The 56,553-nt window shown below is 73.2% G+C and carries 49 protein-coding genes and 2 pseudogenes (1 of these 51 cut by a window edge); 29 read left to right on the forward strand and 22 right to left on the reverse strand.

Annotated features, from left to right (window positions below; translation table 11 throughout):
- Positions 1-121 precede the first annotated feature (121 nt).
- Positions 122-1,150 (reverse strand): SDR family NAD(P)-dependent oxidoreductase, encoded by a 1,029-nt coding sequence (locus tag ACFVX9_RS01365; protein ID WP_380369367.1) that lies wholly within the window; start codon positions 1,148-1,150, stop codon positions 122-124.
- A 75-nt stretch (positions 1,151-1,225) separates the two neighbouring features.
- Positions 1,226-2,443: a glycosyltransferase gene (locus tag ACFVX9_RS01370; RefSeq protein ID WP_387979822.1), complete on the reverse strand. Its 1,218-nt coding sequence runs from the start codon at positions 2,441-2,443 to the stop codon at positions 1,226-1,228.
- A 181-nt stretch (positions 2,444-2,624) separates the two neighbouring features.
- Here ACFVX9_RS01370 and ACFVX9_RS01375 point away from each other — a divergent pair, with 181 nt between their 5' ends.
- From ACFVX9_RS01375 to ACFVX9_RS01385, 3 genes are all read left to right on the forward strand, one after another.
- Positions 2,625-3,311 carry a response regulator transcription factor gene (locus ACFVX9_RS01375; RefSeq protein ID WP_387979824.1) on the forward strand — a complete coding sequence of 229 codons (687 nt, stop codon included), beginning with the start codon at positions 2,625-2,627 and terminating at the stop codon, positions 3,309-3,311.
- On the forward strand, positions 3,308-4,708 hold the full coding sequence (locus ACFVX9_RS01380) for a sensor histidine kinase (protein ID WP_387979826.1): 1,401 nt from the start codon (positions 3,308-3,310) through the stop codon (positions 4,706-4,708). The genes ACFVX9_RS01375 and ACFVX9_RS01380 overlap by 4 nt, the downstream gene beginning before the upstream one ends.
- Positions 4,709-5,132: 424 nt before the next feature.
- A complete protein-coding gene (locus tag ACFVX9_RS01385; protein ID WP_387979828.1) occupies positions 5,133-6,584 on the forward strand; it encodes a zinc-ribbon domain-containing protein in 1,452 nt (483 codons plus the stop codon).
- Positions 6,585-6,738: 154 nt separating this feature from the next.
- Here ACFVX9_RS01385 and ACFVX9_RS01390 read toward each other — a convergent pair whose 3' ends face one another.
- Positions 6,739-7,404 (reverse strand): maleylpyruvate isomerase family mycothiol-dependent enzyme, encoded by a 666-nt coding sequence (locus ACFVX9_RS01390; RefSeq protein ID WP_380369382.1) that lies wholly within the window; start codon positions 7,402-7,404, stop codon positions 6,739-6,741.
- 395 nt (positions 7,405-7,799) lie between these two features.
- Between ACFVX9_RS01390 and ACFVX9_RS01395 the strand changes: the two genes are divergently transcribed.
- The 3 genes from ACFVX9_RS01395 to ACFVX9_RS01405 are packed head-to-tail and all read left to right on the forward strand — an operon-like array spanning position 7,800 to position 11,571.
- Positions 7,800-10,115 carry a xanthine dehydrogenase family protein molybdopterin-binding subunit gene (locus ACFVX9_RS01395; RefSeq protein WP_387979830.1) on the forward strand — a complete coding sequence of 772 codons (2,316 nt, stop codon included), beginning with the start codon at positions 7,800-7,802 and terminating at the stop codon, positions 10,113-10,115.
- Positions 10,112-11,044, forward strand: a complete 933-nt coding sequence (locus ACFVX9_RS01400; RefSeq protein ID WP_387979832.1) for an FAD binding domain-containing protein — start codon at positions 10,112-10,114, stop codon at positions 11,042-11,044. Before ACFVX9_RS01395 ends, ACFVX9_RS01400 begins: the two co-directional genes overlap by 4 nt.
- Positions 11,041-11,571, forward strand: a complete 531-nt coding sequence (locus ACFVX9_RS01405; RefSeq protein WP_380483053.1) for a (2Fe-2S)-binding protein — start codon at positions 11,041-11,043, stop codon at positions 11,569-11,571. Before ACFVX9_RS01400 ends, ACFVX9_RS01405 begins: the two co-directional genes overlap by 4 nt.
- Before the next feature lie 8 nt (positions 11,572-11,579).
- Here the strand turns inward: ACFVX9_RS01405 and ACFVX9_RS01410 are convergent.
- Both ACFVX9_RS01410 and ACFVX9_RS01415 read right to left on the reverse strand, forming a co-directional pair.
- Positions 11,580-11,730: pseudogene (locus tag ACFVX9_RS01410) on the reverse strand (IS5/IS1182 family transposase); the annotation flags it as partial.
- 31 nt (positions 11,731-11,761) lie between these two features.
- The gene (locus ACFVX9_RS01415; protein WP_387979834.1) at positions 11,762-12,520 is read right to left on the reverse strand and encodes an SDR family NAD(P)-dependent oxidoreductase; all 759 of its coding nucleotides are present in this window, start codon (positions 12,518-12,520) and stop codon (positions 11,762-11,764) included.
- A gap of 147 nt (positions 12,521-12,667) precedes the next feature.
- Between ACFVX9_RS01415 and ACFVX9_RS01420 the strand changes: the two genes are divergently transcribed.
- From ACFVX9_RS01420 to ACFVX9_RS01430, 3 genes are all read left to right on the forward strand, one after another.
- Positions 12,668-13,303: a TetR/AcrR family transcriptional regulator gene (locus ACFVX9_RS01420; protein WP_387979836.1), complete on the forward strand. Its 636-nt coding sequence runs from the start codon at positions 12,668-12,670 to the stop codon at positions 13,301-13,303.
- A 300-nt stretch (positions 13,304-13,603) separates the two neighbouring features.
- The gene (locus ACFVX9_RS01425; RefSeq protein WP_387979838.1) at positions 13,604-14,599 is read left to right on the forward strand and encodes a hypothetical protein; all 996 of its coding nucleotides are present in this window, start codon (positions 13,604-13,606) and stop codon (positions 14,597-14,599) included.
- Positions 14,599-16,074, forward strand: a complete 1,476-nt coding sequence (locus ACFVX9_RS01430) for a cytochrome P450 (protein WP_387979840.1) — start codon at positions 14,599-14,601, stop codon at positions 16,072-16,074. Before ACFVX9_RS01425 ends, ACFVX9_RS01430 begins: the two co-directional genes overlap by 1 nt.
- Here ACFVX9_RS01430 and ACFVX9_RS01435 read toward each other — a convergent pair.
- Positions 16,035-16,421, reverse strand: coding sequence for a hypothetical protein (locus ACFVX9_RS01435; protein WP_387979842.1), 387 nt, complete (start codon positions 16,419-16,421; stop codon positions 16,035-16,037). The two genes, ACFVX9_RS01430 and ACFVX9_RS01435, sit on opposite strands and share 40 nt — an antisense overlap.
- Positions 16,422-16,456: 35 nt before the next feature.
- Between ACFVX9_RS01435 and ACFVX9_RS01440 the strand changes: the two genes are divergently transcribed.
- Positions 16,457-17,419 (forward strand): DUF2332 family protein, encoded by a 963-nt coding sequence (locus ACFVX9_RS01440; RefSeq protein ID WP_387979844.1) that lies wholly within the window; start codon positions 16,457-16,459, stop codon positions 17,417-17,419.
- A 63-nt stretch (positions 17,420-17,482) separates the two neighbouring features.
- Positions 17,483-18,673, forward strand: a complete 1,191-nt coding sequence (locus tag ACFVX9_RS01445) for a cytochrome P450 (protein ID WP_387979846.1) — start codon at positions 17,483-17,485, stop codon at positions 18,671-18,673.
- A gap of 172 nt (positions 18,674-18,845) precedes the next feature.
- On the opposite strand, the gene ACFVX9_RS01450 is transcribed toward ACFVX9_RS01445, so the two are convergent.
- Positions 18,846-19,271 carry a hypothetical protein gene (locus ACFVX9_RS01450; protein WP_387979848.1) on the reverse strand — a complete coding sequence of 142 codons (426 nt, stop codon included), beginning with the start codon at positions 19,269-19,271 and terminating at the stop codon, positions 18,846-18,848.
- 471 nt (positions 19,272-19,742) lie between these two features.
- Here ACFVX9_RS01450 and ACFVX9_RS01455 point away from each other — a divergent pair, with 471 nt between their 5' ends.
- Both ACFVX9_RS01455 and ACFVX9_RS01460 read left to right on the forward strand, forming a co-directional pair.
- Positions 19,743-20,552, forward strand: coding sequence for a hypothetical protein (locus ACFVX9_RS01455; RefSeq protein WP_387979850.1), 810 nt, complete (start codon positions 19,743-19,745; stop codon positions 20,550-20,552).
- A 270-nt stretch (positions 20,553-20,822) separates the two neighbouring features.
- Positions 20,823-21,494 carry a hypothetical protein gene (locus ACFVX9_RS01460; protein ID WP_380369421.1) on the forward strand — a complete coding sequence of 224 codons (672 nt, stop codon included), beginning with the start codon at positions 20,823-20,825 and terminating at the stop codon, positions 21,492-21,494.
- An 80-nt stretch (positions 21,495-21,574) separates the two neighbouring features.
- Here ACFVX9_RS01460 and ACFVX9_RS01465 read toward each other — a convergent pair whose 3' ends face one another.
- Positions 21,575-21,901: a nuclear transport factor 2 family protein gene (locus tag ACFVX9_RS01465; protein ID WP_380369424.1), complete on the reverse strand. Its 327-nt coding sequence runs from the start codon at positions 21,899-21,901 to the stop codon at positions 21,575-21,577.
- Positions 21,902-21,988: 87 nt separating this feature from the next.
- Positions 21,989-23,173 (reverse strand): M20 family metallopeptidase, encoded by a 1,185-nt coding sequence (locus tag ACFVX9_RS01470; RefSeq protein ID WP_380369427.1) that lies wholly within the window; start codon positions 23,171-23,173, stop codon positions 21,989-21,991.
- 150 nt (positions 23,174-23,323) lie between these two features.
- On the opposite strand from ACFVX9_RS01470, the gene ACFVX9_RS01475 reads away from it, so the two are divergent.
- The 8 genes from ACFVX9_RS01475 (at position 23,324) to ACFVX9_RS01510 (ending at position 31,928) form a co-directional block, all read left to right on the forward strand.
- The gene (locus ACFVX9_RS01475; protein WP_380369429.1) at positions 23,324-24,430 is read left to right on the forward strand and encodes an Lrp/AsnC family transcriptional regulator; all 1,107 of its coding nucleotides are present in this window, start codon (positions 23,324-23,326) and stop codon (positions 24,428-24,430) included.
- A 204-nt stretch (positions 24,431-24,634) separates the two neighbouring features.
- Positions 24,635-25,465 (forward strand): hypothetical protein, encoded by an 831-nt coding sequence (locus ACFVX9_RS01480; protein ID WP_387979853.1) that lies wholly within the window; start codon positions 24,635-24,637, stop codon positions 25,463-25,465.
- 167 nt (positions 25,466-25,632) lie between these two features.
- Positions 25,633-26,496: a PIG-L family deacetylase gene (locus tag ACFVX9_RS01485; RefSeq protein WP_387979855.1), complete on the forward strand. Its 864-nt coding sequence runs from the start codon at positions 25,633-25,635 to the stop codon at positions 26,494-26,496.
- Positions 26,497-26,696: 200 nt separating this feature from the next.
- The gene (locus ACFVX9_RS01490; RefSeq protein WP_380484109.1) at positions 26,697-26,999 is read left to right on the forward strand and encodes a hypothetical protein; all 303 of its coding nucleotides are present in this window, start codon (positions 26,697-26,699) and stop codon (positions 26,997-26,999) included.
- Positions 27,000-27,295: 296 nt separating this feature from the next.
- The gene (locus ACFVX9_RS01495) at positions 27,296-28,174 is read left to right on the forward strand and encodes an oxidoreductase (RefSeq protein ID WP_387979857.1); all 879 of its coding nucleotides are present in this window, start codon (positions 27,296-27,298) and stop codon (positions 28,172-28,174) included.
- 264 nt (positions 28,175-28,438) lie between these two features.
- Entirely contained in the window at positions 28,439-29,266 is an 828-nt protein-coding gene (locus ACFVX9_RS01500) for a lipase family protein (RefSeq protein ID WP_387979859.1), read from the forward strand.
- Positions 29,267-29,583: 317 nt separating this feature from the next.
- Positions 29,584-30,618, forward strand: a complete 1,035-nt coding sequence (locus ACFVX9_RS01505; protein WP_387979861.1) for an SMI1/KNR4 family protein — start codon at positions 29,584-29,586, stop codon at positions 30,616-30,618.
- Between the two features lie 74 nt (positions 30,619-30,692).
- Positions 30,693-31,928, forward strand: a complete 1,236-nt coding sequence (locus ACFVX9_RS01510) for an epoxide hydrolase family protein (protein ID WP_387979863.1) — start codon at positions 30,693-30,695, stop codon at positions 31,926-31,928.
- A 116-nt stretch (positions 31,929-32,044) separates the two neighbouring features.
- Here the strand turns inward: ACFVX9_RS01510 and ACFVX9_RS01515 are convergent, their stop codons facing one another.
- From ACFVX9_RS01515 to lxmK, 5 genes are all read right to left on the reverse strand, one after another.
- On the reverse strand, positions 32,045-33,247 hold the full coding sequence (locus tag ACFVX9_RS01515; RefSeq protein ID WP_387979865.1) for an alpha/beta hydrolase family protein: 1,203 nt from the start codon (positions 33,245-33,247) through the stop codon (positions 32,045-32,047).
- A 212-nt stretch (positions 33,248-33,459) separates the two neighbouring features.
- Positions 33,460-34,854 carry an alpha/beta fold hydrolase gene (locus tag ACFVX9_RS01520; protein ID WP_387979867.1) on the reverse strand — a complete coding sequence of 465 codons (1,395 nt, stop codon included), beginning with the start codon at positions 34,852-34,854 and terminating at the stop codon, positions 33,460-33,462.
- A 179-nt stretch (positions 34,855-35,033) separates the two neighbouring features.
- Positions 35,034-36,032, reverse strand: a complete 999-nt coding sequence (locus ACFVX9_RS01525; RefSeq protein ID WP_387979869.1) for an LLM class flavin-dependent oxidoreductase — start codon at positions 36,030-36,032, stop codon at positions 35,034-35,036.
- 5 nt (positions 36,033-36,037) lie between these two features.
- Positions 36,038-37,057, reverse strand: a complete 1,020-nt coding sequence (locus ACFVX9_RS01530; RefSeq protein WP_387979871.1) for a T3SS effector HopA1 family protein — start codon at positions 37,055-37,057, stop codon at positions 36,038-36,040.
- Entirely contained in the window at positions 37,054-38,229 is a 1,176-nt protein-coding gene (lxmK, locus tag ACFVX9_RS01535; protein ID WP_387979873.1) for a class V lanthionine synthetase subunit LxmK, read from the reverse strand. The genes ACFVX9_RS01530 and lxmK overlap by 4 nt, the downstream gene beginning before the upstream one ends.
- A 224-nt stretch (positions 38,230-38,453) precedes the next feature.
- Here lxmK and ACFVX9_RS01540 point away from each other — a divergent pair, with 224 nt between their 5' ends.
- Together ACFVX9_RS01540 and ACFVX9_RS01545 are read left to right on the forward strand one after the other, a co-directional pair.
- Positions 38,454-38,630 carry a hypothetical protein gene (locus ACFVX9_RS01540; RefSeq protein WP_350876063.1) on the forward strand — a complete coding sequence of 59 codons (177 nt, stop codon included), beginning with the start codon at positions 38,454-38,456 and terminating at the stop codon, positions 38,628-38,630.
- Positions 38,631-38,675: 45 nt separating this feature from the next.
- Positions 38,676-38,843, forward strand: a complete 168-nt coding sequence (locus ACFVX9_RS01545) for a hypothetical protein (protein WP_380369466.1) — start codon at positions 38,676-38,678, stop codon at positions 38,841-38,843.
- Here the strand turns inward: ACFVX9_RS01545 and ACFVX9_RS01550 are convergent.
- The 7 genes and pseudogenes from ACFVX9_RS01550 to ACFVX9_RS01580 form a co-directional block, all read right to left on the reverse strand.
- Positions 38,833-41,202 carry a LuxR C-terminal-related transcriptional regulator gene (locus tag ACFVX9_RS01550; protein WP_387979876.1) on the reverse strand — a complete coding sequence of 790 codons (2,370 nt, stop codon included), beginning with the start codon at positions 41,200-41,202 and terminating at the stop codon, positions 38,833-38,835. The genes ACFVX9_RS01545 and ACFVX9_RS01550 overlap by 11 nt on opposite strands.
- A 200-nt stretch (positions 41,203-41,402) precedes the next feature.
- On the reverse strand, positions 41,403-43,085 hold the full coding sequence (locus tag ACFVX9_RS01555; RefSeq protein WP_387979878.1) for a multicopper oxidase family protein: 1,683 nt from the start codon (positions 43,083-43,085) through the stop codon (positions 41,403-41,405).
- A gap of 344 nt (positions 43,086-43,429) precedes the next feature.
- Positions 43,430-44,494: pseudogene (locus ACFVX9_RS01560) on the reverse strand (type III polyketide synthase); the annotation flags it as partial.
- A gap of 334 nt (positions 44,495-44,828) precedes the next feature.
- On the reverse strand, positions 44,829-46,034 hold the full coding sequence (locus ACFVX9_RS01565; protein ID WP_063352097.1) for a cytochrome P450: 1,206 nt from the start codon (positions 46,032-46,034) through the stop codon (positions 44,829-44,831).
- Positions 46,035-46,233: 199 nt separating this feature from the next.
- A complete protein-coding gene (locus ACFVX9_RS01570) occupies positions 46,234-48,009 on the reverse strand; it encodes a glycoside hydrolase family 3 protein (RefSeq protein WP_387979880.1) in 1,776 nt (591 codons plus the stop codon).
- Complete coding sequence (locus ACFVX9_RS01575) at positions 48,003-48,830, reverse strand: tyrosine-protein phosphatase (protein WP_387979882.1); 828 nt, start codon at positions 48,828-48,830, stop codon at positions 48,003-48,005. The genes ACFVX9_RS01570 and ACFVX9_RS01575 overlap by 7 nt, the downstream gene beginning before the upstream one ends.
- A gap of 168 nt (positions 48,831-48,998) precedes the next feature.
- The gene (locus ACFVX9_RS01580) at positions 48,999-49,601 is read right to left on the reverse strand and encodes a TetR family transcriptional regulator (protein WP_387979884.1); all 603 of its coding nucleotides are present in this window, start codon (positions 49,599-49,601) and stop codon (positions 48,999-49,001) included.
- A 246-nt stretch (positions 49,602-49,847) separates the two neighbouring features.
- Here ACFVX9_RS01580 and ACFVX9_RS01585 point away from each other — a divergent pair, with 246 nt between their 5' ends.
- The 6 genes from ACFVX9_RS01585 to ACFVX9_RS01610 all read left to right on the forward strand — a co-directional run bounded on the left by ACFVX9_RS01585 (position 49,848) and on the right by ACFVX9_RS01610 (position 56,016).
- Positions 49,848-51,401 (forward strand): ABC transporter substrate-binding protein, encoded by a 1,554-nt coding sequence (locus ACFVX9_RS01585; RefSeq protein WP_380484084.1) that lies wholly within the window; start codon positions 49,848-49,850, stop codon positions 51,399-51,401.
- A complete protein-coding gene (locus tag ACFVX9_RS01590) occupies positions 51,398-52,366 on the forward strand; it encodes an ABC transporter permease (RefSeq protein WP_380484082.1) in 969 nt (322 codons plus the stop codon). Before ACFVX9_RS01585 ends, ACFVX9_RS01590 begins: the two co-directional genes overlap by 4 nt.
- A complete protein-coding gene (locus ACFVX9_RS01595) occupies positions 52,353-53,234 on the forward strand; it encodes an ABC transporter permease (protein ID WP_380484080.1) in 882 nt (293 codons plus the stop codon). The genes ACFVX9_RS01590 and ACFVX9_RS01595 overlap by 14 nt, the downstream gene beginning before the upstream one ends.
- The gene (locus ACFVX9_RS01600; protein WP_387979887.1) at positions 53,231-54,370 is read left to right on the forward strand and encodes an ABC transporter ATP-binding protein; all 1,140 of its coding nucleotides are present in this window, start codon (positions 53,231-53,233) and stop codon (positions 54,368-54,370) included. The genes ACFVX9_RS01595 and ACFVX9_RS01600 overlap by 4 nt, the downstream gene beginning before the upstream one ends.
- Positions 54,367-55,389, forward strand: a complete 1,023-nt coding sequence (locus tag ACFVX9_RS01605; protein WP_387979889.1) for an ABC transporter ATP-binding protein — start codon at positions 54,367-54,369, stop codon at positions 55,387-55,389. Before ACFVX9_RS01600 ends, ACFVX9_RS01605 begins: the two co-directional genes overlap by 4 nt.
- A gap of 279 nt (positions 55,390-55,668) precedes the next feature.
- Positions 55,669-56,016 carry a hypothetical protein gene (locus ACFVX9_RS01610; protein ID WP_380484074.1) on the forward strand — a complete coding sequence of 116 codons (348 nt, stop codon included), beginning with the start codon at positions 55,669-55,671 and terminating at the stop codon, positions 56,014-56,016.
- Between the two features lie 276 nt (positions 56,017-56,292).
- On the opposite strand, the gene ACFVX9_RS01615 is transcribed toward ACFVX9_RS01610, so the two are convergent.
- Positions 56,293-56,553: the 3' portion of a hypothetical protein gene (locus ACFVX9_RS01615; protein ID WP_380484071.1), read on the reverse strand. 48 nt of this gene lie beyond the right edge of the window; only the last 261 of its 309 coding nucleotides appear in the window; its start codon lies beyond the right edge, outside the window — the gene reads right to left on this strand; it ends in the stop codon at positions 56,293-56,295.

Here is a 56,553-nt window from a genome sequence, read left to right on the forward strand (position 1 = left end):
GGCCGTTTCCTTTGTTTTTGCTCGGGTGTTCTGGTTGGGAGGTTGGGTGTATCGTGGAGGCGTTGGCGGCTCCTGCCACCAAGGCCCATGCCCGATGGGACAGTTGGCCGCAGGGGCGGCGTCAGACCTGGTAGCGGTCCGGGGCGAGCAGGTGCAGGTGTTCGGCGACCCAGTCGGAGGTGTGGCGCAGGCCCTCGTCCAGGCCGACCTGGGGCTGCCAGCCGGCCAGGTCGCGCGCCTTGCGGTTGTCGGAGAGCAGCCGTTCGACCTCGCTGCCGCCGGGGCGCAGCCGGGTCGGGTCGACGACGATGTCGGCGTCCCGGCCGGAGGCGACGATCAGGGCCTTGGCCAGGTCGCCGATGGACACCTCGCTGCCGGTGCCGAGGTTGACGGTCTCGCCGAGCGTGCGGTCGGCGCGGGCGATGGCCAGGAAGCCTTCCGCGGTGTCGGTGGCGTAGGTGAAGTCCCGGGTGGGGGTGGTCGAGCCGAGCCTGATCTCCCGTGCGCCGGAGTGGAGTTGGGCCAGGATGGTGGGGATGACGGCGCGGGCGGACTGGCGCGGGCCGTAGGTGTTGAACGGGCGGACGACGGCGACCGGCAGTTCGAAGGCGTGCCAGTAGGAGAGTGCCATCATGTCCGCGCCGATCTTCGAGGCGGAGTACGGGGACTGCGGCTGGAGCGGGTGGTGCTCGTCGATGGGTGCGGTGATCGCGGTCCCGTACACCTCGCTGGTGGAGGTGTGCACCAGGCGGGCGCCGTGCCGCAGGCAGGCGGCGGCGACGTTCTGGGTGCCCACGACGTTGGTCTGCACGTAGGCCTCGGGGGCCTGGTAGCTGTAGGGGATGCCGATGAGCGCGGCGAGGTGGAAGACGGTGTCGCAGCCGGCGACGGCGTCCAGGACCCGGCCGGCGTCGCGGACGTCGCCGGCGAGCATCTCGACGGGGCTGCCGGGGTCGGCCAGGTAGTGGGCGAGGTATCCGCGCTCGGCGTACGGCTTGTAGTGGACCAGGGCCCGGACGCGGGCGCCGCGGGCGACCAGCAGGTCGACGAGGGTGCTGCCGATGAAGCCTTCGGCGCCGGTGACCAGGACGGTCCGGCCGGTCCAGTCCTGGTGTGCGGCGGGGGTGTTGGGGTGGGCGGGGCGGTTCATGGTGGTCCTCCGGTGGTTCGGGGCGGGCGGTCGGCGGTCAGTGGTCAGCGGTCGAGCGGTCGAGCGGTCGAGCGGTCAGCGGTCGTACGGGCCGGGGGCGGGGGCCGGGACGGCGGGCGGCGCGGGTGCCGGGGTCCGGCCGATGACGCGGAGCACCTTGGCGGCCAGCAGGTCGGCGGCGCGCGCGTGGTCGCCCGGGTCGGCGGCCTGCGCCATCGCGGCGAGCCGGGCCGGATCGGCGAGCAGGGGTTCCACCAGGGCGGCCAGCCGTTCGCCGGTGCACTCGCCGTCCGGCAGCAGCAGGCCGGCGCCGGCGTCGGAGAGGACGCGTGCGTTGTGGGTCTGGTGGTCGTGCGGCGCGTGCGGGTAGGGCACCAGCACGGCGGGCATCCGGAGGCTGGAGAGTTCGGCGACGGTGGCCGCGCCGGCGCGGCACACCATGAGGTCGGCGGCCGCGTAGGCGAAGTCCATCCGGTCCAGGTAGGCGACGGCGTGCGCCACCGGGTTGCCGTCCAGTGCGGCCCGGACCTGTGCCAGCGCGGCCGGGCCGGTCTTGATCAGCAGCCGCCGGTCGGTGCGGTGGCGCCAGCGTCCGGCCAGTTCGACGGCGGCCGCGGTGAGGCGGGCGGCGCCGAGGCTGCCGCCGTTGAAGACCAGCAGCCGGACGCCGTCCGGGACGGCGAAGTGCCGACGGGCCTCGGCGCGCAGCGCCGCCCGGTCGAGCTGGGCGACGGCGCCGACCAGCGGCATCCCGACGGTCTGCGCCGAACGGCCGGCGGGCAGGTGCTCGCGGGTGCGGTCGAAGGCGAGCGCGATGTGCGGGGTGAGCCGGGCGGCGAAGCGGTTGGCCCGCCCGGGCACCGCGTTCGACTCGTGCACCACGCTCGGCAGCCCGGCCATCTTGGCGCCGACGATCACCGGCGCACTCGGGTAGCCGCCCATGCCGACCGCGACCTGCGCGCCCTGGGCCCGCAGGATCTCCCGGCAGTCCCGGCCGGAGCGCAGCAGCGCCGCGGGCAGCAGGTAGCGGCGCGCGCCGAGGGAGGCGTCGAAGGGGATCATGTCGACGGTGTGCAGCCGGTAGCCGGCCTGCGGGATGAGGGTGGTCTCCAGTCCGCGTTCGGTGCCGACGAAGGAGATCACGGCCCGCGGGTCGGCTCTGCGCAGCGCCTCGGCCAGTGCGAGGCCCGGGTAGATGTGTCCGCCGGTGCCGCCGGCGCCGATCACCACCGACAGGGGGCGGGCCGGATCGTGGTTGGCATGGTTGCCGTGGTTGCCGTGTTCTGTCCGCATGCCGTCGAGCTTGCTGAGGCCGCCTAAGAGACTTCTCAGAGTCGTTCTGCGGGGCGAGGGCGACGGACACGCCCAGGCGCGACCGGCGGCACAGAGGTGGCAACGCCCGGCAGAGGGCCCTGCGGCCGCCGCGAGGACGAGCTAAGAGGCTTCTCAGATTCGTTCTGAGAGGGTTGTCCGCATGAACAACGGGCAGAGAGTGCTGGTCGTCGACGACGATCCGGAGGTACGGGCCGCCGTCGAGGACGGGCTGGCCGTCGAGGGCTACCAGGTGCGCGGCGCCGCCGACGGGCTGGCGGCGCTGAACGAGGTGTCCGGCTGGCAGCCCGACGCGATGGTCCTCGACCTGATGATGCCCGTCCTCGACGGGCTGGCCGTCTGCCGCCGGCTGCGGGCCCTGGGCGACCGGCTCCCGATCCTGGTGCTCACCGCGCGCGACTCGGTGAGCGACCGCGTCGACGGCCTCGACGCGGGGGCCGACGACTACCTGGTCAAGCCGTTCGCCCTGGACGAGCTGACCGCCCGGCTGCGCGCCCTGCTGCGGCGCAGCGCCCCGGCCGCCGAGGAGCCCGGCTACCGCTTCGCCGACCTGGAGGTCGACCCGGTCACCCGGACCGGGAGCAGGGCGGGGCGGCCGGTGGAGTTCTCGCGCACCGAGTTCGCGCTGCTGGAGGTGCTGCTGCGCCACCCCGGCCAGGTGCTCCCGCGCGAGGTGATCATGGAGCGGGTGTGGGGCGCCGACTTCGGCCCCGACTCCAACTCCCTCGCCGTCTACGTCGGTTACCTGCGCCGCAAGCTGGAGGCCGGCGGCGAACCCCGGCTGGTGCACACGGTGCACGGGGTCGGCTACCGGCTGGACCGGGCTTGAGGGCGCACGCGCGCTGGCGGCGCCGGCGCCCGCTGCGCACCCGGCTGGCCCTCGCCTGCACGGCCGCGGTCGCCGTGGTGGCGCTCGGGATCAGCGCGGCCGCGTTCAGCATCGTCCGCTACGAGCTCAACCACCAGCTCGATCAGCACCTCACCCAGCAGGCCACCCTGGTGCAGCAGCAGCACCGCGACCAGGGGCCGCAGGTCGTCTACGGCGAGTGCAACTACCTTGCCGCCCCGGCCTGCGCGCAGATCGTCTCCGCCGACCCCGGCAAACCACCGAACGAGCCGTACCTGCTGCCCGTCACACCGGCCACCCGCCAGGTCGCGAACCGGCAGCGGGCCGGCTACTTCACCGACCTCACCATCGGCGGCCACCCGGCCCGGATGCTCACCACCCCGATGATCGCGGCGCCGCCCGGCGCCCGGCAGGCCGTCCAGGTCGCGCTGCGCGCCGACAGCGTCCAGGAGGGGGTGCGGCAGGCCGGCGCGCTGATGGCGGCCGTCGCGGCGGCGGGCCTGCTGCTGGCCGCCGTACTCGGGCGCACCGTGGCCCGCACCGCCCTCGCCCCGGTCGCCCGGCTGACCCGCACCGCCGAGCGGATCGCCGACACCCGGGACGCGGGGCTGCGGATCGACCTGCCGCCCGGGCGCCGGGAGGACGAACTGACCAGGCTGGCGGGCAGTTTCAACACCATGCTGGGCGAACTGGAGCAGTCCGTGGCCGCCCAGCGCAGGCTCGTCGCCGATGCCTCGCACGAGCTGCGCACCCCGCTGACGGCGCTGCGCACCAACGCCGAACTGCTGGCCCGCGCCGACCGGTTGACCGAGGGCCAGCGGGATCGGGCGGCGGCCGCGCTGCACCGCCAGCTGCGCGAGGTGACCGGGCTGGTGAACGACCTCATCGAGCTGGCCCGCGACGAGGAACCGCAGCCGCTGCTCGAACAGGTCGCGGTCGGCCGGCTCGTCGGGCACTGCGTCGACACCGCGCGCGGCCACTGGCCGGCGATCGCCTTCACCCTGGACGACGACGCGGACGGCGCCCTGGGCCACGGCGCCGCCGAGCGCACCGTCCCCGGCGTGCCGGCCCGGCTGGCCCGGCTGGTCTCCAACCTCCTCGACAACGCGGCCAAGTTCAGCCCGCCGGGCGCCACGGTCGAGGTCCGGCTCACCACCGGACTGGAACTGACCGTCCGCGACCACGGCCCCGGCATCGCGCCCGAGGACCTGCCGTACGTCTTCGACCGCTTCTACCGGGCCTCCGCCGCCCGCGCCCTGCCCGGCTCCGGGCTCGGGCTCGCCATGGCGCGGCAGATCGCCCACGCGCACGGCGCCACCCTCACCGCCGAGGCCGCCCCCGGCGGCGGGGCGCTGTTCCGCCTGCGGCTGCCGGGCTGAACGGGACGGCCGGCTTCTGATCCGCCGTCCGAGCGCCCACCCGTCACCACGCTCCCGGTTGGCGGCATGGGAGAATCCGCAGGTGAGCCCCATATCGCCCCAGAAACAGGTCCAGCTGTGTGCGGATGCCGGCTGTTCTCAGCCATCCGCGTACCGGACACGTTCGCGCGATGCCTGGTGCGACGATCACATCACAGGCATCCTCCGCGCCGGTGGACTGGAGCCGCTGGAGCCGTTCGCCAAGCCGACGGCATGGCGCCTGACCCGGTGCCTGACGTGTGACTGCGAGGCTCACTACCGCTTCGAGTACACCCTCGCCAAGAACGCGGAGGGCGAGGCGACCTGCCGGGCGTGCTACTGGCGCCAGTGGGCGCAGGACGAACGACGGCGCCACGGCGCGTACGCGGACCTGACGCCGGTTTCCGTGGCGGAGGCGAGGGAACACGCGGAGAAGCACGGCTACGACCACCTGGCAGCGCTGACCGACCCGTCCTACTCCGACGACCCCCACCATGTCCGGTGCAGGTACTGCGGCCGCCTCGCCGCCGAACGGCTGGGGGACATCGCGTTCGGCTGCCGGTGCCAGACCAACCCGAACCGCGCACGACAGACCCCCAACCCGCCCGGGCAGAAACAGCGGGCCCTGCTCAAGGACTCCGGGCTGCCGGTCCTCGACTGGTGGGACCACGAGACGAACGACCTCGCGCAGTGGGAGACCGTCACCGTCACGGCCCGCCGAGAAGCGGCCTGGCGCTGCCCCGGCTGCGACCTGCGGTTCACCGCCCGGGTCCACGACATGATCCACCGGGTACAGTGCCCGACGTGTGAACCGAAGCACCGCGCCCAGTGGCAGGCGGAGTACGAGCGCTACGAGGTGACGCCCGTCGCCGACGTACCCGAACTCCTCTCGGCGTGGGCCGACGACGAGGACCCCCGTACCGTCACCGTTGCCGGGCTCGGGCCGCTGCGACGGTTCCGCTGTCCGCAGGGGCACCACCCGCGAATATCCCCGTACACCTACCTGCACTCAGGCTGCCCCTCCTGCCGGAGCCAGGAGACCCGCACCGCCCGGCTGGAAGCCGTCGCTGTCGAACCCGCCCCGTTCAGGATCGGTCCGGAGATCGCTTCCCAGTGGCACCCGACCCGCAACGGTCGCATCAGCCTGGCCAAGCTCTCCCCCCGGTCCCGCCGGACCGTGTGGTGGCAGGACCCCAACTGCGGCCATCAGTGGCAGGACACACCGGAACAGCGGGACAAGGGGCAGCGCCTGCGCTGCCCCGAATGCCGCACGATCCTCGACTCACTCGCGTTCCACTTCCCGGAACTCGCCGCCGAGTGGTCGCCCGTGAACCCCCTCTCGGCCTGGCACGTGCGCCCCAGCGGTCAGACGGCCTTCGTCCCGACATGGGTCTGCACCGCCGACCCCACACACGTGTGGCAGACACCCCTGGCCTCCCGCGCGGCCGGCAGCGGGTGCCCCGAGTGCAGGGAACACGGCAAGTCCCAGATCGAGCTCGACCACCACGCGGCCGCCGAACGCGCATTCGGCAAAGCATCGTCCGGTCAGGCCGTACGCCATGTCGCGTTCGTCCGGCGCAGCGTCTGGCACGTCGACATCACGGTCGAACTCGCCGGCGGCCGGAAGCTCGCCGTGGAGTACGACGGGTCCTACTGGCACGCGGACAAGGCCGATGTCGATGAGGAGAAGTCCCGTGACCTGCTGGCCGCGGGGTACCTCGTCGCGCGGCTGCGCGAGCATCCGTTGCCCGCTCTGCCGATCGACGATCCCGGGTACGCCGAGTTCACCGTCCACTCGACCGTTTCCGACCCGGATGGTGTGATCGAGCGGGTGAAACGCTGGACGTCCGAACACTGAAGGCAACTGCCAATGATTCGCACCGGAACTCGCTCCGGTCGCGGTGTCGTTCGGCACGGTTCGGCGGTGATGGTGGCGGTCTCGTCGCTGCTCGGCCTGGCCACCGCCTTTTGCGATTGTTGTCGACACGATCGGGCTTCGGCCGGGACGTCGGTCAGGCCGTCGCCTGGCGCTCGCGCAGGACGACGACCCCTTCGCCGTCGAGCTGGTCGCAGTAGGACGCGCGGCCGGCCATCGCCATGACCAGGGCCAGGGTGGTGCCGGACACCCGTGGGCCGTCACCGGCGACGAAGAGGCCGTCGGTGGCCGCCAGCCGCAGGCCGGCGGCACGCTTCTTGGAGAGGACGGGCAGGTCGGAGCCCTGGTAGTAGACGGCCAGGGCGGTCAGCACGTCAACCGGGTAGTCGCGCTCGATACCGAGCGGTCGGCGGATGTCCTCCGCGTGCACGACGGTCTCCCCGAGCATCGCCACTCTCGGCAGGGGCGGCTTGGTCGTGCTGGTGATCACCTGGCGGAACCGCGCGAGCGTCTCGGCCGGAGCGGCGCCCATCTGCTCGGCCAGCCGCAGGGCAACCTGCCGGTCGAAGTCGAAGCGACAGCGGATCACACCCGCCATCCACCGTGCCGGGCCGAGGCTCGCCCCGGCGGTCATGTGCGCGAGCACCTCGCGGACAGTGAACCGGTCGCAGAGGGACCGGGTCGCCCACTGCCCCTCGTCCAGTCCTGCCAGGTCAGCGGCCAAGGCTGCCCGTTCGGCGTGGACCTGCTCCCAGGTGCCCGTCACGGGTCGAGGACTGTCGTTCGGTGTCGACGGTGGCATGCGGGCACTGCTCCTGTGCGCTAGTCGGACGGGCGCCGAACCGGGCACCGGCGAAGCGCAGCTTCGCACGCCTGAAGCCACTGCGCATCCGCCCATCACCGCTGTACAAGGCGCAGGGCTTTGAATCCGGGGGTGGCGACTTCGCCCCGTCGGCCCTCGGAGTTGCCCGCCGTGGCGCGGCCCCGGAACCGAACGCGCCTGTGGACAGGGCCGTGGGGTTCCCGTCGACGAGAAGCGGGTAAGGGCCGGTCCGCGTGTTGCCCGCGCACCATGGTGGACGGCCCGTACGGTGGGGCTCCCCACGTGCGCCCGCGCGGGTACGGCCGTTGGCGCCCGCACACCGTGGCGCGGCGGCCAACTCCCCTGTGAGCGGTACGAGTCACGGAGGTGCAGTCGTGGAGCAGTGGACCAGGCGCGAGGACGAACGGCTGCTCACCGGCCGGGGCCGCTTCGTCGCCGACATCGAGGTGCCCGGGTGCCTGGACGCGGCGTTCGTGCGCAGCGGCGTAGCCCACGGCGTGCTGCGCGGGGTGGACTGCGCCTCCGCCCGGGAGGTGCCGGGGGTGGTGGGGGCCTGGTCCAGCGCGGATCTGTCGGAGCCGGGCCCGCCCGGGACGGCGGCCTCCGGCTTCCAGGGGCTTCCGGCGGTGCCGTACACGTTGTTGGCCGGGCTGTCCACGGAGGAGGCCGTGGCCGGCCGGGAGTGGCCGGCGCTGGCGAGGGACCGGGTGCGGTACGTGGGCGAGGCGGTGGCGGTGGTGCTGGGCGAGGACCGTTACCGGGCCGAGGACGGGGCGGCGGCGGTGTCCGTCCGGGTCGACCCGCTGCCCGCAGCAGTCACCGCGGGCGCGGCGGCGACGGACTCGGTCCAGTTGTTCGACGGTCTGAGCAACACCGTCTTCCGCGGGGAGGCCGGGCGGCCGATCGACGATTCGGTGTGGCGGCGGGCCGCGGTGGTGGTGGAGGGCCGCTACCGCCAGCAGCTCCTGCTGCCCTCCCCGATGGAGTGCCGGACGATCCTCGCCGTGCCCGAAGGGGATCGGCTGACGGTGTGGTCGGGGCACCAGATGCCGCACCGGCTGCGGCGCGAACTGGCGGCGCTGCTGGGGTGGCCGGTCGACCGGGTACGGGTGGTGGTCCCGGACACCGGCGGGGCGTTCGGGTCGAAGAGCGCGGCGTGGCCGGAGTTCGTCGTGGTCGCCCACCTGGCGGTGCGGCTGGGCCGGCCGGTGCGGTGGATCGAGGACCGGCTGGAGTCGATGACGGCAGCGCCCCGGGGCCGGGGGCAGGACCAGCGGGTGCGGCTCGCCGCAGACGCCGAAGGACGGTTGCTCGCCTACGAGTTGGAGGTCGAAGCCGACGTGGGCGCCTACCCCCACCTCGGGGCCGGGCTGCCGATGCAGACCGCCCGGATGGCCACCGGCCCGTACGTGACCCCGCAGGTGCACGCGACTGTCCGCTCGGTGCTGACCAACACCATGGTGACGTACCCGTACCGCGGTGCCGGCCGACCGGAGGCGGCGATCGCGCTGGAGCGGGCCATGGACCAGATGGCTCGTGAACTCGCCATCGAACCAGCCGAATTGAGGCGGCGAAACTTCATCCCGCCGCACCACTTCCCGTACCGGACGCCCACCGGCCGGTGCTACGACAGCGGGAACTACGCCGCCGCGCTGGACCTGGCGCTGGAGACCCTGGACTACCCCGGGTGGCGAGCCGAGCAGGCCCGGCGCCGAACGGACCCTGACGCCCTGCCGCTGGGCATCGGCCTGTCCTGCTACGTGGAACGCTCCGGCGGGGAGCCGGGCGGGCTCCACGAGTTCGGCGGCGTCGAGGCCGCAGCGGACGGCACGGTCCTCGTCCGGTGCGGCGCGGCCCCCGCCGGCCAGGGGCACGAGACGGTCTTCCCCGCGCTGGTGGCCGAAGCCCTGGGCGTGGACCCGGGCCGGGTCCGGCTGGTCGAGGGGGACACCGACGAGCAGCCCGAGGGAATGGGCTCCTTCGGCAGCCGCTCCGCCCAGGTGGCCGGCGCGATGCTGCGGCACGCCGCGCAGTTGCTGCTCGACGAGGCACGCGAGCGGGCCGCGCGGCTGTGGAGCGTTCCCACCGAGGCCGTGGACTGGTCCGACGGCGCCGCGCGCCTCGTCCGTGGCGGCTCGCCGGCGATCGAACTGGCCGAGCTGGTGCGGGCGACCGGGCCGCTGCGGGTGGACGACCGGTTCGAGGCGGGCATGGCCTTCCCCTTCGGCGCCCACGCGGCGGTGGCCGAGGTCGATCCCGAGCTGGGCACCGTACGGCTGCTGCGGGTGGTGGCCGTGGACGACTGCGGCGTGCAGCTCGACCCGGTGATCGTGCGCGGGCAGGCCTTCGGGTCGGCGGTGCAGGGCATCGGCCAGGCCCTGTACGAGGGGATCCCCCACCGGGACGACGGCGTACCGCTGTTGGCCTCCGGGCTGCTGGACTACCTGCTGCCGACCTTCACCGAAGTGCCGGCCATCGAGGTCAGGGACACCTGCACCCCGGGCCCGGGTACGCCGCTGGGCGCCAAGGGGGCGGGCGAGTCGGGCTGCATCGGCACTCCGGCCGCGGTCGTCAACGCCGTGGTCGACGCGCTGCGGATCGCCGACCCCGACCTGTTGCAGATGCCGCTCACCCCGGACGTGGTCTGGCGGGCGGCCCGTGCCCCGAAGCTTGTGGAGGCGGCTCGGTGAAGCCGGCCGCCTTCGACTACGCCGTACCGCGCACGGTGGCCGAGGCCGTCGAGGCGCTCAGCTCCGCGGACGGGACGGCCCAGGTGCTCGCCGGCGGGCAGAGCCTGATCCTCGACATGCGCCTGCACCGCGTGCGCCCCGGGCTGGTGGTCGACATCAACCGCGTCCCGGGACTCGACCGGGTCGACCCGGACGGCGGCACCCTGCGGGTCGGCGCCCTGGTACGACACCGCGCGTTCGAATCGGCACGGGCCGTCCCCGGCCCGCTCGGTACGCTGTTCGCCCGCGCGGCGGTCCACATCGCCCACCCTCCCATCCGCTCGCGCGGCACGATGGCGGGCAGCTTCGCCTGGGCGCACCCCGCCTCCGAGTGGTGCGCCGTGGGCGCCGCCCTGGACGCCGACGTCGAGCTGTCCGGCCCGCGGGGCACGCGCACGGTCGCGGCCCGGGACTACTTCCGGGGGCCGCACCTGACCGCTCGCCGACCGGACGAGCTGCTGACCTCGGTGGCCTTCCCGCTGCTCGACGGCGACACCGGGGTCGGTTTCACCGAGCACCGCCGTACGCACTTCTGCTTCGCCCAGGTCGCGGTCGCCGCCGCCCTGACGGTGCGGGAGGGGGTGGTCGCCGAGGCCCGGATCGGGCTGGCCAACTGCGCCGACCGGCCGCTGCGGGCCCGCGCGGCCGAGCAGGCGCTGATCGGCGCCGAGGCCTGGGCACCCGTCGGCGGACACCGGCTGCCCGACGGGCACCCGTTCGTCCGGGCCGGCGGGATCGCGGCGCAGCAGGACGCCGCCCCCGTGCCGGAGCCGTACGCCGACGTCGAGTACAAGCGGCAGGCCGTCGCGATCCTGGTCGCCAGGACGCTGCACCAGGCGGCGCAGGACCTGCGATCCCGCCGCGCCGAGCCGGACGGAGACCGCGCATGAGGATCACCCTGACCGTCAACGGCGAAACGCACCGGCTCGACGTGGAACCCCGCCGCATCCTCGCCGACGTGCTGCGGGAGGACTGCCGGTTGACCGGCACCCACCTGGGCTGCGAGCACGGCGTCTGCGGGGCGTGCACGGTGCTGGTGGACGGCGAGGCGGTCCGCTCCTGCCTCGTGTTCGCCGTGCAGTGCGACGGGAGTTCGGTGGGCACCGTGGAGGGCCTCGCCGGGCCCGGCGGCGATCCCCACCCCCTCCAGCGGGCGTTCTCCGCCGAACACGCCCTGCAGTGCGGCTTCTGCACCCCGGGGTTCCTCATGGTCGCCGCCGGCGCCTTGGCGGCCGACCCCGGCCTCGCCGACTCCCCCGAGAAGGTCGACGCCCTCGTCGGCTCCAACCTCTGCCGGTGCACCGGCTACGAACCCATCCGCCGCGCGATCCTGCGGGCCGCCCGCGAGCAGAACGCGCCGCGCCCGGACGACATGCGGGATCCGCCGCAACGACCGTCCGCTCACAACCGCCCGTAGAAGACATCTCATGTGGAGAGTCGGCGGGTGCAGATGGGGGCTGCGGCGGTGCCGGCGAAGGCGGCGAAGTGGTCGGCCTTGCGTTCGTAGCGGAGGTGGAGCCGGCGGAAGCCGCCGAGCCAGGCGGTTGATCACCCAGCGGTGTCGGCCGAGGCGTTGCCTGCGGCCCGGGACAGGCTCGCCCGGCCGGTCAGAGGAGGGCGCCGCCGGAGACCTCGATGCGCTCGGCGGTCACCCAGCGCAGGCCCTCGGAGGCCAGCGTGGCGATGGCGTCGCCGATCTCCTCGGGTTCGCCGACACGGCCGAGCGCGGTCTGCCCGGCCAGAACCTGGCGCATACCGACGTCATCCCGCATGGCACCGCCGTTGAAGTCGGTGGCGGTCGGCCCCGGGGCAATGGAGTTGACCCGGATGCCTCGGGGGCCGAGTTCTGCGGCCAGAGCGCGGCTCAGCGCCTCGACGGCGGCCTTCGAAGCGGAGTAGACCGACGTCGCGGGACTGGTGTGGCGAGTCAACGACGACGAGACGTTGATGACGTGGGCGCCCTGCGCCAGCAGCGGCACAAGCGACTGGATGAGGAAGAACGTGCCCCGCACGTTCGTGCCGAACACCGTGTCGAAGTCGTCGGCCGTGACAGCTTCCAGCGGGCCGAAAACGCCAACCCCCGCGTTGTTGACCACGATATCGAGCCGCGAGGCCCCCCAGCGCTCAAGCAGTGCGCTCAGCTCGGAAGTGAAGGCTCCGAAGGAGGAGACGTCGCTGATGTCGAGACGCACGACAGCGGCAGTCCCACCCGCAGCGTGCACTCGCTGCGCCGTCTCCTCGGCCCCGGCCGCATCACCGCGATGGGTGACCACGACCCGCACCCCGCGCGCCGCCAGGGCAAGAGCCGTACTCCGGCCCAGGCCACGGTTCGCACCGGTCACCAAAGCGATCCTGTCGGCTGTCATCAGCTGCTCCCTCATCGCACGGCACCAGAGAGACATCGGGCACCGCCATCAGATACGAGTCGGTTGACTCGCCTTTCCATTGCAGCGTAGGCGTGCCGAAAGAGGCGAGTCAAGTGACTCGCCTCGGAGCTAGGGCATACTGCACACATGGCAGCAGAGCTCTCCGCACATCACCGCCGTCTCGCCCAGCAGAAGCGCGAGGCGATCATCTCCGCAGCCACGGACCTCTTCCTGAACCGCGGCTACGACGGAACCTCCCTCGCCCGCATCGCCGAAGGGGCGGCCGTCTCGAAGTCCACCCTGTTCAAGCAGTTCCCCACCAAGGCAGCCCTCTTCGAGGCCATCGTCACCGAGTCCTGGCAGCGTGACGCCGCAGGCGCCGTCGCACGACCTCAGACCGGAGACCTGCGTTCCGGCCTGACCTCCATCGGCCACCGTTACGCCGACCTGATCGGCCGGCCCGGCATGACAGCCCTGTTCCGCATCGTCATCGCCGAGCTGCCCCGCTTCCCCGAACTGGGACGGATGCAGTTCCAACTCGGCAAGCTGCCCTACTTCACCTCGGTCCAGCGCTACCTGGAGTCGGAGCACGAGGCCGGCAACGCCGACGTCCCGGACGCCGAGAGCGCCGCCAACCAGTTCCTCGGGATGATCGCCAACTACGTCCTGTGGCCCCGCATGCTGCTGACCGACTGGAACCCCGCAGCCTCTGACATCCGCTACGCCGTCGAGCAGGCGGTAGAGACCATGCTCGCCCGCTACACCTCCGATCGACCAGCCTGATCCGAAGCTGGAATTCGCACGCCGCCGCCCAGCGCTGCAGGGGCCCGCGGAGCCGTGATCGTGCGGGCCCTCGCTGTCGGCAAACGATGGCGAACTCAAGCGGTCAGCGCATCACCGCTGTTGAGGAGGCGAGACGGCCGGCCGTGCGCCGGGAGGCAACGACGGATGCGCGCGCAGTCCATCCCCCTGCCCCGCGCCGGGCTAGTTTCGGCCTCCCAGGCAGGCCGGGCGACCCCACGCGATCGTCGCGGGGCACGGAGGCCGGCTGCGACCCCACACCAGACGAAGGCCGGCGCAACGATGACCGATCTCCGCGACGGGCAACCACACAGCACCCCGGACGCCTTGTGGTGCCCCTTCCCCTCCCTGGCGAACCCCCACGCCGAACAGGCCGACCGGCAGAGCCTGGACTGGCTGGCGCGCCACCGGCTGCTGGACGGGCGGCTACGGCAGTCCGACCGGATCGGACGCCAGCGCAGCGGCCACCTGGCCGCACGGACCAACCCGGAGGTCTCCGCCGAGATGCTGCGCCTGCTGTCCGACTGGTACGTCTGGCTCTTCGCCTTCGACGACGGGTACTGCGAGGACCGTGAACGCGGCCACCGCCCCGGACCGTTGGCCCGCACGACCGCTCTCCTCGCCCGGGTGGTCGACCCCGAGCCGCCCGGCGACGAGATGCCCGGACCGGCCGGCGCCTACGCGGCGGCCCTGCGGGAGATCCGGGACCGGGTCGCCGCACACGCCTCGCCGTCACAGCTGTTCCGGTGGGAGTGCACGGTCCGCGACTACCTCTCCGCCCAGGTGTGGGAGGCCGCCAACCGCGAGGCGGGCACCGTACCGGGCCCGTCCGAGTACGCCGCCATGCGCAGGCACGCCGGGGCGACGTACACCTGCCTCGCCCTGGTCGACATCGCCGCCGGCTACGAAGTCCCGGCCGCGGAGGCGGACGGGCCTTCGCTGCGCAGGCTCAGGGACCTCACGGCGAACCTGGTGAGCTGGGACAACGACCTGTACTCCCACGCCAAGGAGACCGCGGGCGGCCAGGACCGCCACAACCTGGTCGAGGTCCTCGCCCGCCACCACCACTGCTCTCCGGCCGAAGCCCGACGGTCCGCCGTCGCCATGCGCGACGCCGAGATGCGCGCGTTCATCGAGCTGAGCCGAACCATCCACACGGACGGCAGCGCCGCGGCCTCGGCCTACGCCCGCAGCCTCGGGCTGTGGCTGCGCGGACACATCGACTGGTCCCGCGACACCTCCCGGTTCGACGTGCCGGCCCCCGCGGCGGGGCACTGATGCGCGAGGAGGACACCCCGCCCGGCACCGCGCCGTGCGCGCCGGGCCACCTGCCCCTGCTCGGGCACCTGCTCCCGCTGCTCGCCCACCCCGTGCCCTTCCTCCAGTCGCTCGCCGACCACGGCCCGGTGGTGCGGATCCACCTGTGGCGCAGACCGGTTCACGTCCTCACCGATCCCGAGCTGGTCCACCGGCTGCTCGTTCGGGACGCCGCGAAGACCGAGAAGGGCTTCGTCTTCGACAAGGCCCGCGGCCTGCTGGGCAACGGCCTGTTCACCTCCGAGGGCGCGTTCCACCTCCGCCAGCGACGCCTGGTCCAACCGGCCTTCCACCGCGACAGCATCCACCGGTACGCCGCCCTGACCGCCCGACTGGCAGCGGCGGCGGTGACCCGCTGGGAGCCCGGGCAAGCCGCGCCGATCGAGCCGCGAATGCACCGACTCGCCCGGGACGTCGTGGTCGAGGCACTGTTCGCCACCCGCCTGAGCCACGCCCAGAAGGCCCGGATCGACCGGGCCGTGCCCGTGGTCCTCACCGGATTCGTCCAGCGGGCGCTCTACCCGTCACCGCTGCTGGAAAAGCTGCCCGTACCGGCCAACCGGCGCTTCGACACAGCGGTCCGGGACCTACGCACCGTCGTCGACGAGATCATCGCCCAGGCCGCCGCCCCGCACCAGGGCCCGGACGACACGCTGCTGTCCCTGTTGCTGACCACCCGCGACAAGGAGACCGGCCTCGCCATGGCACCGGCCCAGGTCCGGGACGAAGCGGTCTCGCTGCTCCTGGCCGGCACCGAGACGACCGGCACCACACTCGCCTGGTTCTTCCACGAACTCGCCCGGCACCAGGACCTGCAGAACGAGCTGAGCGAGGAGGTGCGCGCCGTCGCCACCGACGGCGCCGTGTCCCCTGGCGACCTACCACGTCTGGAGCGCACGGGGCACGCGCTCAGCGAGACCCTCCGCCTCCACACCCCCAACTGGATCCTGATGCGCCGGGCAGTGGCACCGCTCCGGTACGGCGGCGTCGTCCTGCCCCCGGGGGCCGAGATCCTCTTCAGCCCGACCGCGCTGCACCGCTCCCCGCGGCTCCACCCCGACCCCTTGCGATTCGATCCCGACCGCTGGCGCCGTCCTGCGGGCCACGCCCCACCCAGACTGTTCATCCCCTTCGGCGCAGGCCACCACAAGTGCGTCGGCGAGTCCTTCGCCTGGGCCGAGATGCTCGTCGTCGCCGCAGCCGTCCTCGCCCGCCTGCGACTCAGGCCCGCCACCGCCACTCCCCTCCGGGAGAGCGCCACCGCCGCCACCATCCGCCCGCGCGGCCCGCTGCTCATCGCGATGAGCAGCGGGCCGCGCGGCACGGGAGCACGAGAACGTCGCCGGGAGGGCATCGAGCCGGGGTGCATCAGCGAAGCACCGATACTGACAGATCGTCAGTTCCGCTTCTCTCCTAGGACATTTCCCGTGCACTGACGCGGACCTTCGGCGAACTCTTCGGCGTCCTGCGACAGCTCGGCAACGACGGAGCTCCCAGCGCGGCGCAGGAGTTCGAGGATCTGGCCAACGGCACTCGCACCCTCCTGCTGGCCCACGCACTCGCAGTCGCCGCCCCCGCGCACCGGGAGCACCTGCTGGACCTGCGGGCCCGGGCCGGCACCGATCCGGGCGCCCGCGGGGAGCTGCGGGCCGCGCTGCGGGATCCGTCCGTCCTCGACGGCTACGAACGCCGGGTCGAGTCGCTGCGGCAGCACTGCTGCGCGGTGCTCGACCGACTCGCTCCGGACGGCCCGTGCCGGGAGCTGCTGCACGGTCTGGTCCACACCTCCGCCCGAACAGTGCCGAACGGAGTGTCCCCGTGCGCGAGTTGATCGACCGACCGGAGCTGCTGCGGTCGATGGCCGCACGGTCCGCCGGGGCCGCTCCCTTCGCATCGGGGCTGCTCGCCAGGCTCGCCGACGACGTCGAGCACGGCGGGCCGGTGACCCGCCTGATCGGACGGCACCCACAGGCCGGCGCGCCCCTGTTCACCATCCGCGCCATGGCCGGGGTCCAGGGCCTGCTGACCGCCGGGCGGCTTCCCCGGCTGACCGCGCACCTGGCCGAGTCGAGTGCGGCGGACGGAATCGAACCGCGCGGCACCGACCGGTCGTGGGACCTCTTCGTCACGGCGATCGCCAACCACCCCGCCGAGATCGCCACCGCGCTCGACAACCCGGTGCAGCAGCACGAGCCCGTCCGGGCCGCGACACTGCTGCACGGGCTCGCACTGGTGCGGGCCCCGCGGATCCGACTGCTCGAACTCGGCGCCTGCGCCGGACTCAACCTGCTGATCGACCGCTACCGGTGGTTCGGGCCCGGCTGGGAGTGGGGCGACCCCGCCTCAACGGTCCGGCTGCCCGCCCACGGTCCGAACCCCGGAAGCATCCGGATCGTGGCGCGCGCGGGCTGCGACCTGCGTCCCCGCGACCCCGCCGATCCGGCCGACGTGCAGACCGTACGGAGCTACCTGCCCTTCGAGCACACCTTCCTGCGAGCCGCCCTCGACGACGCGCTCGACCTCGCCGCCCGCACCCCGGTCCGGGTGGAACAGGCGGATGCGGTCGGGTGGCTGCGGCGCGAGCTGGCGACGCCGGCCGATCCGTCGGTGCGCACGGTGGTCTGGCACAGCCTGTTCTGGGGGTTCCTCGAACCAGGCCAACAGGACGCCCTGGAAGGGATCATGACCGATGCCGCCGCCACCGCGCCGCTCACCCGCATCGCCTTCGAACCCCACGACTGGACGATGCCGCCACGGCTCCAGCTGATCCAGTACTCCTGAGCCCAGGGCGTTCACGGCACTCGCTCGACCCAGAAACCCGATCCCTACGTGAGGAATCCCGGCATGCTGCCCGGCGAGGCATTCCAGTACCTGGCGTCACCCACCGGCCGCCAGAACCCCTATCCCGCGTACGCCGCCCTCCGGTCCCACGGGCCAGTGGTGCGCCTGCGACCGGGGTTCTACGCGGCGACCGGGTACGACGCCGTCAACGCACTGCTGCGGGACCCGCGACTGGAAGTCCGGGGCTGGCCGGACGGTGCCGCCGCACGCCTGATCGCGGACTCCATGATGAAGGCCAACGGGTCCGACCACGCCCGCGTCCGACGGCTCGCCGCAGACGCCTTCTCACCCCGCGGGACCGACCGACTGGAGGAAGTCGTCACCGCACGGGCGACCGCCCTCGCCGACCACCTGGCCCGGATCGGCCGCGACGGCGAGGCCGTGGACCTCATGGCCGAGTTCGCCTACCCGCTGACGATCCGGATCATCGGCACACTGCTCGGTGTCCCGGACGGCGAACACCAGTGGTTGCGCGAGCGCGCCCAGGAGACGACCGCCGTCCTGGAGCCGTTGCATCCCGCCGGCCCTGCCACCGCGGCCGACCGCGCGGCCCTCGAACTGGAAGCGTACGTCACCGAGCTGACCCGGCTCCGACGTGCCGAACCCGGCGAGGACCTGATCACCGCACTGGTACTGGCGCACGACCGCGACGGCAGCGAACTGTCCACCCGCGAACTCGTCGTGAACCTGGTGTTCCTGCTGCTGGCGGGATTCGAGACCTCCGCCAACCTCCTCGGCAACGGCCTGGGAGCCCTCCTGGACCACCCCGACCTCGCCGCGCGGCTGCGCACGGACCCGGGCCTGACCGACCGGTACGTCGAAGAGGTGTCACGCTTCGACGCGCCCCTGCAACTCACCAGCCGGTGGGCACCCGAGCCGATCGAGATCGACGGCATCGGCAGCATCGAGAAGGGCAGCCACATCCTGCTGCTCCTCGGGGCGGGAAACCACGATCCGGCGCACTTCACCGCCCCGGACCGGTTCGACCCGTTCCGGGACGCCCAGCCGTCGCTCTCCTTCGGCGCCGGCGCACACTACCGCCTCGGCTCGGCGCTGGCCCGTACGGAGGCGCGACTGGCACTCCCGTTGCTGCTGGAGCACCTGCCCGCCATGCGGCGCGCCGGCCCGGCAGTGCGCCGCGACCGCCTCACCTTCCGGGGCTACGCCAACCTCCCCGTTTCCTTCCGGAACTGACCGGCCGCCCGCCAACCCGTGCTGTTCGCCTGTGTCCAGACCGATTCCCCATGCGGCGGCCGCACTTCGCCTCGGCCGCTTCCGCGCCGGGGCAGGGCAGTTGGGCGGTCTTGGTCCAGGTGCGGCCCAGGTGTCGCCCGGCCGCCGGCCGTCAGCGGCCGCGCCGCCGGTCTCAGCGGACCTCCACCGTCACCGGATCCGAGGTCCTCTCGCGAACAGGGTGGCGGTCGTCCAGGCCGGTCAGGCCGAACAGCGCCGCGCGGTACTCCAGGGCGCCGCTGTGTGCGGCCTTGACGTGCGCGACGGCCTCCGCCTCGGTGCCCGTCTCGACCACGGTGCCGCAGGTCATCCGCTCCCACGTCGAACCGCTGCTGCGGCCCTCCAGGCACACCTGGAGGTAGGCGGCACCGTCGTCGTCCCCGTGCCCCGTGACCGTGAAGGTCGTGCCGACCCGCGCCGTGTGCGGAGCCGTGATCTCCACGTCGCCCTTGGCGAACGCCGGTCCGGCGGCCAGGGCCACCGAGGCCAGGCCCAGCGCACCGATCACGGCGGCCCGGCCGCCCCGCGTCGTCGTCCCGGTCCTCTTCGTCCTGCTCATGAACAACCTCCTTTGGAACTCCCCACATGGGGGACCGCGCCTTGCACAGGCGCCCGGGTGTGCCCCACCGATTGTCGGGGCCAGCCGCCGCCCCGGCCGGGTTACGACGCGGCCTGACGTGGTCGGGACGCGACAGTGGAGGCGGATCGTCGGACGGGTCGCGTCCGGGGTGGGCAGCGGCCCGGCCCTCGCGGGAACCGGGGACGATCAACTCCCGTGTGAATCCGCCCTGTTCCGCGCGGGTCGAGCCGACCTCGCGCCGTTCCGGCGTGGCCCCGGGTCTGCCCTTTCGGCCCTCGCCCCGCCACCCCGCCGCCCGTAGACTCGGCGGGGGGCGGCCGGAAGGGTGGGGAGGGCGTGCGCGAGACACGGAGAGCCGCGGAGCGGCAGACGACGGCGCCGGCCGCCGCCGGGCACGGGGCACGCCTCACGGGCCTGGCCGCGCTTCAGCGGCAGGTGGGGAACGCCGCGGTGACACGCCAGGTGCAGCGCCAGAAGGGCGGCCTGGACGAGCACTACGCCACGAGGCCCGCCGAGCACCCCGAGTGGGGGCCGTACCAGGAGCTGACGAAGGCCGCGGGCATTCCGCAGCCCCAGGCCGACGCCGCCTGGCAGCTGCTGCTCGGCGGGGTCGACTCGCAGGGCGTGCTGAACGACGAGGCCGTGGCGAAGACGAAGGACCGCCAGGAGCAGCGCGAGCTGCGGGCTTCTAACTCCTGGTACCAGGAGTTCGTCAAGCTCATCGCCGAGCACCTGGAGATCGAGACGCCCACCATGGCCCTGTGGGCGGGCGGCATCGAGACCAGCGACTACGCGTACCGGAAGGGCCACACGCCGCTGGGGCGGACCCGGATCGGCGGCGTGCTCAACGTCCTGGAGCTGCACCCGGACTGGAAGCTGACGGGGCCGATGTGGAGCGTCCTGTCCAAGGCCTTCGTGTCCCGCGCGACCGGCCCCGTGCACATCTTCGTACGGGCCTACGCTCCGGAGAGCATCCTGATCAGGCTGGAAGTCCCGGAACTACGGCTGGTCCAGCGGCTGAACCCGGACGTGAAACTGATCTGGCACCCCGTGTACACCGCTCCCGGCGGGCAGATGAGGGAGATCTCGAAGGACTGCCGACTCGTCGACAACGCGGAGTACGACGGGCGGGACACGTGCGTGAGCGCCCTCGTCCAGTACCTCAGGATGTTCCACGACGACAGCAACACCGAGGCCGCCCCCGCCCACAGGAGCATGGAGCAACTGCTCGTCGCGAACGGCCACAAGGACGGCGTCTGAGGCGGCGGCCCGCGGCGGCTCGTACGCGGACCTGGTAGGTGTGGCCGTCGTAGGGCTGGCCGGTGAACTGCCAGGAGAGGTCGAACCGGTGGGCCGGGGCGAGGAAATGGCACGGGCCCTGCGCGGGTGAGCCGTCAACTGTCCGGCGGACAAGGCCCATCGGTTTCTGGGACAGGATCGGGATACTTCCCGCACCTGCCTGTGAACGACCCTCGCCTACGGTGATCACACCCGGTGAACCTCACCGGTCGAACGACATCGGGAGACCTCATGCGCACGCGCCGCCTCGCCCTCACCGCCGCCGCCGTCGCGGCGCTCGCCGCCACCGCGACGGCCTGCGGGCCGGACAACAGCGACACGGGCTCCACCGCCGCCAGCCCCGCGGCCACCGCCGCCGCGACCACCGGGGCCGCGACCGCACCCACCGGGGCTTCGCCGACGAAGGCCGCCGCCGCGCCCACGGCGCCCTCCACACCGAAGTCGTCCTCCACGCCGAAGTCGCCCGACGCGGCCTCCGCCCCTGCCGCCGACAAGACCGGCTACGGTCAGGCCTGCGGCGCCAACGACCTCGCACTCAGCGCGAAGTCCGAATCCCAGGCCGGCGGCTACCTCCTGATCACGGCCAAGGCCAAGCCGGGCATCACCTGCACGCTCCCCGCGACCCACCCCACCATCGCGTTCGGCTCGCGCGGCATCGAGGCCGCCAACGCCGAGCAGGCCACCGGTGAACCGATCACCCTGAGTGGCGCCAAGGTCGCGTACGCGGGCATCATGACGAAGACCACCAACACCAACCAGGCAATCCAGTTCACCGACGTCATCGTGGGCATCGGCAACGCCGACCCCAACCCGGCCAGCATCGCCGTCGGCACCACGCCGGTCGACAAGCCGATCGTCACCAACTGGCACACCGTTGCGAAGGACGCCGTCCCCGGTCTCTGACGGCCGTTCACCGGAGGGGCGCGGGCCGGCCGTACGACGGCGGCGACGGCCGCCGTACGGGCCTGCGCTGTTGCGCTGGTTCAGCTCAGGAAGTCGACGCGGTCGATGAGGCCTTCGCGCACCCGGTAGGCCACCAGGACGCGGACCGGCTCGTCGGCCAGGCCGTGGGCGACTTCGTGGTCGACCACCCAGTCGCCTTCGCTGAGCCGCCCCACGATCTCCGCCCGGCAGCGGCCCTTGGCGAACTGTCCGGCGTACCTGTCGCGCAGAGCCTGCCGGCCATGGAGTCGGGTGCCGTCGGCCCGGTGGATCGTGATGTCCTCGGCGTAGGTGGCGACGAAGGCGTCGATGTCGTGGCTGTTGTAGGCGGCGAGCTGCTGCTCGACCACGTCGCGCGGTTCGGTCATGTGGTTGATCGTTTCTTCCTCGGTGTACGGGTTACGGGTTACGGGTTGCGGGTTCAGCAGGGTTGCGTGCTACGGGTTCGGCCGGGCTCAGGCCGCGAGACGGCGGGTGGCGAGTTCGGCGTAGAGCGCGGCCCCGTCGGGGAGCACCGCGTCGTCGAACTCCGCGTAGGGCGAGTGGTTGACCGGCAGGTCGTCGGGGTCGGTCCCCTTCGGGGCGGCGCCGAGCCACACGAGCGATCCCGGCACGGCGTCCAGGACCCGGGAGAAGTCCTCCGACCCGGTCATCGGGTTCGGCATCGGCTGGAAGCGCTCCTCGCCGAAGACCTCCCGGACGGTGTCCGCCAGGAAGTCGGTCTCGGCCCCGTCGGTCACGGTCACCGGGTACTGGGGAAGGAACTCGACCTCGGCCCGCAGGCCGTGGGCGGCCGCGATGGCCCTGACCAGCTCCACCGTGGTGTCGGCGACCTTGGACTGCGCCGCGGCGGAGAAGGTGCGCACGGTCGCCTCGAAGTAGGCGGTCTCGGGGATGATGTTGCGCTGGGTGCCGGCCTGGATCAGCCCGACGGTGACCACCACCGGATCGAACACGTCGAAGCGGCGGGTCACCATGGTCTGCAGGGCGGTGACCATCTCGCAGGCCGCCGGGATGGGGTCCTTGGCCCGGTGCGGCACCGAACCGTGGCCGCCCGCACCGTGGACGGTGACGTTCAGCGCAGCGGAAGCGGCCATGATCGGCCCGCGCCGGGAGCCGAACTCCCCGTGCCGCATGGCCGACGACACGTGCAGGGCGTAGGCGGCGACCGGGCGCCTTCCTGCCGCGTCGAGCACGCCCTCGGCCAGCATGGCCCCGGCCCCGTCCCACCCCTCCTCGCCCGGCTGGAACATGAAGACCACGTCGCCGTGGAGCTGTTCCCGCCGTGCGGCCAGCAGGTGTGCGGCACCCGCGAGCATGGTGGTGTGCAGATCGTGTCCGCAGGCGTGCATGGCCCCGTTGTCGGCGGCGAACGGCAGCGGGGCCTTCTCGGCGACCGGCAGGCCGTCCATGTCCCCGCGCAGCAGCACCGCCGGCCCCGGTCGGCCGCCGCGCAGCACCGCGGTGACCGAACTCAGCGCCGAGCCCTGGCTCACCTCCAGCGGCAGGCCGTCCAGGGCCCGCAGCACCCGCTCCTGGGTGCGCGGCAGGGCCAGGCCCAACTCGGGGAACCGGTGCAGGTCGTGGCGCAGCCGGACCAGGTCCGGGGCCAGAGCGAGAGCGTCGTCGTGCAGGGACACGGGCACCTCCGTCGATCCCGCGCGTGGCGGGAACTTGTGCAGAGCGATCTTGTTCCGTGATTCTGGATCTCGCGGCGGGATTTGCCCGCGATTTCGCAGGATCACGCCACCAGGAGGCCCTTCGATGCACGAATCCACCGGCAGCCGACGGTGACCGGCTCCGAGATGCCCGACACCGCGACGACCGGCACCGAGGTGACCGGCACCGCGACGACCGGCGCCGAGGTGACGGTGGACGAGCTGGACCTCGCCCTGGTGAACGCGCTGCAGTTGCGGCCCCGCGCACCCTGGTCGCTGCTCGGCCAGACCCTCGGGATCAGCCCGGTCACCGCCGCCCGCCGCTGGCGCCGACTCTCGCAGGCCGGGATCGCCTGGGTGACCGCCTACGGTCTGCCGCACCCCGAGGACCGCGGGTGCGTCGCCTACCTCGACCTCGACTGCGCTCCCGGCCGGCTCCGGCAGATCGCCGACGAACTGGCCGAGGACCCGCACGTGATGAGCATCGAACACGTCGCCCAGGGCTGCGACCTCGTCGTCACCGTGGCCTTCACCGACCTGGCGACGGTCTCCCGGTACACCGCCGAACGGCTCGGCCCACTCCCCGGGGTCAACGCCGTCCGCGTCCACCTGGCGACCGGCTTCTACGCCGAGGGGATCCGCTGGCGACTGGACTCGCTGGACCAGGCCCAGCGCGTGGAACTGCACGACGATCACCTGGCGGGCTACGGGACGCCGTCCGGCGTACGAGCCGAAGTCCGGGAAGAAGACCGGGAGTTGCTCATCAGACTGGGTGTCGACGGCCGCCTCGGCCAAGCCGAGCTGGCCGCTGCCACCGGGCTCAGCCCGTCCACGCTGCGCCGGCGCCTCGACCGGCTGGCCGCCTCCGACGCGATCCGCTTCCGCTGCGAGATCGCCGCCCGCGACGCCGGCCGGCCGGTCCTGGCGACCTTCCGGGCCGACCTCCCCCCGGAGCGGCTCGACGAGGTCGGCCCCCAGCTCGCCAGACTCCCCGAGGTCCGGCTGTGCGTGTCCGTCACCGGCCCGCACAACCTCCTGCTCTCCGTCTGGCAGCGCTCCCTCGCCGACGTCCAGCGGCTGGAAACCGCTCTCGCCCGCAGGTTCCCCGACCTGCGGGTGGCCGAGCGCCGCGTGTCGCTGCGCACCGTGAAGCGGATGGGCCGGATCCTCGACGGGGACGGACGCGCGGTCCGCGCCGTTCCGCTGGACATCTGGCGGGATCCGATCCCGCTCTCCTGACGGCCGTTCAGGTCGGTCCCTGCTGCAGCGCGCCGTCACCAGGAGCTGCGGGCCGCCTCGCGCAGGCCCGGCGGCCCGCCCGTGTGTTCCGGCCATTTCCGGGCGTAGGCGCCCGTACCGGCCGCCCCGGTGGGCAGGATGGCCGACGGCCCGCGCCACTGCCCGGCCGGGCCCCGCAGACCGATCGGAAGGCAGGGACCAGCCATGCCCAAGAGCGCACGGCGATGCACGGCGGCGGCGACCGTCTGCGCCGCACTCATCGGCGCAGTCGGCCTCCTCGCGCCATCCGCCCAGGCCCAGGCCCCGACCTCCGTACAGGCACCGGCGACCGTGTCGTCGACGGCGGACCGGCCCCGGGACACCACCACGCCCCCGGGCACCGAGGGGCAGTCCACCACGGTCACCCGTCCCGACGGCACCCAGGCGCGGTTCGCGGTCTTCTCGACCGCCGACGGCACCGGCGGGACCATCTGGTACCAGACGCAGTCGTCCTCCGGTGGCCCGTTCGGCGCCTGGAGCCAGGTCAACGGCATGAGCCTCAGCTACCGGAACCAGGTGCTCACCGCCGCCGCGGACGCCGACGGCGCCCTGGAGGTGTTCACCATCGGGTACCAGTCGTCGGTCCTGGTACGGATGCACCAGGCGGGCCCGGACGGGCCGTGGTCGGCGCCCGAGCCCTTCGGCCCCGCCGGGGGGCTGGTGCCGAGGTTCTTCGGGGTGCCGGTGGCCTTCCAGCGGGCGGACGGCGCGCTGGCCTTCTTCGAGGTCTACCAGGGTTCGAGCAGCCCGCAGTTGTACGTCAACGAGCAGAGCACCCCCGGCATCTGGGGCTCCTGGACCAACCTGGGCACCGGTCCGCTGTCGGAGGCGGTGGCCACCCCCTCCTCCGTCACCGAGGCGGCCGACGGGAGGCTGACGGTGCTCGCGCACATGTGGAACGGCCCCTCATTGTCCGCCGAGATCTCCGAGCAGGCCCCGGGCGGTGCCTGGGGCCCCTGGCACGACTGCCGCAACGGCGGCTGCGCCGGGGGCTGACCGCCGGCGGCCACGCCCGGAAGCCCCGCGTGGCGGCCGGGAGGCCGAGCACACCGCCCCCCACCGGGATGCCCGGCGGCCTCGACCACCCCCGGGCCCGAGCCGCCCGAGGCGCTGGCGCAGACTGGGAGACGAACACCCGACCGACCGACCGGAGGACGACACCCATGGCCGACCGGCCCCTGACGCTGATGGCAGTCCACGCCCACCCCGACGACGAGGCCACCTCGACCGGCGGCGTCCTCGCCCGCTACGCCGCCGAGGGCATCCGTACCGTCCTCGTCACCTGTACCGACGGCGCCTGCGGCGACGGCCCCGGCGGCGCCAAGCCGGGCGAGGAGGGCCACGACCCCGCCGCCATCGCCGAACTGCGCCGCCAGGAACTCGAAGCCAGCTGCCGGATCCTCGGGGTCGACCACCTCGAACTGCTCGGCTACGGCGACTCCGGGATGATGGGCTGGCCCGCCAACGACGCCCCTGGATCGTTCTGGAGCACCCCCGTCGCCGACGGCGCCGCCCGGCTCGCCGACCTGATGCTCCGCTACCGGCCCGACGTCGTCGTGACCTACGACGAGAACGGCTTCTACGGCCACCCCGACCACATCCAGGCCAACCGCATCACCATGGCCGCCCTCACCCAGGCCGCCCTGACGCCCAAGGTGTACTGGACGACGGCGCCGCACTCGATGATGCAGCGCTTCGGCGAGCTCATGCGCGAGTTCGGCACCGACGGGGACAACGCGGCTGACAGCGCTGACGGGGACAACCCGGAGCCCACCGGGGAGGCCGTGGAGCTGCCCCCGATCGGGCTGCCCGACGAGGAGATCACCACCTGGGTGGACGCCACCGCCTTCGGCGGGCAGAAGTACGACGCGCTGCTCGCGCACGCCAGCCAGGGCGAGAACATCTTCTTCCTGAAGATGGGCCGGGAGCGGTTCACCGAACTGATGGGCGTGGAGACGTTCGTCCGGGTCCTCGACACCACCGGCGCGGCGCTGCCCGAGAAGGACCTGTTCACCGGCCTGCGCTGAGCCGCAGAGCAGGCCCGGGGCCTCGGACTGAACGATGCAGGCCACGCCCGGAAGGGCGTGGCCTGCATCGCTCCCGCTTGGGGGCAGTTGGCGAGGAGTGAGCCTGGGGGCCGATGGCCGCAGCTTCCGTCGTCGTCGCTCAAGGGTCGGACGTCATGGGCCCGGACCCGACACGGCCCCTGATCGACAAAGATGAGCGCATGGACAGCGAACCTCTACAGATCCCGCTCGATCAGCTCCGACGCGCCTTCGAACTGGCACTGCACCACATCGAAGCCTCAGCCGGCAGCACAGTGGCCGTCGAACGTGACTACTTCTGGTCCGTCCCCGGCGACGAACTCTACGACGTCCCCAACGAACCGAAGACGATCACCATCGGGCAGCTCTCCGAGTCCTGGCACCACCTTGAACACCTACTCGCCGACCCGGACCGGATCGTGGGCTACCACCTGGTCTGGCTCGCCGACGTCCTCCGCGCGATCGGACAGGACACCGTCGGATAGCCATCGCCCCAGCCAGCGAAGCGGTGCCGGCACCGGCACCGTGATCTCTGAAGGTTGTCGAAGTCGATGGCGCCGAGCATCAACGGGGTGTAGTAGGCCAGGCATGGCGTGTCCACCCCTGCGGGGCTGTACTCGGCGAGGATGCCGATCAGCCGGGGTGTCCCTGCCACGCCCAGGAACACCGGGGTGCCGCCCCGCCCCATCCCCACTCCCCCAGAGTTAGGAGTCACGCCGGGCTGTCCACGAGCATCCGATTCGTCGGCCCCGGCCTCAGCGAAGCCGACGAAAGGCACGACGTGACCACCAGCGCTCCCGGCGGCACCCTCACCCTGGCCCCCGACCTCACCCTCAGCCGGATGGGCTACGGCGCCATGCAGTTGGCCGGCCCCGGCGTCTTCGGTCCCCCCAGGGACCGCGACCAGGCCCTGGCGGTCCTGCGCGAAGCCGTCGAGCTGGGCATCACCCACATCGACACCAGCGACTACTACGGGCCGTTCGTCGTCAACGAACTCATCAAGGAAGCCCTGCACCCCTACCCGGCCGGACTGCACATCGTCACCAAGGTCGGCGCCCGCCGCGACGAGACCGGCGACTGGATCCCCTCGCAGGAGCCCGCGGACCTCAAGGCCCAGGTCCACGACAACCTCCGGCACCTCGGCCTGGAGGCCCTGGACGTCGTCAACCTGCGCCTGGACTCGGTGGAAAACATCTCCGATGCGCCCATCGCCGAGCAGTTCGGCGCCTTGGCCGACCTGCGCCGTCAGGGGCTGATCCGCCACCTGGGCATCAGCGGCGTCTCCGACGCCCAGCTCACCGAGGCGCAGGCCATCGCCCCGGTCGTCACCGTCCAGAACCTCTACAACCTGGCCAACCGGCAGGACGACTCACTCGTGGACCGCTGCGCGGACCAGAACATCGCCTTCGCCTCGTTCTTCCCCTTGGGCGGCTTCAGCCCGTTCCAGTCCCAGGTGCTCAACGATGTCGCCGCCCGTCTCGACGCCTCCCCGCAACAGGTCGCACTGGCCTGGCTGTTGCAGCGCTCGGCAACCACCGTCCTGATCCCCGGCACCTCCTCCATCGCCCACCTGCGCGAGAACACCGCCGCGGCCGACCTCGTCCTGCCCGCCGACGCCGTCGCCGAACTCGACACCATCGGCTCCGCGAGATCGCGGTAGTCCTCAACGCGGCTGGCAGCGCTGCCACTTCGACTTCGCCGACGCCACGCCGATCATCGGGGACCACGGCCGTCGAGCCCATGGGCGGTGTTGCGAACGCCGCGGATCCCGCGTCCTGCGGCGGTTCCCGCACAGCCCGCCGGGATCCGGGTTCCGCCGCGGTTGCGCCCGTACGGGTGGCCTTCAGCGCTTCCGGCTCCCCTCCGTTCGCGTACGGCACTAGGTTGCTGGGCGACCCGCTGGCCCGCTTCCCGGAGGACACCGATGGCCATCCCCGCCCTGGACCACTCGACGACCCGCTATTCCCTCCCCCACGCCTACTGGATGGCGCAGGCCGCCGGACTGGCCGTGCTGGACCGGGCCGGCATCGAGGACAAGGCCCACGCCTGGGGCTTCGACGAGGTGCGGCACTTCGAGTCGACGCACCAGATGCCGTTCCCGATCGAGGACACCCAGGCCTACACCATGGCCAGCGACCGCATGATCGTCACCGGCTTCCGGGGCACCGAGGTCCTGAAGATCTACGACTGGCTCACCGACGTCAGCACCCCGCCCGTTCCCGGACCGGCGAACAAGGGCTTCGTCCACTACGGCTTCCACCAGGCCCTGCGGTCCGTCTACCCCGAGATCCGCGACACCATCCGGGGACTGCGCACCAACGGGCAGAGCGTCTGGTTCACCGGCCACAGCCTCGGCGGCGCCCTCGCCATGCTGGCCGGCGCCTGCTGGTACTTCGAGGAGCCTCGCCAACTCCCCGACGGCGTCTACACCTTCGGCCAGCCCCGCACCTGTGAACGCCTTCTCGCCGCCGCCCACAACACGGCTTTCAGGGACCGCTGCTACCGCTTCGTCAACAACAACGACATCGTCCCCCAGCTCCCGCCCGAGCCGGCCTTCACCCACGTCAACGCACTCCGCTACTTCGACGCCGACGGGAAGCTCCACGAGACCATGCCGCTCATCGCCGGGCTGAAGGACCGGGCGAAGGGCTACCGCCAGGACATGTTCGCCCCCGAGACCGACGGCATCAAGGACCACCACCTGCGCAACTACCTCGCCGCGCTCGAGAAGAACCTCGCCACAGCCGCCTGATCACAGGACACCCCGGGCCGACCCCACAGGGCCGGGCCCGACCCGGCGTCCGCTCCACAGCCCGACGGGAGGCTGCGGCGGACGGCGAGGAGTCCGGGCTTCGCGGGCGAAGCGGCCGTGACCGGCACGGGGTCTGCACGGTGTCCTGCTTCGCCCGGAGCCGGGTTGATGTCTCGTTGGGCCGACCACCTCGCCGCCCATCAGTACGGCTCAGTACGGCGATGCGTCAGCGCCGCCTGACTCTGCCCTTCTCCGAAGCCGCCGTCGGCCGGGCATCGAACGTACAATCGCCGGACGAGTAGGTGCGGGAGGGCGCAGTGGGACACTTCGAGGGCTTCGACGTCACCGGGTTCTGGGACGACTCGGCGTACGCGCTGGAGCAGTACGTGGAGGAGGCCCCGCCCTCGCCGGAGTTGGTCGCGTCGTTGGAGGAGGAGCTCAGCGGATACCGTCTGCCCGACTCCTACGTCGCGCTGATGACCGTGCACAACGGCGGCACCCCGGCCCGGACCTGCTTCCCCATGCCCGAAGCGACGTCCTGGGCCGACGACTACATCGAGATCACCGGAATCCGGGGCGTCGGGCGGACCCGTCCGCGATCGCTCGGCGGCGAGTTCGGCAGCCGGTTCTGGATCGACAGGTGGGAGTACCCCGACATCGGTGTCTACTTCGCCGACACCCCCTCGGCCGGCCACGACATGCTCGCCCTCGACTACCGCGCGTGCGGCAGGCACGGCGAGCCGACCGTGGTGCACGTCAGCCAGGAGGCCGACTTCGCGATCACCTTGGTCGCGGAGAACTTCGAGGCGTTCGTCACGGGCCTGGTCGACGAGTCCGTCTACGACACCTCGGAGCAGGACCGGCTCGCCGACCTGGCCGCGGTGCGCGACGGCAGCTTCTCCCCCGTCCTGCTGCGCGCCTTCCGCGAGGTCGCGGACGTTCTGCCCGACGCGGACCGGCGGATGCGGGCGCTCGCCGAGGCCCTCGTGCACGACAAGGGGTTCTTCGCCCTGCACGCCGACGCGCGCTCCACGCTCATGTACGACTACCTGTTCTGGCTGTTCAGCAGCTTCAACCGGGTCGACTCCTTCGAGCGGTACCTCAGGACGCCTCCACAGGACGAGCCTTCCTACGCGCTGCCGGACTACGAGCTCATGATCGCCTTCGGCCTCGAGTCCGAGCAGTACGGCTTCCGCACCGGCGGATACGCCCCCGGCTTCCTCGAGGACTGGTGGAACTCCCGTATCGCCTCGGGTCAGATCGTCGAGACTGCCGACGGCTATCGGTTGACCGACGCCACCATCACCACGCTGCTCGACGGACTCGCCACCGTGGCCGGGCAGGGCGGGTAGCCGTATCCGCCGGACTGCTTGATGCCCGACACGCCGGCGGCACCGTTTCCTCCGCCTCGGAAAGGGACCACGCCATGACCGCCCCGCATGCCTTCCCCCTGCAGCCCACCCCGATCCATGTGCCCGACGAGGTCCTCGACGACCTGCGCACCCGTCTCACACTGACCCGTGCCCCGCTGGACGAGGGGAACGAGGACTGGTCCTACGGCGTCCCGGACAGCTACCTCCGTGAACTGGTCGCCTACTGGCAGGACGGGTACGACTGGCGCAAGGCCGAGGCCGCCATCAACGCCCACGAGCACTACCAGGTGAGCGTCGGCGGCGTCCCGGTGCACTTCCTGCGCAAACCCGGCCGCGGCCCCCGCCCGATCCCGTTGATCCTCACCCACGGCTGGCCGTGGACATTCTGGCACTGGTCGAAGGTGATCGACCCGCTCGCCGACCCGGCCGCGTTCGGCGGCGACCCCGCCGACGCGTTCGACGTCATCGTGCCGTCCCTGCCCGGCTTCGGCTTCCCCGGCCCGCTCACCGGCTTTCCGGACGTCAACTTCTGGAAGGTCTCCGACCTCTGGCACACCCTGATGACCGAGACCCTGGGATACGGGAAGTACGCCGCCGGGGGCTGCGACATCGGCGGGATCGTCTCCAGCCAGCTCGGCCACAAGTACGCCGACGAGCTGTACGGCATCCACATCGGCTCCGGGCTGCCGCTCGACTTCTTCACCGGACCCCGCGCCTGGGACTTCGCCCGGAACCGGCCCCTCACCGACGACCAGCCCGCCGACGTCCGCGCCCGCACCATCGAGCTGGACCAGCGCTCGGCGTCCCACCTCGCCGTGCACACGCTCGACGGCGCCACCCTCGCCCACGGGCTGAGCGACTCGCCCGCCGGACTGCTCGCCTGGCTACTGGAGCGCTGGAACGCCTGGAGCGACAACGGCGGAGACGTCGAATCCGTCTTCACCAAGGACGACCTGCTCACCCACGCCACGATCTACTGGGTGAACAACTCCATCGCCACGTCGATGCGTTACTACGCCAACGCCAACCGCTACCCCTGGACCCCCGCCCACGACCGCACCCCGGTCGTACAGGCCCCGGTCGGCCTCACCCTCGTCACGTACGAGAACCCGCCCGGCATCCACACCGCCGACGAACGCGTCCGGGCGTTCAGGACCGGCCCGCAGGCCGACTGGTTCAACCACGTCAACGTCAACGCCCACGACCACGGCGGCCACTTCATCCCCTGGGAGAACCCCGACGCCTGGGTGGGCGACCTGCGCCGCACCTTCCACGACCGCAGGCCCTGAACAGCCCTGCGGGCTCGCCCGGCGACGGGCCGGGCGAGCGTTGCCCCGCGCGTTGCCCCGCGCGGGGGCGGGCGCGGGGGCGTGCGCGGGGGCGACGGCGGGATCAGACGGTGGGATCAGGGGTGCTGGAAGGCGACCTCCGGGTCGGCCGGTGACGGGCCGTCGAGCAGCGGCTGCGGGATGCCGCGCAGGTGCAGGTCGAAGAAGGCCCCGACGTAGGCGCGGGTGATCTCCTCCGCGCGCTGCGCCGGGATCGGCACGGCCGGGCCGGCCACGCCCAGCTGTGCGGCGAGGACGGGCAGATCGGTGAAGCTGGAGTGGTCGGAGCCGGCGATGGTCAGCCACCGCTTCCAGCCGTCCAGGCGCGCCCAGTCGCGGTCCCAGCTGGTGTCCGCGCCGCCCGGGCTGTGGTTGGCCAGGGTGCCGAACATGAGGAAGGGGCGGCCCTGGAGGCCGGCGGCGGGGACCGGTGCGAGGAAGGTTCCGTCCATGTTCACCCCGGCTCGTACCCGGTCGTCGACAGCCATGGTCGCGGCGGCGGCGTCACCGCCGATGGAGTGCCCGGCCATGCCGATCCGCCGCGGGTCGATCATGCCGGCGTATCGCCACGGTGAATGACGGTCGGTCAACTGATCGACGACGAAGGAGAGATCCGTGGCCCGGCTCCGGGCTATCGCCTCCAGAGCCTCGAGGGTGGGGGTCTGGTCGCAGACGGCGCAGGTGCGGGTCCGTCCGTCGGGGAAGGTCACACCGGTGGACTCGTAGGTGTGGTCGACCAGCGCGACGACGTACCCGCGACTGGCCAGGTCCTCGGCGAGGCCGGTGAGGGTGGCGCGCGGCAGCCCGAGGCCGGGCGAGAGCACCAGCAGGGGGAACCTGCCGCGCTCCGGCCGTGCGTCGGCGTGCGCGAAGGTGCGGGTGCCGCCGAGCGCTTCGGCCGGGACGGCGCCGCCCTGAGCCGCCTGCTGAAGCAGCAGCCGGGCCTCCTCGGTGGTCATGTAGGGGGCCGGTCCGCCGGTCCCGGGCCGGGCCGGGTAGTACGTCGACACCATCAGTTCCCGGGCACCCGCGGCCGGCACCCAGGGATCCCGGCGGTGCTGGTCGACGAGGTGCAGGGTGCCGCGTCCGATCGCGTGCGGACCCGTCGGGCGGGGCAGCTCCAGCTGGACGCCGGACCTGTCCGAGGCTGCGGAGGGGGCCGTGGAGGGGGCTGTGGCGGAGGGCCCGGGCGCGGCGAACGCCGTACCCGCTCCGATGATCGGCAGCGGCAGGACGAGCGTGAGCACGGCGGCCAGGGCAGCACGACGGATTCTGGTCATGCCGGCGACGCTAGTTCGCGGGCGCAGTAGTTGACATCCCCTCAGGGGAGGACGGGGAAGGGGACAAGGCATCCCAGCGGAGGAGGGCCGGGCATCCCAGCGGATGAGGGCGGACGGGCCGGCGCAACAGGCGGGCCGGCGCAACAGGCCGGACGGGCCGCGGCGGCGGGCCGTTCCGTCCCCCGTGCGGAACGGCCCGCCGACGGCTCCCGCTACTTCAGCAGGAAGTCGTACACCGCCTGCCGTCCGGCCGGGTTCGCCGCCCGGTTCTGCACCGAGTGCGCCGCCCCGGGCACGATCACGATCTGCGGGTCGTGCGCCAACTCGGCCTGCTGGTAGAGCACTTCGTACGGCGTGGACAGGTCCCGGTCGCCGCCGAGCAGCAGCACCGGCACGTCCGGCAGCTTGCGGTGGTCCGACGGCGCCGACGGGACCTGCTCGCGCGGCCAGTCGAGGCAGACCAGGAGGCTGCCGAGCCCGGTCGCGGTCGCCGGGTCGTACGGCCAGGTCTGCTCGGCGGTCAGCCGCTGCCGGGTGCGCTCCAGCGCCGCCGCACGGCCCGCGACCGGGGTATCGGTGGTGCCCCACGGGAAGCGCGAGTCGGCGCACAGGGCGGCGGAGTGCAGCCCCTGGCTGAGCTCCTCGGCCGAGGCCGTGTCGACCTGCCGGCGGACCAGGTCGAAGAAGTCCTGGAGCTTCGCGGGCTGCCCGGCGGCGGCCTCGTGCAGGATCTCCGGGACCCCGCCGTAGTTCGGGTCGATGAACTCGTAGCCGGTGAGCGCACTCAGGATCTGCGCCCCGTTGCCGTACCGCCGAACCGTGGCGGCGAGGTCGGCGGCCGGGTCGGTGGTGCAGCCGGTGGCCTGGCAGGCGGCCCGCAGGACCCGGGCGCTCGCGGGCAGCGCGGCCAGGTCGAGGGGGTCGAAACCCTGTTGCGGCACCACCGAGTCGAGCACCAGCCGGGCCACGTGCGCCGGGTGGGCGAGCGCGTACCGCTCGGCGACGAAGCTGCCGTACGAGACGCCGTCCAGGGTGAGGCGCCGGTCGCCGAGGGCGCGGCGCAGCAGGTCGATGTCGGCGACGGTGTCCGCCGTGCTGTAGTGGCGGGCGTTGGGGCCGAGGGCGGCGGCGCAGTCGGCGATCGACTGCTTGCGCGGCAGGGCGAGGTCGGAGGAGCCCATGTCCTCCTGGAGGCCCGGGCACTGGAGCGCGCCCCGGCCGGTGCCGCGCTGGTCGTACATCACCAGGTGGTAGTCCTTGAGGACGGGCTCCAGCTTGCCCGCCATCCGCTTGATCGCCGGGACGCCGGGCTGGCCGGGGCCGCCGGTGAGGAACAGCAGGTCGCCCTTGGGCGCCGTGGTGTTGCCGGTGACGGCCACCTCAAGGTCGAGGGTGCCGGGGGTGGCGCCGCTGTGGTCGAACGGGACGGTGAGGGTCCCGCAGCTGAACTCGGGTGCGTCCGGGCAGGGCGCCTGGCCGGTGATCCCGCCGACGCGGGCCGGTCCGGCCGTGGCGGCGAAGCCGACTGCGGGGGTGGCCAGGGTGGTGCCGGCGACCACCGCGACGGCGCCCAGCAGGGCGGCGACGCGGCCGCGCGTGCTCGTCATGTTCGTCCTTCCGCTCGCGCCGCGTCCGTGCTGACGCGGTCACGGAACCAGCCTGCGCCCCGGGGCTCTTCGACGGGGAGCGTTCGGGCGGGATTCGACCTGGAAGGCGGACGGAACCGCGTCCGCTACGCCCCCACGTCCCTCACGCTGCGCCGCGGCGGCACGCCTCGCCGACGGCCTCAAGAACGGGTGAGGAGTTCGGTGAGGTCCGTCAGCGCGGCGTCCCACCCGTGGGCCAGCACCACGCCGGCGGGGTTCAGGACCACCTCGTCGACTCCGGCCGTCCCGTAGGCGGCGAGCTCGGTCGCCAGTTGGCCGGGCGAGCCGTAGAGGAAGACTCCGGACTCGACGAGTTCGCGGGCGCCGGCCACCGGGTCGCGGGTGTCCAGGTGCAGGCCCGCGCGGCGGAGCATGTCGGCGTAGTGCGGCGCGCCGAGGTGCCGGCCGGCGCCGTGCTGGGCCAGCACCATCGGGTGGCGGCCCGGCCGGGCGACGGCGGCGTGCACCACGGTCACCACTCGCGGCGGGGCCGCTGGTCTCGGCGGGGCCGCCACCCGGCCTGGCGTCGCTGCGCCTTCGGCCAGGGCTGGGACGAGGACCTCGGCCACGTAGCGGGGCGGGGTCATCCAGGTGATCGCGACGTCCGCGACCCGCCCGGCCGCGCGGGCCATGGCGGGTCGCAGGACGCCCGCGCCCAGCTCGACCGTCGGCGGGTGCTCCCCGTGCGGGAGCCGAAGCCCTGGCGCGGCGGAACCGGGGCCCGGTGCGGGCGGCCCGGCCGACCGGCCGTCCAACAGCGTGCGGACGGCGCCGACGTAGTCCGCCACGGCCTCGGCCGGCCGGGCGTAGGGGGCGCCCAACAGGCCGCCGACGAGCGAGGGTTCACCCGCGCCGTAGCCGATCACCGGCCGGTGTCCGGTGAGCACGGCCAAGGACTGGGCCTGGGCGGCCGCTTCGAAGGGGTGCCGCAGGGCGGTCAGCGTGACCGAGAGTCCGACCGGGATCCGCTGCCCCGTACCGGCCAGCCAGGCCAGCGCCTGGTGGCTCTCCACCGCCAGGGACTGCCCGAGCCAGAGCCGGTCGGCCGCGCCGGCGCTCACCAGCGAGGCGAGCGCCGTCAGCGCGGTGAGGTCGGCCCGGTCGCGGAGGGCGTGCGGGAAGAGGACGGAGATCCGCATGCCGCTCAGCCGTTCCGCGAAGGGTCGGTGGGGTCGGTGGCCGCGTCGCGCAGCGATCGGGCGACGGAGGCGGCGAGCGCCGGTCCGCCTGATCCGGCCGGGCCGTCCGGGGCGGCCGCGTGTCGCAGTACTCCTTCGGCCACCGCCGCCGCCCGGTGCTGGCCGAAGCTCCGGCCGCGCCACCCGGCCCTGGTGTCGCCGGGCTCGTCGGCGGTGGCGATGCCCGGCCCCAACGGGTGGGCGAAGACCGAGGTCTGCGCGCCGAGACCGGGCAGGTCGCGCAGCGCCGCCGCCAAGGCCGTCAACTCGCCGGCGTGGGAGCGGGGGAGGTAGAGCACTACCGCGTCGCGACGCGGGTACGACCAGGGCCGGGACAGCACCTTGGCCCGGTACCGCAGCGAGCGGGCGGCCGACTCCCGGAGCAGCGCCGCCCAGAGCGCGGGCGCGGCGGCGGGGTCCTCGACGTGCAGGTAGAGCCGCCGCACCAACTCGCCCTCGTGCGGCCCGCCGTGCGGCCCGTCCACCAGCAGGAAGCCGGGCGACAGGGCGGGGCGGACGGCGGGCAGCTCGACGGTCACGGACGTGTCCGCCGGTCGCGGGCCGTCGCTCCGGACGGCGGCGGCCGGGACGCGGACCGTCACGCCGCCCAGCTCGACCGTGAACTCCGTGGCGGCGCCCCCGGTTCCGGTTCCGGTCCCGGGCTCAGCCCCGGCCTCGGCCTCGGTCGGGACGGCGGCGCGCAGGCGGGCGGGGGCGAGCGTGTCCGCGTGCGGTGTCGCCGAGATCAGCTGCCGCTCGAACTCCACGTCACGGCGGGGCAGTCGAGTGGCGGTGCGGGACCGGTCGAGGCGCGACCGGTCGAGGCCGGCGTGCCACTGCTCGTAGAGCGCCGTGCCCAGGGCGAACCGCAGGCCGCGCGGCGAGTCGGCGCTGATGCGGTGGCCGTCGACCGTGACGGCCTGCGGGTACTCGGTGAGGTCGATGCCGGTGAGCGCGGCCGCGAGCTGTTCGGACACGTGTGTCATGACGCCACCAGCCCGATCGCCTCGATGAACCGGTCCGGGGCGAGCAGTGCCCCGCGTCCCACACCGGCGATGCCGCGCTGAACCGCGCTCAGGGTGGGCCGGACGCTCGCGGTGGCCATGGTGCGGTCGAAGAGGTGCCAGCCGGCGTACCCGACCACCCGCTCGGCGAGTTCGGGATCGAGCCGGTCGGCGTGCTGCCGGTAGCCCTGCCAGAAGGCGCCGATCACCGGGAGGACGGCGGCCAGTTCGCGTTCTCCGCTGCGCATGAGGGTGCCGTGGGCGTCGGCGGGTCGGCCGCCGTCGGCCTCAGCGTCAATGGGGTCGACCTCCACGTCGACCTCGTCGGTGTCGACGCCGGTGAACATCCGACTCGCCGCCCGGTACAGCCACTGCCCGACGAAGCCGCCGAGGTCGATCGCCGGGTCGGCGAGCTGGAACTCCTCCCAGTCGGTCAGCTGGAGCGTGCCGTCACAGAGCAGGAACTGGTCCAGCCGCAGGTCGCCGTGGACCGGACGGTGGTCGGCGGCGGCCGAGCGGGCGTCCAACGCGCGCAGGGCGCCGTGCAGTCGGCGGTCCTGCTGGAGCAGGCCCCAGAGGGCCAGTTCGGCGCCGCTGCTCGCGGTGTACTCGGCCACGGTCAGCGCGGCCAGCCGGTGGCCGGTGCGCGCGCCGGGGCGGGGCTTGGGCCGGACGTCAGCCGTCGGGAAGCCGTGCAGCTCGGCGAGCGCCCGGCCGGCCCGCCGGGCGAGTGCGGTGTCGAAGCCGTCCTCGTCGGCGAGGGTGTTCCCGGTGACGGCGTCCGCCAGCAGGTCGAAGACCAGCACCAACCGCTTCCGGTCGCCGCCGAGCAGCGCCGGCGACTCCCAGGAGAGTGCGCCGGCCCCGGTCCGGGCCGACTCGAAGGCGCAGGAGCGGTCGTAGCGGTCGGTTCCGTCGGGGGCCTGGCCGTCGAGCCGTTTGATGAAAACGCCGGTGCCGTCCGTGGTGCGTCCCGCCCACGAGTCGTTGCGGCCGAGATGGCTCACCAGGCTGTCCGGGTCCAGCGGGGCGAAGCCCAACGCGGCCAGTGCCACCGGCACTTCGGGCGCGTACTCGAAGAGGCCCGGGGTGCGGCCGGGGCCGGCCTGGTCGGCTGCCGGCGTTGCCGGTGGGGTCGAGACTGTCGCTGCCATGGCGGCCACGCTAGGGATCCCGGCCGGCGGTCACCACGGGCAGGATCCTGTCATGCCCGAGTGGGCAAGGGGCAGGATGCCCCCACTTTCCTGCTACTGGGCACTGGCATCGAACGCCTGATCTGCTGGGGGCGGTCGAGGAACCCGCACCTCGCCGAAATCCGAAACCGAAACCGAATCCGGGCCCGATCCGAGCTCGAATCCGACGAGTCGAGAGGATGACCATGAGCTCTGCTGACCTGATGGGCGGCTACGCCGCCTACACCACCCCGAACGCGGCGATCGAGGAGCTCGCCAGCACCGGCATCACGGCCGAGTTGGAGTTCACCCCGGTCCTCACGGTCACCCCGTGGACCGAGGCGATCTCCCTGGTGGTGGTCTCCATCGCCACCCAGCTGTGATCCACTCACAGACCTGATTTCGCTTCCATCTCAAGGGAGTTCGACATGAGTACTGCTGATCTGATGGGCGGCTACGCCGCCTACACCACGCCGAACGCCGCGATCGCGGAGCTCGCCAGCACCGGCGTCGCCGGCGTCCCGGCGGAGCTGGAGGTCACCCCGAGCGTCTCGCTCGTCGTCCTCTCGCTCGTCACGATCACCATCATCGGCTGACGGACTCGTCGAGCGTCACGTCGTCCGGGCCCCGCCGCGCGCTGCGGGCGGGGCCCGCCCGGCGGCCGGAGCGGTGCACCCAGCCGGCGACGCCGACCCGCGAGGAGCACTGCAACCGCCGCATCGTCTCGCGGAGGTGGTTGACCACCGTCCACTCCGAGATGCCCAGGCGGCGCGCGATCTGATGATTGCTCAGTCCGTCGGCCACCAGGAGTGAGACCTCCAGTTGGCGGCTGGTCAGCTGCTGCCTCGGCGGTGCCTCGACGGAGTCCGACTCGGCGAGGGGGAGGACGGGGGAGAGGGAGCAGAGCAGGTCCAGGAGCGCGGTGGCCGCGCCGGTTGCCAGCGCGTGGGCGAACTCGTCCTCGGCGAGCCGGCGGCGGATGCCGGGCAGCAGCCGAGCGGTGGCCAGGTCGGGATCCGCGGGGTCGCCGGGAATGCCGGCTCGCCCCGGATGGAAGCTGCCCAGCAGCCGGGCGGCGTCGGTCGCCCGCGCCGGTGCGGGGCGCAGGGGGCTCGCGACCAGGCCGACCAGCGCGCCGAGCGTGGCGACCGCGCCGAGTGGGCGCAGGTGGGCCAGCCCCTCGACGTAGTGGGCGCGGGACGCGGACGGATCTCCGTCGGCGGCGGCGAGCAGGCCCAGGTGCAGCAGGGCCGTGCCGACCAGCAGCACGTCCCCCCGGCGCCGGGCCGCGGTCAGCACCCGGCCCGCCAGTGCGCCACCGGGCCCGGTCCGACCGAGCCGGAACTCGGCCAGGGCGGCCTCCAACTCGACGCGCAGGGCCGCCGGTTCGTCGTCGGCCGCACGGAGGAGCGCTGCTGCCCCGGTGAGTGCGGCGAGGGCCCGGTCGGGGTCCCGGTCGCATCCGGTCAGGCCCCGCAGCCGCAGGAGTCGGGCGGCCGTGGAGGGTTCGTCGGGCGTGGTCCGGGATCGGTCGGGCAGGGATGAGGCCGCCTCGGCTTCGTCCAGCAGGGCGCTCGCCAACTCGTGGTCGCCGTCGATCAGTCGGGCCTCGGCGCGGATCAGCGCGAGCCGGACCCGCGCTCGCCCACCGGTGATGCCGGTGATGCCAGTGGGATCGGCGGGATCGGCGGGACTGGTGGCGCCGAGCGGCACGGCGGGCCGGTCGGCCCAGTCCGGGCCGAGGCTGACGACTCGGGCGTGGGCGAGCAACTGTTCCATCAGGTCGAGGGCCTCGGCGGTGAACCCGTGCCGGGCCAGCGTGTCGACCGCCAACCGGAGGTTGGCCTCCTCGGCGCGCAGGGCGAGCAGGGCTGTCGGCTGATCGCCGGCGGCCAGCCGCCGGGCGGCCCCGGCGGCGAGCCGGGCGTAGTAGCGCGCATGACGGAGCGTGAGGACGACGAGCGGGCCGCTGGCAGGCCGGACCTCGGGCAGGTCGCCGAACGGTACGTACAGTCGCGTCTCGGCCGCACCGTCCAATCGGCCGGACGGCCGGTCCTCCAGCGTCAGCGACTGCCGGTCGAGCAGGGCTTCCAGCGCCGCCGGGAAGGCACTCGGCGCGATCCCGGCCACCGCCCGGAGCGCCTCGGGCCCGAACCCGCCGGCGAACAGGGGTGTGCAGGACATCAGCCGCGCCGCGTCGGCGCCGAGCGGGCCGTACCGTCCTGATGGCCGTCCCGCCTCTCGCCCTACCCCTCGTCCCGGCGACCGGTCCGCCGACGGGACGGGCAGCGGGCCAGGCGGCTCGACATACGCGGCCACCAGGCTGCCTCCCCCCGCCCCGCCGAGTGCGGCCAGCACGGTGCCGACGCCCTCCAGCGCCGCCACCCGGGCCGCGAGCACCAACGCCCCAGGCAGTCCCCGGAGTTCCACGCAGATCCGGCCCACGGTCTGCTGGTTCCGTGAGGTCACCGTGAAGCCCGGGCTCCAGGCCCGCCGGGCGGCCGTGAAGACCTGCACCGCGGGGGTGCGGCAGAAGGCGTCCAGGTCGGCCGGTGACCAGTCCACCGGAACGGCCAGCGGGTCCACCCGATACGCCACGCCCGCGCCGGCGGGTGACAGCCGACCGGTGGCGAGCACCTTCGCCCCACGCGGGGCACACCGGGCCAGCAGCGCCAGGTAGTCGTCCGTTTCGACCTGATCGACCGTCAGAAGCTCGGCTGGTCCCGGAGTTCCGGTCGCCCCGCCCGCCGCCCGGTACCGCTCGGCGACCGCGAACGCCAGCCGGGTCTTGCCGCTGCCCGGAAGGCCGTGCAGCAGCACGCCGGGTACGGCGGGGTCGGCGAGTAGCCGCAGCAGCTCGGCCGTCTCACGTGCTCGCCCGAACAGCTCACCCGTGAAGGCCCGGTGGTCCGCGGGTTCCTGCCGGGGGATGCCGGACTCGAACAAGATGGTCATGGACGGCTCCAGAGCTGGCTCCGCCCGCCTACACAGCGCAGGTGCGCCGGCGGGATCGTCCGTACTGATCCTGGACGGCGGCGCCGACCGGCGGTATCCCAGACTTCTGGGACGCCGCCGGTTCAGCATCGCCGGTTCAGCATCGGCGCGCGGCCAGGCTCAACCCCTCGTCCGGGTCGGCCTGCCGTTCGGTTCCGGGTTCACCGCAGTCCCCGGTGCCGGCGGTGGTGGCCCGCATGGTGGTGGTGGTGCCGGTTGCGCCGTCGCCACCGCCGTCGACCGGCTCCTGCCGCCGAGGCTCCGGCCGCCGACGATCCGGTGGACCGGGACGAGTCGGCGAAGGCGTCGCCCGACTCCCGCCCGGAGTCCTTCGATCCTGCGGGCAGCACGTCGATCCGGCCCATCTGGCCGTGCGAGGAGTGCACCATGTGGTGGCAGTGGTAGACGTACTCGCCCGGATATTCGCCCCAGGTCATGGCGATCCGGACGCTCTCCCCCGGGTGGACCGTGATGGTGTCCTTCAGCCCGGCCTCGGCCGGGCCGACCGGCACCCCGTCACGGTCCAGCACGCGGAACTGCACCAGGTGGGTGTGGAAGGAGTGGGGGGCGTGGAAGACCCCGGCCGGCGGGCGGGTGAGGTGGTTGCGGATCGTCCAGATCTCGCTGCTGCCGACGGTGGTCCGCACGTCGGTCCGCTTCGGGTCGTACTTGCGCCCGTTGATCCTGGCGTCCGGGAAGGTCGTCAGCGCGAACTCCCGGTGCACCGTCGCCTTCGGGATCGGCGGCAGAGTGGCCAGGACGTCCGGAATCCGGCTCCGGTCCTCGGCCGTCCGGGTGATGTCGAAGCGCAGCACCTCGGTCCGCTCGCTCTCCAGCGCGGCCGTGTTCTCCAGCACCACCGATCCGCCGACCGGGTAGCGGGCGAAGTCGACCACGATCTCGGCGCGCTCCGCGCCGGTCAGGGTCAGCTCGTGCAGCGTCACCGGCGCGGCGAGCAGTCCGCCGTCCGAGGCGATCTGGGTGAACGGCTGGCCGTCGGCGAGGCGCAGCGACACATGGCGGTTGGGCGAGACGTTGAAGACCCGCAGCCGGTACTTGCGCGCGGCCACCTGGAAGTAGGGCCGCTCCTTGCCGTTGACCAGCATGTGCGGGCACGCGTACGGGTCGGTGTAGATCAGCCTGCCGTCGGTCTCGATCCGGGCATCCCGGATCAGCAGCGGGATGTCGAACTCGCCGTTCGGCAGCGGCAGGCCGCTCTCGTGCGGGTCGCTGAGCAGGTAGGCGCCGGCCAGGCCGCGGTAGACGTTCTCGGCCTCCAGCTCGTGCGCGTGGTCGTGGTACCAGAGCGAGGCGGCCACCTGCTCGTTGGGGTAGCGGTACTCGCGGGTCTCGCCGGGCTGGACGAGGTCCATCGGCAGGCCGTCGTAGCGCGAGTGCACCTGGCCGCCGTGCAGGTGGACGGAGGTGTGCACGCGCAGGTCGTTGGTCTGCTGGACCACCACCTCCCGCCCTCTGACCGCCCGGATGGTCGGACCGGGGAAGCAGCCGCCGAAGGTCCGGACGGTGGTCAGCAGCCCCTTGACGATCTCCGCCTGGGTATCGGCCATCCGCAGCCGGTACAGGTCCGAGGAGTCCGTCCGCGACACCGGGTTCAGCACGGGGGGCACCGGCATGGCGTGCTCGAAGGGGGTGATCCGGGCGGCCGACCGCTTGGCCTCCGACCTGGGCGGCGCGGCGTGCGCGGCCGGAGCGGCTTGCGTGGCCGGCGCGGCCGACAACGCCAGGGACGAGACCCGGGCCCCGCCCGGTGCGCGGTCCCAGGGGAAGAGGACCGCCGGGCCGCCTACCGCGGCGGCTTTCAAGAGGTCTCGTCGGTTCAGCATTCCCGGTCTTTCCGTCCAGGGCCGGGCGGTCGGTACGCCGCCGGGCCAGTGGTCGCCGGTCGTGGCTTCCGGCGGCCCTGCTCGGTGGCCGCCGCGCGCACGCCGGCGCGGGCCGGGCGTGTCGGACCGTAGCGCCGACGCGACGTTCCGTCACTGCCCGTTGGCTCAGTATCGGCGAGCTTCGCGCGCTCCGCAGCGCGACCGCACCTGCCCGGGCCCTGACCCAGCGCCCGGCCCCCTGCCCCCGGCCCCCGGCCCCCTGCCCCCTGCCCCCTGCCCCCTGCCCCCTGCCCCCGGAACGACGGACGCGGGGCCGGGCACCTGGTGCCCGGCCCGGCCGCCGATCAGGATTCCGACGACGCCCAGGTGCCCAGGGACATCTCGGCGGTGATCCCCGGGCCGAACCCGGCCAGCAGCCCTTGGTGCCCGTCGAGGGCCGACTTCTCGTCGAACATCCGGGCCAGGGCGTCGAGTACGACCGCACTGGCGATGTTGCCGTACTGGGTGAGGGTGGCCCGGCTGAAGCGGAACGCCTCGGGCGGCACCTCCAGGAAGCGACTGAGGTCGTCCAGGATCCGTGGGCCGCCGGCGTGGACGATGTAGAAGTCCAGCGTGCCCACGTCCCACTGGTGCTGCTCCGCCACCGCGCGCAGGGCCGGGCTGAGCGGCTCCATCGTCCCCGGCACCCTCTTGTCCAGCTGGAAGTGGAATCCGGTGGGGCGGACCGCGTAGGAGATCCACTCCTCGGTGTCCGGGATGAGGTACGAGCCGTTGCGTTCCAACCGCATTCCGGTCCCGCCCTCGCCCCGGACCACGGCGGCGGCGATCCCGTCGCCGAACAGGCCGTTGGACAGCAGCGAGCCCACGCCCAGGTCCGTGGGCTGGTAGCACAGCGAACAGAACTCGCAGGCCACGATCAGCACGTTGGCGCCCGGGTAGGCCGAGCAGAAGTCGTGGGCCCGGTTCACCGCCGCACCGCCGCCCGCACACCCCAGTTGGGCGATCGGCAGCTGCCGGGTCTCCGGCCGGAAGCCCAGCCTGTTGATCAGCCACGCCGTGAGCGACGGCATCATGAAACCGGTGCACGACACATAGACGATCAAGTCGATCTGGGACGCCTCCACTTGGGCCTGTTCGAGGGCCCTGATCACCACCGCCGGGACGCGGGCCTTCGACTCCGCCGCGAAGACGGCACTGCGCTCGTCCCACCCCGGGTGCTTCAGCACCACCTCGATGGGCTGGATCAGGTGCCGCTTGCGCACTCCGGTGTTCTTGATGAGACGCAGCGCCAGTTCGAGCTGTGGATGGTCGGGGTGGAGCCTGCGCGCCAGCTCGATGGTCTCCTCGTTGGTGATGACGTGCTCGGGTACGTCTATCGCCGGTTTGCACAGAACTGCCACGGCACTTCCTCCAGACGAGCGGTGTTCCCGGTGCGACCCTGGCGGGGCGGGATTTCACCACTCGACGGCAGCCGCTGCGAGCCGGACGCGCGGAGGGCGCGGTCGGCGGGACGCACCGGGCGGGACCCAACTCAGCGGCCGACGAGCCGACCGAGCGAGGATCGGTTGATCGCGGTGCGGGCGGTCGTGCTGGCCGCAAGTTGGTTCAGGCCACCTAGCCCAATTTACGGAAGGCGGGCCCGTCCCGCATGTCGGCCCGCACACCCCGGGGTGTGCGGGCCGACGTGCGCGGTGTTTCCGGCAGCGGGTGGCTGCGGGCGGCCGCCGGAGCGTGGGGGCACCGTCACCAGGTGACCGGCAGCGCCAGCGGATAGCGCCAGATGGACGTGGTGTTCCACGCCAGCTCCGCGGCCGGCTTCGCCAGCGCGATCCTGGGGAAGCGCTCCAGCAGCGTCCCGAGGGCGACTTCGAGTTCGGTGACGGCCAGCGGCGCGCCGAGGCAGTGGTGCGCGCCCCAGCCGAAGGTCATGTGGGAGGGGCTGGTCCGCTCCAGGTCCAGCTCGTCGGGCCGGTCGAACCTGCGGCCGTCCCGGTTGGCCGTCAGGTAGGAGACGTGCACGATGTCCCCCGCCGGGATCGTCACCCCGCTCAGCTCCACGTCCTCAAGGGCCACCCGGGGGATGCCGACGCCCTTGCGGAAGGGGATGAAGCGCAGCAGTTCCTGGAGCGTCCGGGCGAGCGTCTCGGGCCGCTCGCGCAGTGCGGCGAGCACGTCGGGCCGGCTGAGGATGGTGTACGAGAGGTTGCCGAGCTCGTACGTCGTGGTGTCCTGGCCCGTGATCAGCAGGACCATGGCCATCACGGTGAGTTCCTTCTCGTCGAGGACCTCGTCGCCGTCGCGGGCCGTGGCCAGCACGCTGATCAGGTCGTCGCCGGGGTTCCTGCGCCGTTCGGCGGTCAGCTCGGCGAAGTACGCCCGCAGGTCGGCCTTGGCGCGTACCGCGTTCGGCTTGTTGGCCAGGCTCACGTCCATCATCGTCCGGGCGTTGGCGCGCAGCTGGGCGCTGTCGGCCTCGGGGATCTCCAGGACCTCGCAGATCGTGATCAGCGGGAGCGGATGGGCCAGGTGCTCCATGAGGTCGGCCGGGGGGCCCTGGTCCCGCATGCGGTCCAGCAGCCCGTTCACCACGTGCTGGGTGCGCTCCCTCATCCGCTCGATGTGGTCGGGGGTGAAGCCCTTGGACACCAGGCTGCGCAGGCGGGCGCTGGCGGGCGGGTCCATGACGTTGATCGCCTCGGCCTGGACGATCGGCTCCGGGGTCATGCGCGGGAAGTCCCGGCCGACGATGGCGTGGCGGCTGAACCGCCGGTCGGTGGTCACCGTGCGCACGTCGTCGTAGCCCGTGACGAGCCAGGCCTCCCCCTCGCCGTAGGGCAGGCGGATGCGGCTGACCGGTGCGTCGTTCATGAGCTGCCGGAGCGTCGGGTCGAACTCTAGGGTCTCGGCGAAGTCGAACGGGCAGTTCCGTGCGCTGGAGTCGGTGGACATGCGGACCTCCAGGTCTGGGCCGCGCGGGCCGGATGGGGGAGGCGGACGGAATGCACCGGTACCCGATCGGTCGGCCGCACACACCGGTGGACGGGCGAGAGCGCCGGTAATTCATCCGGTCTGATCAGCGGCTCGGATCCACCCGCACCGGGGCCTGCCACTGGTGATGGCAGGCCCCGGCGGCCCCGGCCAGGGTGCCTCAGATCTCCCCGGTGGCCCGGTGCCCGTGCCGGAAGAGCGGGGCGCGGGTGTCGAAGGGCACGTCCTCGCGGCAGGCGGCGACGGCGGCGTCCGAGCGGGGGAGGTCGAACGGGAGCGTCGCGGTCATCGGGGCCCGGCCGAGCGCGGCGTCCAGCACGACCTCGTCCGCGGCGCCGAACTCGCCGATCAGCAGCGCCGCGTACGGGGCGAGCGGGGTGAGCACGGCGGGCCGCTCCAGCTGGGCGGCGAACACCGTGGGCACGGTGGCGGCCAGCGCGGTGAGGCGGTCGACCTCGGCCGGCTCGAACTCCAGCGAGCCGCTGTGGAAGTGCTGCTCCAGCATCCCTTCGCGCCGCTCGTACGGGGTGGCGAGGCGGATCACGGCCAGCTCGGCCCGCTCCGGGTCCTCGACCAGGGTGCCGTACCCGGCGGCGACGGCGGGGTCGATGCCCTCGACGTACAGCCGGGTGGCGGTGCGCGGCTCGCCGGCCAGGTGGACCACCGAGCGGCGCTGGACCTCGCGGCCCAGCGCCCGGCCCTCCGGGGCGCCGACCAGGTCGGCGACGGCCTCCGGGTCGACGTACGGGTCGGCGAAGAGGCCGAGGCGGAACTTGTCGCGCAGGATGCGGCGGACCGACTCGTCGAGCCGGGCCTCGGTCACCGCGCCGGAGCGGACGGCGGCCAGGATCAGCTCCGGGTCCGTCTCGCCGCCGAGCTGGTCGGCGCCCGCGTCCAGGGTGAGCACGACCTGCTCGGCGACGGACAGCTCCTCGACGCCCCAGTGCCGCGGGGGCAGTGTGACCACTCCGGGGACGTCCATGCCGGTGATGGCGTTGAAGTCGGTGCAGACCACGCCGTCGAAGCCGTAGCGACCGCGCAGCAGGCCGGTGATGACGTCCCGGTTGAAGTTGGCGCCGACCTCGGCGAGGCCGCTGCCGGAGGGGATCGCGTAGGCGGGCATGATCTGCGCGGTGCCCGCGGCGAAGGCCGCCTCGAAGGGGCGCAGGTGGGTCTCGAACTCGCCGCCGGGGTAGACCAGTCGGCGCCCGGCGGCGAAGTGCGAGTCCTCGCCGCCGGCCTGCGGGCCGCCGCCGGGGAAGTGCTTGGTCATGCAGGCGACGCTGTCCGGGCCGATCGGCCCGCCCTGGAGGCCCTCGATGTAGGCGGTGATCATCCGCGAGGCGCGCTCCGGGTCCTCCCCGAAGGTGCCGCCGATCCGGGCCCAGCGGGGCTCGGTGGCGAGGTCGGCCATCGGGTGGATGGCGACCCGGATGCCGACGGCGCACAGCTCGCGGCGGATCAGGTCGGCGTAGCGGCGCACCAGGTCGGGGTCGTCGGTGGCGGCGAGGCCGATCGGCTCGGGGCCGGTGCTGAAGCCGCCGCCGGTGTGGGCGGTGGCCGGGTTGGCGGTGAAGCCGTGCCGGGGGTCGGAGGAGAGGGTGACGGGGATGCCCAGCCGGCCGGCCGCGGCGAGGTCCTGGACGTGGTTGTTCCACTCGGCCATCGCGCGCGGGTCGGGGACGGCCATCATGGCGAAGTGGGTGAGGCCGCGCTCGGTGATCAGGCGGGCGCCGGAGGGGAACGGGCCCTGGTCGCCGGGGAGCATCCGGCCGTGCAGCATCAGCGCGGCCTTCTCCTGCAAGGTCATCCGGGTGAGGAGGTCCTCGACCCGCTCCTCGACGGGCAGCCGCGGGTCCTCGTAGGGCTCCATGGTGCCGTTGTGGTTGAGGTCGCGGAAGGGCGTGCCGTCGGTGTGCCGCAGCAGGGTCAGCATGCCGTCACCTCGGCGGTGTTCGACGCGGCGGTACGGGCGGCGGTACCGGCCTCGGTGCGGGCGGCGGTACCGGCCTCGGTGCGGGCGGCGGTGCGGGCGGCGGCCTTGGCGCGGAAGGCGTCCAGGGTCTCGGCGCCGACCCCGCAGGCGGTCAGGAAGCCCTCGGCGCCGCCGTTCTCGGCGCGGACCAGGTCGAGGAAGGTGCTCATCGCCCCGGCGGGAGCCTCCAGCAGCGGGGCGGGGACGACCAGCCGGCCGGCCTCGACCTCGTTGAGGGCGGCCCGGTTGCGGTCGGCGAGGCCGGCCCAGATCTGCTCGATCGCCTCGTTGGTGCGGGCGTAGTCGGCGACGATCTCCTCGGCGGGCACCCCGAGCAGCTCCAGCAGCAGCGCGGTGAGCAGCCCGGTGCGGTCCTTGCCGGCCGCGCAATGCACCAGCACGCCGCCCGGGCGGACGGCGGCCTCGACGGCGGCGGCCAGCCCCTGCGGCGCGGACTCGGCCATCAGCAGGTAGAAGGCGCCGAGGTCCTCCGCGGTGGTCATGGCCCGCATGGCCTGCGCCAGTTCGTCGTTGGTCGGCTCGATCCGGGCGGGGACGACGGCGATGCCGGCGGCCTCGGCGGCGGCCCAGTCCTCGGGGCGGCTCTCGGGCTCGCCCCGGAGGTCGACGATGGTGGTGATGCCGTGCTCGCGCAGCTGGGCGACGACGGTCTCGTCGGCGGCGGGGAAGGGCTGGGCGGAGCGGAACAGGGTGCCGGGGCGGATCCACCGGCCGGCGGGGTCGGCGAGCGCTGCGGGGTCGCGGAAGTTGACCAGGGACATGCGGGGGCCTTTCAGGAAGTGCGAAGCAGGTGGTGAAGGTGCGCGGCGGGCCGCGCGAAGGGGGGGAGGGGGGCGGAAAAGGGCGTGCGGTGCCGTCCGGACGGCCGGCGGCATCGCCCAGGGGTGTCGCGGTGACGGGGTGTAGAGGTGCGAAGCTGTCGGCTCGGGTCAGCCGGCGGTGTCGAGCACGTCCCGGTAGGTCTGGCGCCATTCGGCCACCGTGCCGGTCTCGGACGCGATCAGGACGTGGTGGCGCACCATGCCGCCGAACTGCGCGCCGAGCGCGGTCGGGCGCAGGTCGGTGGCCGGGTCGACGCCGAGCCGCTCGGCCGCGATGGTGACGGTGCGTTCGGTGAAGCCGTCGATCACGACCACGGCGTAGTTGTGCACGGAACCCTGCACCTCGATCAGGCTCCGGCGCAGCCGGCGGCGGCGCTCGGTGTGCTCGACGGGCTCTTCGAGCCGGCCGCCGGTGGCGGTCAGCGCGTGGTCGAGCGCGGCCCAGAGCGGGAGTTCGGCGGGGGCGGCGGCGAAGGCGTCGAGGATGGCCTGGCCGAAGTCCCAGCCGAACAGCAGCGCCTCCTTGGCCGGGTAGTAGCGGAAGAACGTGCGGTGGGCGATGTCGGCGCGGCGGCAGATCTGGTCCACGGTGGTGCGCTCGAAGCCCTGCTCCTCGAAGAGGTCGAGCGCCGCGGTGCGGATGCTGTCGCGGGTACGCGCCTTCTTGCGGTCGCGCATGCCCTGCTCCGCCGCGGTGTCCGTCCCCTGCATGGTTCTTCCGTTTCCTCTCGGTGAGTTGAGTGTGGATGGGGCCGCCGAGGGGGCGGCTGTCAGTACCGAATCACGTCCGACCGTGCTCGCTCAAGGCGAGTGCCGACTCTTCCGGGTCTCGTCATCTGAAATTTGCACAACTGCCTTTTGGCAGTACTGCCACTTCCGGAATGGTGTGGGGCGTCGGCGGCCGCACTCCCCCAGGCCGCCCCCGCTCCCCTCCCCCCTCCCCCGAACCGAGGAACCATGAAGCGGCACACCCACCTCCTGGTAGCGGCGGCCTGCACGGCCGCGCTCACCCTCACCGCCTGCTCCGCCTCCGACGACGCGCTCTCCGGCGCCGGCGCCGGGAACACCGGCGCGGCGAACGACGGGCCGGCCGTGGACGGCGGCACGCTCAAGATCGGCCTGGACCGGCCGTTCGCCAAGCTCGACCCGGCCGACGGCACCCTGACCTCGATGCCGATGATGGTCCTCGCCAACGCCCTGTACGACCCGCTGATGGTCAACGGCGACAACGGCGCCGTCCAGCCCTACCTCGCCAAGTCCTTCACCCCCAACGCGGACGCCACGGTCTGGACCCTCGACCTGCACGAGGGCGTGAAGTTCAGCGACGGCAAGCCGCTGGACGCCCAGGCCGTCGCCGACCACGTCACCCGGCTCGCCAAGCCGGAGAGCAAGTGCGCCTGCGCCATCGACGCAGCCACCATCGGCGCCACCACCGTCTCCGGCCCGACCACCCTCACCTTCACCCTCAAGGCGCCCGACGCCGCCTTCCCCAACCTGTTCACCCGCTCCCTCGGCTACGTCTCCGAGGCCCCGGCCGGCGACTCCCCCGCCGTCGGCTCCGGCCCGTACACCGTGGAGAGCGTGCAGCCCGGAGTCTCCGTCACCCTCGCCCGCAACCCCGCGTACTGGGGCGCCAAGGGCCACGCCGACAAGCTCGTCTACCGGGTGCTCACCGACACCGACAGCCGCTACCAGTCGCTGCGCTCCGGCGACACCGACCTGATCTGGACCGAGACGCCCGGCCAGCTCAAGCAGGCCGCCGCCGACGGGCTGCGCAGCGCCACCGGGCCCGGCGGCACCACCACCATCGTCTTCAACACCACGTCGGCGCCCTTCGACGACGTGCGGGTCCGCCGGGCCGTGCAGTACGCGATCGACCGCGAGGCCCTGGAGAAGGTCGTCTCCCTCGACCAGGGCGCCGTCTCGGACGGCCCGATCGGCTCCCGCTCCCCGTACCGCACCGCCCCCGGGTACCCGGCCCACGACGTGGCCAAGGCCCGGGCCCTGCTCGCCGAGTCCGGCCACCCCGACCTCGCCTTCGACTACCTCGTCGACAGCCGCCCCGAGGGCCAGCAGCGCGCCACCGTGCTCCAGCAGATGCTCGGCGAGGCCGGGATCAAGGTGACCATCAAGCCGCTCGACGCCGCGGGCCTGGGCACCGCGATGCTCCAGCGCAAGTTCCAGGTGATCGACTTCCCCACCAGCATGTTCGGCGACACCGACACCGCGCTCACCAGCCTCTACCTGCCCAACTCGCCGTACAACTTCATGAGTTGGTCCGACCCGGAGACCTCGAAGGCGATCGCCGAGGGCCGCTCCTCGACCGACACCGCCCAGCGTGCGGCCGCCTACCAGCAGGCCGCCCGGCGGGTCGTCGGCGAGGTGCCGATGGCCTTCCTCACCGAGAACACCGTCGGCTTCCTCGGCTCCGCCAAGGTCGGCGGACTGCCCGACCTGTCCAAGCGCACCGTCCTCAACGTCTCCCCCGCCCCCCTGTGGGTGAAGCGATGACCCCCCGCACCCGCACCGCGCTGCGCCACGGCGGGCGGCTCGGCCGCGCCGCGGCCGTGCTGCTGCTGGTCACCGTCGCCGCCCTGTACCTGCCCCACCTGATGCCGGGCTCCCCCGCCGTCGCCGCCCTCGGCCCCACCGCCACCCCCGAGCAGATCTCCGCCTACGAGGCCGGGCTCGGCCTGGACCGCAACCTGTTCGCCGCCACCTGGCAGTGGATCGCCGACGCCCTGCACGGCGACCTCGGCCACTCGCTGTCCACCGGAGCCGCCGTCACCACCGAACTCGCCGACCGCATCCCCGTCACCCTCGAACTCTTCCTCGCCGCCCAGCTGGTGGCACTCGCCCTGGCCGTGCCCGTCGCCCTGCTCTCCGCCTGGCGCCCCGGCGGCACCTTCGACCGGATCGCCACCGCCGGCACCTTCGGCTGGCTCGCCGTCCCCGGCTTCGCCCTCGGCCTGCTGCTCATCTGGCTCGCCGCCGTCCAACTGCGCGTCCTGCCCGCCACCGGCTGGACCCCGTTCACCGAGAACCCGGCCGAGAACCTGCGCCACCTGGTGCTGCCCGCCCTCACCCTCGGCCTCACCGAGGCCGCCGTGTTCACCCGCACCCTGCGCGGACAACTGCTCGACACCCTCGACCAGCCGTACATCGCCGCCGCCCGCAGCCGCGGCATGGGCACCACCCGGCTGCTGCTGCGCCGCGCCCTGCGGCCCTCCAGCCTGCCGCTGGTCACCCTGGTCGGCATCGGCATCGGCACCTCGCTGGGCGGCTCGGTGCTGGTCGAGTCGCTGTTCGCGGTGCCCGGCGTCGGCAGCCTGGCCGCCGGGGCCATCTCCGGCCGGGACTTCCCCGTCGTCCAGGCCGTGGTGGTGGTCAGCGCCCTCGGCGTGGTCGCGGCCACCTTCGCGGTCGACCTGCTGTACCGCACGATCGACCCGAGGATCGCCCATGAGCACCGCTGAGACCACCGTCGTGACCGTCGAGACGGTCCCGGCGCGCACCACCCGCCGCCGCCGGCCCCCCGCCGGCGTGCTCGCCGCCGGGGCCTGGCTGGCCGTCGTCGCCCTCGCCGCGCTGCTGCTGCCCCTGCTGCCCGGATTCGACCCGCTGCACGGCGACTTCGCCCACCCCGCCGCCGCCCCCGGCCCCGGCCACTGGCTGGGCACCGACAGCGCCGGACGGGACGTCCTGCAGCGCACCGTCGCCGGCGCCCGCGCCTCCTTCACCGTCGCCGCCCTCACCATCCTGGTCGGCCTGCTCGGCGGCGGAACGCTCGGCCTCGCCGCCGGCTGGTTCCGCGGCCCGCTCGACAAGGCGATCGGCTTCGCGACCGACCTGCTGATGTCCGTGCCCAGCCTGATCCTGGTGATGATCGTGGTCTCGCTGCGCGGCCCCAGCCTCACCGTGATCGGCACGCTGATCGGGCTGTTCACCGTCCCGCACTTCACCCGGGTGGTGCGCGCCGTCGTGCTCTCGCTCAGCGAGCGCGGCTTCGTCCAGGCCGCCCGCATGCTCGGCACCGCCCCGCTGCGCATCCTGCGCCGCGACATCGTCCCGCACGTCGTGCCGGCCGCCCTCACCTTCGCCTTCACCGCCACCACCGTCGCCATCGTCGCCGAGGGCTCGCTCAGCTTCCTCGGCTTCGGACTGCGCCCGCCGGAGCCCTCCTGGGGCGGCATCATCGCCGAGGGGCGCACGGCCCTCGGCAGCGCGCCGTGGATCTCGCTGGCACCCGCGGCCGTGCTCTGCCTGACCGTCCTCGCCCTCAACTACCTCGGGGAGCACCTGCGTTCGGGTGGCCCCGCCGGCCCGAAGGGAGCGCGCGGATGACCTCCGCCCCCGACCTCGACTCCCCTGCCCTTGCCGTCCCGGCGCTCGACGGACCTGCCCTCGACGTCCCGGTGCTCGACGTCCGCTCGCTGGACACCGTCCTGCACACCCCCGACGGCCGCGCCCTGCACGTCCTGCACGGCGTCAGCCTCACCATCGCGGCCGGCGAGTGCCTCGGCGTGGTCGGCGAGTCCGGCTCCGGCAAGTCCGTGCTCGCCCGCGCCGTCCTCGGCGTCGAGTCCCGCACCACCAGGGCCGTCGCCACCGGCGAGATCCGACTGAACGGCGAGGACCTGCTCGCCGCCTCCCGCACCCGCCGCGCCGAACTGCTCGGCACCGGCATCGCCATGGTCCACCAGGACCCGATGACCTCGCTCAACCCGGTGGTCCGGATCGCCGACCAGGTCACCGAGTCCCTCACCAACCGGCGCCGGCTCTCCCGGCGCGAACGGCTGCGCACCGCCACCGAGTTGCTCGCCGCCGTCGACGTCCCCGACCCCGCCCGGCGGGCCCGCGCCCACCCGCACGAGCTCTCCGGCGGCCTGCGCCAGCGCGTCGGCATCGCCGCCGCCCTGGCCGGCGAACCCGCCCTGCTGCTCGCCGACGAACCCACCACCGCCCTCGACGTCACCGTCCAGCGCACCGTCCTCGACCTGCTCGACCAGCACCGGCGCAGCCGCGGCCTCGCCACCCTGCTGATCACCCACGACATCGGCCTGCTGTACGGGCGGGCCCGCCGGATCGCCGTCATGTACGGCGGCCGGATCGTGGAGACCGGCCCCACCGAGGCCGTCACCCGCCACCCCCGGCACCCCTACACCGCGGCCCTGCTGCGCTCCGTACCGCGGGTCACCGGCCCGCTGCGCCGCACCCTGCCCGCGATCCCCGGCTCGCCGCCCGACCTCACCCGGCCCACCCCCGGCTGCCCCTTCGCCCCGCGCTGCGAACTGGCGACGGACCTCTGCACCACGACCGCGCCCCCCACCCACACCGCGGCGGACGGCCACACCGCCACCTGCCACTTCCCGCTCACCGCGCCGTCTGACGCGCCGTCGTCCTCGCATTCGTCCTCCCCTTCGCCCTCGCCCGATTCCTCGCCCGATTCCTCGCCCGACGAACTGGAGCCCGCGGCGTGACCACCGCCCCCGACGCCGCTGCCCCCGCAGCCGTCACCCCCGACGCCGCCGCTCCCGGAACGGCCGTCCTGGAGGCCACCGGCCTCAGCGTCGTCCACCGCACCCGCTCCGGCCCGCTGCACGCCGTCAGCGGCGTCGACCTGGCCCTCCACCCCCGCCGCACCCTCGCCCTGGTCGGCGAGTCCGGCTCCGGCAAGAGCAGCATCGCCAAGGCCCTGCTGCGGCTGCCCCCGCCCACCACCGGCACCGTCACCCTCGACGGCACCGACCTCGCCACCCTCTCCCCGCGCGCCCTGCGAGCCGTCCGGCCCCGCCTCCAGATGGTGTTCCAGGACCCGCTCTCCTCCCTCAACCCGCACCGCCGGGTCCGCGACCTGGTCGCCGAACCCCTCGACGCCCATCCCGACCCGGCCCGCGACCGCGAGCAGGTCGTCACCGAGCAGCTGTCGGCCGTCGGCCTGCCGCCCGCCCTGTTCGGCGACCGCCGCCCCCACCAGCTCTCCGGCGGGCAGGCCCAACGCGTCGCCATCGCCCGGGCCCTGGCCGCCGGACCGCGCGTCCTGATCGCCGACGAGGCGGTCTCCGCCCTCGACGTCTCGGCCCAGGCCACCGTGCTCAACCTGCTGCGCGGGCTCACCGAGGGACGCGGACTGGCCGGCCTCTTCATCTCCCACGACCTCGGCGTGGTCCGCGCGGTGAGCGACGAGGTGGCCGTGCTCCAACTCGGCCGCATCTGCGAACGCGGCCCCACCGAAGCCGTCCTCGCCGCCCCGGCCCACCCCTACACCGCCGCCCTGCTCGCCGCCGTCCCCGAACCCGGCCGCCCGCTGCGCGACACCGGCCTCCTCCCCACCGACCCGCCCTCCCCCCTCGCCCCGCCCAGCGGCTGCCGCTTCCGCACCCGCTGCCCGCTGGCCGACACCCGCTGCGCCACCGAGGAGCCGCAGCTGCGGGAGGTGGCACCAGGCCGCGCGGTGGCCTGCCACCGACCGCTGATCGACGCCGCCACAGCGTCCTGACCAGCCGGACGCACCACGGGCCCCCGGGCCGGGAGCCCCACTCCCGCCCCGGGGGCCCCTTCCGTTCCGTTCCGTTCCGGCCGCGGACGGGCCTGCGTCCAGGGCGCGCCGTCGGCGGAAGCGACGGACGACGCCCCTGCCGGGCTGTCACCTGGCAGGGACAAGGCCTTCGCGCCCCGTTCGCACCCCTTCACGCCGGTGACGATTCGCGTACGCAGCCTTACCGTTGGCTGCGATCACGGGCCGCACCCGGCGACCCGGTGTACCGGAGGTCCCATCATGCGACGCCTCGTCACGACGATCGGTACCCTCATCGCCGCGGGGACGCTGGCCGTGGCCGTCCCCACGTCCGCCCAGGCCGCCACGGGCACCCTGACGTTCTACAACGTGATCTTCCCCGACGGGTCGGGCAGCGGCCCGGGCGTGCCGTACGTCGACCCGGCCCCGGGCTGCTACGACGTGCCGAGGGAGGCGCACGGGCCCCTGTCAGGCGTGAACAACGCGACGGACAGCACGGTCCGCTTCTACTGGGGCGAGGACTGCACCGGCGGATCGCTGTTCAGCGTGTCGGCCGGCCGTTCGGTCAGGTTCAACTCGCACCCGCGCTCCTTCAGGGTCGAGAGCTGACCCTGAACCCGAACGCACCCACACCGGCCCCCCACGACCGAAGCGCGGGCAACTCGGACACAGAAACGGCCAGTTGGACAGCGACAACGTCGCTGTCCACACCGCCCGATCTGCGGCGGCAAGAGCAAGCCGACCGAGCCGGCCGGCCCGGCTGGAGCCTCACCATGTAGTTGTCGGGCGTCTCGTCGTAGCACGTGGCCAGGCTCCGCCACGCTCGGATCCCGTGGGAGACCGGTTTCCCGCCCGCGCTGCCGCGCCTCTTTCGGTACGTCCCGGTCAGACAGCGGAGAGGTGCAGCTTGAACGGCGAACCGTTGGAGCTGGGCGTCCAGCCGTTCGACCGCCCGGCCCGAATACCTGCGGCGACTTCGCGCGGCAGGACGACCTCAGCCGGCAGCATGTTCGGTTCGAGCACGGCCGGCCGACCGGTCTCCACGACGAGCGTCGTTCCGGGACAGGCCGCGTCCTCCACCATGTAACCCAAGGTGACGCCGTCGTAGTCGCAGCACGGTTTCCTGCTCACTCGCCAGCGGTACTC

The sequence above is a fragment of the Kitasatospora sp. NPDC058243 genome (genome assembly GCF_042882025.1).
Lineage (GTDB): Bacteria > Actinomycetota > Actinomycetes > Streptomycetales > Streptomycetaceae > Kitasatospora.

Bases quoted from the DNA above. Each gene is read 5' to 3' on its own strand.
- ACFVX9_RS01465 (WP_380369424.1), bottom strand. From the start codon at position 21,901: ATGACCGAACCGCGCGACGTGGTCGAGCAGCAGCTCGCCGCCTACAAC.
- ACFVX9_RS01550 (WP_387979876.1), bottom strand. From the start codon at position 41,202: ATGACCATCTTGTTCGAGTCCGGCATCCCCCGGCAGGAACCCGCGGAC.
- ACFVX9_RS01595 (WP_380484080.1), top strand. From the start codon at position 52,353: ATGAGCACCGCTGAGACCACCGTCGTGACCGTCGAGACGGTCCCGGCG.
- lxmK (WP_387979873.1), bottom strand. From the start codon at position 38,229: ATGGCAGCGACAGTCTCGACCCCACCGGCAACGCCGGCAGCCGACCAG.
- ACFVX9_RS01490 (WP_380484109.1), top strand. From the start codon at position 26,697: ATGGACAGCGAACCTCTACAGATCCCGCTCGATCAGCTCCGACGCGCC.
- ACFVX9_RS01415 (WP_387979834.1), bottom strand. From the start codon at position 12,520: ATGACAGCCGACAGGATCGCTTTGGTGACCGGTGCGAACCGTGGCCTG.
- ACFVX9_RS01515 (WP_387979865.1), bottom strand. From the start codon at position 33,247: ATGACCAGAATCCGTCGTGCTGCCCTGGCCGCCGTGCTCACGCTCGTC.
- ACFVX9_RS01530 (WP_387979871.1), bottom strand. From the start codon at position 37,057: ATGACACACGTGTCCGAACAGCTCGCGGCCGCGCTCACCGGCATCGAC.
- ACFVX9_RS01405 (WP_380483053.1), top strand. From the start codon at position 11,041: ATGAGGATCACCCTGACCGTCAACGGCGAAACGCACCGGCTCGACGTG.
- ACFVX9_RS01430 (WP_387979840.1), top strand. From the start codon at position 14,599: ATGCGCGAGGAGGACACCCCGCCCGGCACCGCGCCGTGCGCGCCGGGC.
- ACFVX9_RS01425 (WP_387979838.1), top strand. From the start codon at position 13,604: ATGACCGATCTCCGCGACGGGCAACCACACAGCACCCCGGACGCCTTG.
- ACFVX9_RS01510 (WP_387979863.1), top strand. From the start codon at position 30,693: ATGACCGCCCCGCATGCCTTCCCCCTGCAGCCCACCCCGATCCATGTG.
- ACFVX9_RS01485 (WP_387979855.1), top strand. From the start codon at position 25,633: ATGGCCGACCGGCCCCTGACGCTGATGGCAGTCCACGCCCACCCCGAC.
- ACFVX9_RS01450 (WP_387979848.1), bottom strand. From the start codon at position 19,271: ATGAGCAGGACGAAGAGGACCGGGACGACGACGCGGGGCGGCCGGGCC.
- ACFVX9_RS01390 (WP_380369382.1), bottom strand. From the start codon at position 7,404: ATGCCACCGTCGACACCGAACGACAGTCCTCGACCCGTGACGGGCACC.
- ACFVX9_RS01370 (WP_387979822.1), bottom strand. From the start codon at position 2,443: ATGCGGACAGAACACGGCAACCACGGCAACCATGCCAACCACGATCCG.
- ACFVX9_RS01555 (WP_387979878.1), bottom strand. From the start codon at position 43,085: ATGCTGAACCGACGAGACCTCTTGAAAGCCGCCGCGGTAGGCGGCCCG.
- ACFVX9_RS01375 (WP_387979824.1), top strand. From the start codon at position 2,625: ATGAACAACGGGCAGAGAGTGCTGGTCGTCGACGACGATCCGGAGGTA.
- ACFVX9_RS01445 (WP_387979846.1), top strand. From the start codon at position 17,483: ATGCTGCCCGGCGAGGCATTCCAGTACCTGGCGTCACCCACCGGCCGC.
- ACFVX9_RS01585 (WP_380484084.1), top strand. From the start codon at position 49,848: ATGAAGCGGCACACCCACCTCCTGGTAGCGGCGGCCTGCACGGCCGCG.
- ACFVX9_RS01520 (WP_387979867.1), bottom strand. From the start codon at position 34,854: ATGACGAGCACGCGCGGCCGCGTCGCCGCCCTGCTGGGCGCCGTCGCG.
- ACFVX9_RS01565 (WP_063352097.1), bottom strand. From the start codon at position 46,034: ATGTCCACCGACTCCAGCGCACGGAACTGCCCGTTCGACTTCGCCGAG.
- ACFVX9_RS01420 (WP_387979836.1), top strand. From the start codon at position 12,668: ATGGCAGCAGAGCTCTCCGCACATCACCGCCGTCTCGCCCAGCAGAAG.
- ACFVX9_RS01545 (WP_380369466.1), top strand. From the start codon at position 38,676: ATGAGTACTGCTGATCTGATGGGCGGCTACGCCGCCTACACCACGCCG.
- ACFVX9_RS01570 (WP_387979880.1), bottom strand. From the start codon at position 48,009: ATGCTGACCCTGCTGCGGCACACCGACGGCACGCCCTTCCGCGACCTC.
- ACFVX9_RS01500 (WP_387979859.1), top strand. From the start codon at position 28,439: ATGGCCATCCCCGCCCTGGACCACTCGACGACCCGCTATTCCCTCCCC.
- ACFVX9_RS01575 (WP_387979882.1), bottom strand. From the start codon at position 48,830: ATGTCCCTGGTCAACTTCCGCGACCCCGCAGCGCTCGCCGACCCCGCC.
- ACFVX9_RS01480 (WP_387979853.1), top strand. From the start codon at position 24,635: ATGCCCAAGAGCGCACGGCGATGCACGGCGGCGGCGACCGTCTGCGCC.
- ACFVX9_RS01610 (WP_380484074.1), top strand. From the start codon at position 55,669: ATGCGACGCCTCGTCACGACGATCGGTACCCTCATCGCCGCGGGGACG.
- ACFVX9_RS01600 (WP_387979887.1), top strand. From the start codon at position 53,231: ATGACCTCCGCCCCCGACCTCGACTCCCCTGCCCTTGCCGTCCCGGCG.
- ACFVX9_RS01460 (WP_380369421.1), top strand. From the start codon at position 20,823: ATGCGCACGCGCCGCCTCGCCCTCACCGCCGCCGCCGTCGCGGCGCTC.
- ACFVX9_RS01590 (WP_380484082.1), top strand. From the start codon at position 51,398: ATGACCCCCCGCACCCGCACCGCGCTGCGCCACGGCGGGCGGCTCGGC.
- ACFVX9_RS01580 (WP_387979884.1), bottom strand. From the start codon at position 49,601: ATGCAGGGGACGGACACCGCGGCGGAGCAGGGCATGCGCGACCGCAAG.
- ACFVX9_RS01525 (WP_387979869.1), bottom strand. From the start codon at position 36,032: ATGCGGATCTCCGTCCTCTTCCCGCACGCCCTCCGCGACCGGGCCGAC.
- ACFVX9_RS01540 (WP_350876063.1), top strand. From the start codon at position 38,454: ATGAGCTCTGCTGACCTGATGGGCGGCTACGCCGCCTACACCACCCCG.
- ACFVX9_RS01365 (WP_380369367.1), bottom strand. From the start codon at position 1,150: ATGAACCGCCCCGCCCACCCCAACACCCCCGCCGCACACCAGGACTGG.